Source organism: Mycobacterium arosiense ATCC BAA-1401 = DSM 45069 (assembly GCF_002086125.1).
GTDB lineage: Bacteria > Actinomycetota > Actinomycetes > Mycobacteriales > Mycobacteriaceae > Mycobacterium > Mycobacterium arosiense.
This window is the reverse complement of sequence record NZ_MVHG01000004.1, coordinates 115,344-173,014: the sequence shown is the minus strand read 5'-3', so window position 1 is coordinate 173,014 and position 57,671 is coordinate 115,344. Positions and strand designations below refer to the sequence as shown.

At 65.5% G+C, this 57,671-nt stretch carries 51 protein-coding genes and 4 pseudogenes (2 of these 55 cut by a window edge); 28 read left to right on the top strand and 27 right to left on the bottom strand.

Annotated features, from left to right (window positions below; genetic code table 11):
• From BST14_RS03405 to BST14_RS30260, 6 genes are all read right to left on the bottom strand, one after another.
• Window positions 1–51 carry the beginning of a YcnI family copper-binding membrane protein gene (locus BST14_RS03405; protein WP_083063176.1) on the bottom strand. The gene continues 612 nt to the left of window position 1, outside the view, so only the first 51 of its 663 coding nucleotides appear in the window; the start codon lies at window positions 49–51; its stop codon lies beyond the left edge, outside the window.
• A 28-nt stretch (window positions 52–79) separates the two neighbouring features.
• Window positions 80–736, bottom strand: coding sequence for a DUF6474 family protein (locus tag BST14_RS03400; RefSeq protein WP_083063175.1), 657 nt, complete (start codon window positions 734–736; stop codon window positions 80–82).
• 130 nt (window positions 737–866) lie between these two features.
• Window positions 867–1,265, bottom strand: a complete 399-nt coding sequence (locus BST14_RS03395; RefSeq protein ID WP_083063174.1) for a transcriptional regulator — start codon at window positions 1,263–1,265, stop codon at window positions 867–869.
• A gap of 487 nt (window positions 1,266–1,752) precedes the next feature.
• Window positions 1,753–2,286 carry a peptidase gene (locus BST14_RS03390; RefSeq protein WP_083063173.1) on the bottom strand — a complete coding sequence of 178 codons (534 nt, stop codon included), beginning with the start codon at window positions 2,284–2,286 and terminating at the stop codon, window positions 1,753–1,755.
• Window positions 2,287–2,479: 193 nt separating this feature from the next.
• Window positions 2,480–3,103 (bottom strand): superoxide dismutase, encoded by a 624-nt coding sequence (locus BST14_RS03385; protein WP_083063172.1) that lies wholly within the window; start codon window positions 3,101–3,103, stop codon window positions 2,480–2,482.
• A gap of 148 nt (window positions 3,104–3,251) precedes the next feature.
• On the bottom strand, window positions 3,252–3,407 hold the full coding sequence (locus BST14_RS30260; protein ID WP_169926040.1) for a hypothetical protein: 156 nt from the start codon (window positions 3,405–3,407) through the stop codon (window positions 3,252–3,254).
• A 441-nt stretch (window positions 3,408–3,848) separates the two neighbouring features.
• Here BST14_RS30260 and BST14_RS03375 point away from each other — a divergent pair, with 441 nt between their 5' ends.
• On the top strand, window positions 3,849–4,895 hold the full coding sequence (locus BST14_RS03375; protein WP_142279239.1) for a DUF4328 domain-containing protein: 1,047 nt from the start codon (window positions 3,849–3,851) through the stop codon (window positions 4,893–4,895).
• A 4-nt stretch (window positions 4,896–4,899) separates the two neighbouring features.
• Window positions 4,900–5,718: a glycerophosphodiester phosphodiesterase gene (locus tag BST14_RS03370; RefSeq protein WP_083063170.1), complete on the top strand. Its 819-nt coding sequence runs from the start codon at window positions 4,900–4,902 to the stop codon at window positions 5,716–5,718.
• Window positions 5,719–5,725: 7 nt separating this feature from the next.
• On the opposite strand, the gene BST14_RS03365 is transcribed toward BST14_RS03370, so the two are convergent.
• Both BST14_RS03365 and BST14_RS03360 read right to left on the bottom strand, forming a co-directional pair.
• Window positions 5,726–6,670: an LCP family protein gene (locus BST14_RS03365; RefSeq protein WP_083063200.1), complete on the bottom strand. Its 945-nt coding sequence runs from the start codon at window positions 6,668–6,670 to the stop codon at window positions 5,726–5,728.
• Between the two features lie 287 nt (window positions 6,671–6,957).
• Entirely contained in the window at window positions 6,958–7,752 is a 795-nt protein-coding gene (locus BST14_RS03360) for a DUF2470 domain-containing protein (protein ID WP_083063169.1), read from the bottom strand.
• An 89-nt stretch (window positions 7,753–7,841) separates the two neighbouring features.
• Between BST14_RS03360 and pheA the strand changes: the two genes are divergently transcribed.
• Both pheA and BST14_RS03350 read left to right on the top strand, forming a co-directional pair.
• A complete protein-coding gene (gene pheA / locus BST14_RS03355) occupies window positions 7,842–8,792 on the top strand; it encodes a prephenate dehydratase (protein ID WP_083063168.1) in 951 nt (316 codons plus the stop codon).
• On the top strand, window positions 8,789–9,475 hold the full coding sequence (locus BST14_RS03350) for a histidine phosphatase family protein (RefSeq protein ID WP_083063167.1): 687 nt from the start codon (window positions 8,789–8,791) through the stop codon (window positions 9,473–9,475). Before pheA ends, BST14_RS03350 begins: the two co-directional genes overlap by 4 nt.
• An 8-nt stretch (window positions 9,476–9,483) precedes the next feature.
• On the opposite strand, the gene BST14_RS03345 is transcribed toward BST14_RS03350, so the two are convergent.
• The 3 genes and pseudogenes from BST14_RS03345 to BST14_RS03335 all read right to left on the bottom strand — a co-directional run bounded on the left by BST14_RS03345 (window position 9,484) and on the right by BST14_RS03335 (window position 11,522).
• Window positions 9,484–9,675, bottom strand: coding sequence for a hypothetical protein (locus tag BST14_RS03345; RefSeq protein WP_083063166.1), 192 nt, complete (start codon window positions 9,673–9,675; stop codon window positions 9,484–9,486).
• A 6-nt stretch (window positions 9,676–9,681) separates the two neighbouring features.
• Window positions 9,682–10,099: pseudogene (locus BST14_RS03340) on the bottom strand (metallopeptidase family protein); the annotation flags it as partial.
• A 4-nt stretch (window positions 10,100–10,103) separates the two neighbouring features.
• On the bottom strand, window positions 10,104–11,522 hold the full coding sequence (locus BST14_RS03335; RefSeq protein ID WP_083063164.1) for a septum formation family protein: 1,419 nt from the start codon (window positions 11,520–11,522) through the stop codon (window positions 10,104–10,106).
• Window positions 11,523–11,634: 112 nt separating this feature from the next.
• Between BST14_RS03335 and serS the strand changes: the two genes are divergently transcribed.
• The gene (gene serS, locus BST14_RS03330) at window positions 11,635–12,894 is read left to right on the top strand and encodes a serine--tRNA ligase (protein WP_083063163.1); all 1,260 of its coding nucleotides are present in this window, start codon (window positions 11,635–11,637) and stop codon (window positions 12,892–12,894) included.
• Here serS and BST14_RS03325 read toward each other — a convergent pair.
• Entirely contained in the window at window positions 12,891–13,640 is a 750-nt protein-coding gene (locus BST14_RS03325) for an AraC family transcriptional regulator (protein ID WP_083063162.1), read from the bottom strand. The two genes, serS and BST14_RS03325, sit on opposite strands and share 4 nt — an antisense overlap.
• 55 nt (window positions 13,641–13,695) lie before the next feature.
• On the opposite strand from BST14_RS03325, the gene BST14_RS03320 reads away from it, so the two are divergent.
• Window positions 13,696–14,268 (top strand): class I SAM-dependent methyltransferase, encoded by a 573-nt coding sequence (locus BST14_RS03320; protein WP_083063161.1) that lies wholly within the window; start codon window positions 13,696–13,698, stop codon window positions 14,266–14,268.
• Here BST14_RS03320 and BST14_RS03315 read toward each other — a convergent pair.
• Window positions 14,265–14,750, bottom strand: a complete 486-nt coding sequence (locus tag BST14_RS03315) for a DUF2834 domain-containing protein (RefSeq protein WP_083063160.1) — start codon at window positions 14,748–14,750, stop codon at window positions 14,265–14,267. The genes BST14_RS03320 and BST14_RS03315 overlap by 4 nt on opposite strands.
• A gap of 69 nt (window positions 14,751–14,819) precedes the next feature.
• Between BST14_RS03315 and BST14_RS03310 the strand changes: the two genes are divergently transcribed.
• Window positions 14,820–15,443, top strand: coding sequence for a TetR/AcrR family transcriptional regulator (locus BST14_RS03310; protein WP_083063159.1), 624 nt, complete (start codon window positions 14,820–14,822; stop codon window positions 15,441–15,443).
• Between the two features lie 48 nt (window positions 15,444–15,491).
• On the top strand, window positions 15,492–17,057 hold the full coding sequence (locus BST14_RS03305; protein WP_083063158.1) for a phytoene desaturase family protein: 1,566 nt from the start codon (window positions 15,492–15,494) through the stop codon (window positions 17,055–17,057).
• A 164-nt stretch (window positions 17,058–17,221) separates the two neighbouring features.
• Here BST14_RS03305 and BST14_RS03300 read toward each other — a convergent pair whose 3' ends face one another.
• From BST14_RS03300 to BST14_RS03260, 9 genes and pseudogenes are all read right to left on the bottom strand, one after another.
• Entirely contained in the window at window positions 17,222–18,859 is a 1,638-nt protein-coding gene (locus tag BST14_RS03300) for a CocE/NonD family hydrolase (RefSeq protein WP_083063157.1), read from the bottom strand.
• Window positions 18,860–19,048: 189 nt separating this feature from the next.
• Window positions 19,049–19,880, bottom strand: a pseudogene (locus tag BST14_RS03295) (SDR family oxidoreductase).
• Window positions 19,819–20,442, bottom strand: a pseudogene (locus BST14_RS03290) (thiolase C-terminal domain-containing protein); the annotation flags it as partial. The pseudogenes BST14_RS03295 and BST14_RS03290, both read right to left, overlap by 62 nt.
• A gap of 494 nt (window positions 20,443–20,936) precedes the next feature.
• Window positions 20,937–21,614, bottom strand: a complete 678-nt coding sequence (locus tag BST14_RS03285; RefSeq protein WP_142279243.1) for a TetR/AcrR family transcriptional regulator — start codon at window positions 21,612–21,614, stop codon at window positions 20,937–20,939.
• 514 nt (window positions 21,615–22,128) lie between these two features.
• Window positions 22,129–22,965, bottom strand: coding sequence for an SDR family oxidoreductase (locus tag BST14_RS03280; protein ID WP_083063156.1), 837 nt, complete (start codon window positions 22,963–22,965; stop codon window positions 22,129–22,131).
• A gap of 76 nt (window positions 22,966–23,041) precedes the next feature.
• Window positions 23,042–24,586: an acyl-CoA synthetase gene (locus BST14_RS03275; protein WP_083063155.1), complete on the bottom strand. Its 1,545-nt coding sequence runs from the start codon at window positions 24,584–24,586 to the stop codon at window positions 23,042–23,044.
• Window positions 24,587–24,697: 111 nt separating this feature from the next.
• The gene (locus BST14_RS03270; protein ID WP_083063154.1) at window positions 24,698–26,335 is read right to left on the bottom strand and encodes a CocE/NonD family hydrolase; all 1,638 of its coding nucleotides are present in this window, start codon (window positions 26,333–26,335) and stop codon (window positions 24,698–24,700) included.
• Between the two features lie 70 nt (window positions 26,336–26,405).
• Window positions 26,406–27,455 carry a zinc-binding alcohol dehydrogenase family protein gene (locus BST14_RS03265; protein WP_083063153.1) on the bottom strand — a complete coding sequence of 350 codons (1,050 nt, stop codon included), beginning with the start codon at window positions 27,453–27,455 and terminating at the stop codon, window positions 26,406–26,408.
• Window positions 27,456–27,612: 157 nt separating this feature from the next.
• Entirely contained in the window at window positions 27,613–28,203 is a 591-nt protein-coding gene (locus BST14_RS03260; protein ID WP_083063152.1) for a TetR family transcriptional regulator, read from the bottom strand.
• A 598-nt stretch (window positions 28,204–28,801) separates the two neighbouring features.
• On the opposite strand from BST14_RS03260, the gene BST14_RS03255 reads away from it, so the two are divergent.
• Together BST14_RS03255 and BST14_RS03250 are read left to right on the top strand one after the other, a co-directional pair.
• A complete protein-coding gene (locus tag BST14_RS03255; RefSeq protein WP_083063151.1) occupies window positions 28,802–29,545 on the top strand; it encodes an SDR family oxidoreductase in 744 nt (247 codons plus the stop codon).
• A 122-nt stretch (window positions 29,546–29,667) separates the two neighbouring features.
• On the top strand, window positions 29,668–30,411 hold the full coding sequence (locus BST14_RS03250; protein WP_158085847.1) for an SGNH/GDSL hydrolase family protein: 744 nt from the start codon (window positions 29,668–29,670) through the stop codon (window positions 30,409–30,411).
• Between the two features lie 33 nt (window positions 30,412–30,444).
• Here BST14_RS03250 and BST14_RS03245 read toward each other — a convergent pair whose 3' ends face one another.
• Window positions 30,445–31,365, bottom strand: a complete 921-nt coding sequence (locus BST14_RS03245; protein WP_158085846.1) for an alpha/beta hydrolase fold domain-containing protein — start codon at window positions 31,363–31,365, stop codon at window positions 30,445–30,447.
• A gap of 952 nt (window positions 31,366–32,317) precedes the next feature.
• On the opposite strand from BST14_RS03245, the gene BST14_RS03240 reads away from it, so the two are divergent.
• From BST14_RS03240 to BST14_RS03195, 10 genes and pseudogenes are all read left to right on the top strand, one after another.
• Complete coding sequence (locus BST14_RS03240) at window positions 32,318–33,511, top strand: MCE family protein (RefSeq protein ID WP_083063148.1); 1,194 nt, start codon at window positions 32,318–32,320, stop codon at window positions 33,509–33,511.
• Window positions 33,508–34,533 (top strand): MCE family protein, encoded by a 1,026-nt coding sequence (locus BST14_RS03235; protein WP_083063147.1) that lies wholly within the window; start codon window positions 33,508–33,510, stop codon window positions 34,531–34,533. The genes BST14_RS03240 and BST14_RS03235 overlap by 4 nt, the downstream gene beginning before the upstream one ends.
• A complete protein-coding gene (locus BST14_RS03230; RefSeq protein WP_083063146.1) occupies window positions 34,530–36,008 on the top strand; it encodes a virulence factor Mce family protein in 1,479 nt (492 codons plus the stop codon). Before BST14_RS03235 ends, BST14_RS03230 begins: the two co-directional genes overlap by 4 nt.
• Before the next feature lie 2 nt (window positions 36,009–36,010).
• Window positions 36,011–37,546 (top strand): virulence factor Mce family protein, encoded by a 1,536-nt coding sequence (locus tag BST14_RS03225; protein ID WP_083063145.1) that lies wholly within the window; start codon window positions 36,011–36,013, stop codon window positions 37,544–37,546.
• Window positions 37,546–38,730 carry an MCE family protein gene (locus BST14_RS03220; RefSeq protein WP_083063144.1) on the top strand — a complete coding sequence of 395 codons (1,185 nt, stop codon included), beginning with the start codon at window positions 37,546–37,548 and terminating at the stop codon, window positions 38,728–38,730. Before BST14_RS03225 ends, BST14_RS03220 begins: the two co-directional genes overlap by 1 nt.
• Before the next feature lie 3 nt (window positions 38,731–38,733).
• Window positions 38,734–40,323, top strand: coding sequence for a virulence factor Mce family protein (locus tag BST14_RS03215; RefSeq protein WP_083063143.1), 1,590 nt, complete (start codon window positions 38,734–38,736; stop codon window positions 40,321–40,323).
• On the top strand, window positions 40,320–41,117 hold the full coding sequence (locus tag BST14_RS03210; RefSeq protein WP_083063142.1) for an MlaE family ABC transporter permease: 798 nt from the start codon (window positions 40,320–40,322) through the stop codon (window positions 41,115–41,117). The genes BST14_RS03215 and BST14_RS03210 overlap by 4 nt, the downstream gene beginning before the upstream one ends.
• A gap of 1 nt (window position 41,118) precedes the next feature.
• A pseudogene (locus BST14_RS03205) lies at window positions 41,119–41,989 on the top strand (ABC transporter permease).
• Between the two features lie 354 nt (window positions 41,990–42,343).
• On the top strand, window positions 42,344–43,549 hold the full coding sequence (locus BST14_RS03200) for a lipid-transfer protein (RefSeq protein ID WP_083063198.1): 1,206 nt from the start codon (window positions 42,344–42,346) through the stop codon (window positions 43,547–43,549).
• A gap of 199 nt (window positions 43,550–43,748) precedes the next feature.
• On the top strand, window positions 43,749–44,615 hold the full coding sequence (locus BST14_RS03195; protein WP_083063141.1) for an SDR family oxidoreductase: 867 nt from the start codon (window positions 43,749–43,751) through the stop codon (window positions 44,613–44,615).
• A gap of 204 nt (window positions 44,616–44,819) precedes the next feature.
• Here BST14_RS03195 and BST14_RS03190 read toward each other — a convergent pair whose 3' ends face one another.
• Together BST14_RS03190 and BST14_RS03185 are read right to left on the bottom strand one after the other, a co-directional pair.
• Window positions 44,820–45,152 carry a hypothetical protein gene (locus tag BST14_RS03190; RefSeq protein WP_083063140.1) on the bottom strand — a complete coding sequence of 111 codons (333 nt, stop codon included), beginning with the start codon at window positions 45,150–45,152 and terminating at the stop codon, window positions 44,820–44,822.
• Window positions 45,149–46,699, bottom strand: coding sequence for an MBL fold metallo-hydrolase (locus BST14_RS03185; protein ID WP_083063139.1), 1,551 nt, complete (start codon window positions 46,697–46,699; stop codon window positions 45,149–45,151). The genes BST14_RS03190 and BST14_RS03185 overlap by 4 nt, the downstream gene beginning before the upstream one ends.
• A gap of 163 nt (window positions 46,700–46,862) precedes the next feature.
• Between BST14_RS03185 and BST14_RS03180 the strand changes: the two genes are divergently transcribed.
• Genes BST14_RS03180 through BST14_RS03165 form a run of 4 tightly spaced genes read left to right on the top strand, consistent with a single transcriptional unit; the run spans window position 46,863 to window position 50,042 of the window.
• Window positions 46,863–47,630 carry a lysophospholipid acyltransferase family protein gene (locus BST14_RS03180; protein WP_083063138.1) on the top strand — a complete coding sequence of 256 codons (768 nt, stop codon included), beginning with the start codon at window positions 46,863–46,865 and terminating at the stop codon, window positions 47,628–47,630.
• 6 nt (window positions 47,631–47,636) lie between these two features.
• A complete protein-coding gene (locus tag BST14_RS03175; protein WP_083063137.1) occupies window positions 47,637–48,392 on the top strand; it encodes a lysophospholipid acyltransferase family protein in 756 nt (251 codons plus the stop codon).
• Between the two features lie 14 nt (window positions 48,393–48,406).
• Complete coding sequence (locus BST14_RS03170; RefSeq protein ID WP_083063136.1) at window positions 48,407–49,192, top strand: lysophospholipid acyltransferase family protein; 786 nt, start codon at window positions 48,407–48,409, stop codon at window positions 49,190–49,192.
• 28 nt (window positions 49,193–49,220) lie between these two features.
• On the top strand, window positions 49,221–50,042 hold the full coding sequence (locus BST14_RS03165; protein WP_142279238.1) for an HAD family hydrolase: 822 nt from the start codon (window positions 49,221–49,223) through the stop codon (window positions 50,040–50,042).
• Window positions 50,043–50,170: 128 nt separating this feature from the next.
• Here BST14_RS03165 and BST14_RS03160 read toward each other — a convergent pair whose 3' ends face one another.
• Together BST14_RS03160 and BST14_RS03155 are read right to left on the bottom strand one after the other, a co-directional pair.
• A complete protein-coding gene (locus BST14_RS03160) occupies window positions 50,171–51,811 on the bottom strand; it encodes an LGFP repeat-containing protein (RefSeq protein ID WP_211280645.1) in 1,641 nt (546 codons plus the stop codon).
• Between the two features lie 128 nt (window positions 51,812–51,939).
• A complete protein-coding gene (locus BST14_RS03155; RefSeq protein ID WP_211280643.1) occupies window positions 51,940–53,004 on the bottom strand; it encodes a PirG in 1,065 nt (354 codons plus the stop codon).
• Window positions 53,005–53,258: 254 nt separating this feature from the next.
• Between BST14_RS03155 and glf the strand changes: the two genes are divergently transcribed.
• The 4 genes from glf to BST14_RS03135 form a co-directional block, all read left to right on the top strand.
• Entirely contained in the window at window positions 53,259–54,467 is a 1,209-nt protein-coding gene (gene glf / locus BST14_RS03150) for a UDP-galactopyranose mutase (RefSeq protein WP_083063132.1), read from the top strand.
• Window positions 54,468–54,541: 74 nt separating this feature from the next.
• On the top strand, window positions 54,542–56,428 hold the full coding sequence (locus tag BST14_RS03145) for a glycosyltransferase (RefSeq protein WP_083063131.1): 1,887 nt from the start codon (window positions 54,542–54,544) through the stop codon (window positions 56,426–56,428).
• The gene (locus tag BST14_RS03140) at window positions 56,421–56,957 is read left to right on the top strand and encodes a phosphatase PAP2 family protein (RefSeq protein WP_169926038.1); all 537 of its coding nucleotides are present in this window, start codon (window positions 56,421–56,423) and stop codon (window positions 56,955–56,957) included. Before BST14_RS03145 ends, BST14_RS03140 begins: the two co-directional genes overlap by 8 nt.
• Window positions 56,950–57,671, top strand: partial view of a decaprenyl-phosphate phosphoribosyltransferase gene (locus BST14_RS03135; RefSeq protein WP_083063130.1) — the 5' portion only. Its footprint extends 187 nt past the window's final position; only the first 722 of its 909 coding nucleotides appear in the window; it begins with the start codon at window positions 56,950–56,952; its stop codon lies beyond the right edge, outside the window. The genes BST14_RS03140 and BST14_RS03135 overlap by 8 nt, the downstream gene beginning before the upstream one ends.

The window sequence follows — 57,671 nt, the reverse complement described above, 5'->3', positions numbered from 1 at the left end:
CGCGGCGATCGCGGTCAGCGTGCGGTGGAGCCACCTGCGGTCGACGGGCATGCCGGGGTGCCGCCTTTCCTACGGTTGGTCAGCTCAGGCCGAGGCGGGCCATCAGGTCCGCCTCGATTCCGTTGAGTTGCGTCGAGATCGCGGCGTGGGCCGCTCGGCGTCGCGCGGCCGGCATGTTCTCCGCGGCGGTGACCGCCGCCGACAGATCGGTGAGCCGCTCGGCGATCGCGGACACGAATTGTTTGGTCTCGGCGTCCTTGGGCTTTTTGTCCTGCACCATTCGCAGCGACTTTTCCGCCCCCGCGATGCGGGCCGACAGCTGGGCGCCGTGACCGGAGAACTGGCCGATCTGCGCCAGCGGGACGCCGAGTTGATCCGCGCGACGCTGATCGATGACCGCGCGTGCCGCGACCGCCGCCCGGTAGACGAGGGGGGTGAGGATCGGTGCGAGCAGCCGAGACACCGTCAGCACCCGGCGGATCCGCGTCGGTGAGAGGATCTTGCCCTCCCGCACGGCTTTGAGTTCGGCCTCCGCGACCTTCAGGGCGTTGCGGTCGCGGTCGCGTTGCGCCTTGATCTGCGCGCGCAGCGCCTTGCCCTCCGCGCGTTGAGCGGATTTGGCGCGCCGCACCTCGTTCTTCGCGGCCAGCTTGGCCTCAAGTTTCGCGCGGGCCCTAATCGCGCGGGCTTCGGCGCGACGCGTCGCGCGGCTCTTTCGCTTGCCGAACAGGCCCATTCCCGGCCGCCTCCCGGTTAGTGGTGGACTATCGCTCTCGCGGTTGCGCGATCCGCTGAGCCAACCCTAATCGGAATGGGCGGCTGGCAGCCCTCCAGGGCAGGCCGACCGCTGGTGGCCGGCGTGGACGTCAGGCGTCTAAGTGCTCGGCGCGGCGTAGCTCGTCGACCCGCTCCATGACCTCGCGCTGCGCCTCGGGGGACAGCTCGGCCATGCGCACGGCGATGCGGCGCACATTGTCGTCGCGCGTCGTCGCCAACCACGACAGTTCTTTGTCGAGCTTCTCGTAGTACTCGTCGTCGGTGAAGTACGCCGACTTGATCCGGAAGAAGTTGGCCAAAGCGGCCATGGTCGCCGTCGACGGGTTGGTGCGGTTGCCGGAACGCAACTGGGAGAGGTAGGGAGCCGACATCGTTATGCCCTCCGCCTTGAGCGCCGCGATCACTTCCGCGGAGGTGTGCGGCCCGCGTCCCGGCGGATACACCGTGTCGAACAGGCGATTCAGGCGAGCCGCGAACGTCGTGCTCATTGATATGACCTCCACTGGGCTGTAGAAGTGAACTATTACCTAGGTGTATTTGCTGATCATGGTAGCGAGGCTCGGTGACCGTAACCAGGTGCAAACCCCGAGGGAATCGCGCCCGGCATAGCTGACGCCTGCCAACTCCCCACTTGACGAGCGTCTAACTGATTCGCTGGGGTGTCCACTAATTCCTTGGAACTCACAGGTTATCAGCAGAATGGAGCTTCGTTCCAAGGTGGCGGACGAAAGGTGCGCTGACGGGGCCGATAATATGCCGGGATGCGCTCGGCAATCGCTCCGCAACGGGCCGACGATCTGGGTTGGCTTAGCCCACCCTTTGCTGCCGAGTGAGAAAAACGCCCGCGCGGCGGTCCCGCGGGGCTGCGGGCGGCCGCCGGGCACCGGCGGTCGAGGCGCCGTCAACTCAGCCGGACATCGCTGGCAGCGCGTCGATTGCGGCGACGCTCCTGCGGCGCCGCAATCGGGCATTTCGTCACGCGGCGAGCAGCATCGCCAGTATCGCCGTGTCGGGGTGGCTGATCGGGTCGACGCCGACCCGGCTCACCATCGAGGTGATGGTCCCGTCGGCCTCGGCTTCCACCCAGGCCGCGCGATGCTCGAGTCCCAGATAGGGCAGCCCCGGCAGCAAGACGCATCCGGATGCCGCGCCGGTGCATTCGGGCAGCGACGGCATGGTTTCCGACGGCGGGTGCAACATGAGCAGAGCCGGCGGTTGATGATCCGCGAAATAGCCTGGCTTGATGGCCGATTCACCGAACACCGTGCCCTCGGCCAGCACCAGGCCAACCGTGCCGGGCTCGGGTTCGTCCGGTAATTCCTCGCGGGCACCGAACACCGTTGTGGTGGAGAGCAATCCGGGCAGCGATGCGATTCTGACCGCGACCATGAGGAGTTGGGCCCATTCTTTGGTCGAGTCGGGCCACCGGCCGGAGATCACGAACCCCTTCAAGGCACCACGAGAATGGAACGGGGACACCCCGATAGGCCCGTCCGACCCAGTTTCCATTTCGACCTCCGCGCGATGACTCCGCTTGGAACAACCACACTGGCAAGTCCGAATAATCAAGCATGCCTGCGGTTTAGGCGCCGTGCAACACGACACGGTCACCGGCGCAGACCTGCTCAAGCCCCAGGACGAGGGTCCACAAACGACTGGGGCGCCGCGCAACCGCGCGACGCCCCAGCCGATCGAAATAAAGTCAGCCGAAAATCAGGCCCTGGGCTTTCGACGTCGCGGCCTCATACCGCTTCTGCACATCGGCCCAGTTGACGACGTTCCAGAACGCCTTGACGTAATCCGCTTTGACGTTCTTGTACTGCAGGTAGAAGGCGTGCTCCCACATGTCGACCTGCAGCAAAGGGATGATGCCGAGCGGAACGTTGGCCTGCTGGTCGTAGAGCTGGAAGGTCAGCAGCCGGCTGCCCAGGGTGTCATAACCCAGGACCGCCCAGCCCGAACCCTGCAGTCCGTTGGCGGCCGCGCTGAACTGTGCGCGGAAGCGGTCGAACGATCCGAACGCGTCATCGATCGCGGCGGCCAGTTCACCGGTCGGCTTGTCGCCGCCGTCCGGCGACAGGTTCTTCCACCAGATCGAGTGGTTGACGTGACCGCCCAAGTGGAAGGCGAGGTTCTTCTCGTTCAAAAAGATCGCAGCGTGGTCCTCGTTGGCGCGGGCCTCTTCGAGCTTGGACAGAGCGTCGTTCACGCCTTTGACGTACGTGGCGTGGTGCTTAGTGTGGTGGATCTCGTTGATCTGCCCGGAGATGTGCGGTTCCAACGCTGCATAGTCCCAGTCCAAGTCGGGCAGGGTGTATTCAGCCACGGCATTCCTTTCTTCGATTATCGTCTTGACGCTCAGTCGCGCGGCGCCGCTTAGCGGCGGCCGGCCGCTATCAACCCTGCTCCAAGACCGCGCGCTCCGCAAGAACGACAGTTGTGAGCCGGAACGCGGATACCCGCTGAGCGGCGATTCAAGCCAAGACGATGACCGCGAGCACGGCCAGTAATGCCAGGGCGATCAGGCCGGCGCGCAGCGCGGCGATGCTGTAACTGTGATTCCACGCCGGTGAGCCGCAGTACGACTTCGATGGGCCCGCTGAACCCGGACCGAACGAATGCGTGGCCATCAATCGCCTTTCACCCCCGGTCACCTCGCCTCAGTGAGGTGAGTCACAACACTTTTGCGAACGCGATCATAGCGCTTTGAGACGGGCTTGCGAAAATATCGCGCTGAGCTGCGGCTTGGCCACGGCGCCGGGCTCGCGAGCCGGTCGGGACCCTGGGCGATTCCCGGCCGCGCGGGCAGCCCGGATGGGTGTTTAGTAAGGCAAGTTATTTCGCTCGACGACCCCCCAGGGCTGTCGATGGTGTGCCACCAGCGCCCGGGTGTTATCCACAGTTACACCACGGTCAACCGCCGGAGGCTGTAGCGATGCTTTCTGTACCCCCAAGGAGCTATGTGGATAAACCTGTGGAATCTGTGGATAGTCGCAGCGCCTCAGCGGGTTGCCATCGCGATCCTCCGTGCTCGGAGACGACGGCTGCCGGGACGGCGTTAGTCTGGTCCGGTGATCCAGGTGTGCTCTCAGTGCGGCACGCGCTGGAATGTGCGCGACCGGCAACGTGAATGGTGCCCCCGCTGCCGTGGGGCCCTGCTGGCACCCTCGCCGGACGCCCCCGCGGCCGACCCGCGCTGGAGCGCGCCCGGGGCCCCGGCGCCGGCCCGCCCCTCGAGATCGCCCGGGTGGCAGCGGACGCCACCGCGGCTACCCCCCGGCTATCGCTGGATAGCGGTGCGCCCCGGTGCCGCGCCGCCGGCGCGACACAGACTCCCTCCCCTCGGACCCACGCCCCGCTACACCGTGATCCCGCGCTGGGGTTTGGTCGACCGAGTCCAGCAAGCGCCCGCAGCCGCGGAAGCGGCGGCGCCGTCGGGGCCGTCGGCGCAGATCGTTCGGACCACCTCGTTTGTGAGCGTGCTGGTGCTCAGCATCGCCGCGCTGGTCTACGTGGTGCGGTACGTGCTGCTGGTGATCAACCGGGACACCTTGCTGAACTCGTGGGTGGCCATCGGCGCCGACTGGCTCGGCGTGCTCGCCAGCGTGGGCGCGGGCGCGGCGGTGATCGCGTCCGGCGTGCTGCTGATCCGCTGGATGATCGCCCGCCGCGCCGCCGTGTTCGCCCATCACGGTCTGCCCGAGCCACGCTCCACGCGGGCGTTGTGGGCCGGCTGCGTCGTGCCGCTGGCCAATCTGCTGTGGGCCCCCGTGTACGTGATCGAGCTGGCGCTGCTCGACGAGCATTACGCCCGGCTGCGCGGCGCCATCTGGCAGTGGTGGGCGGCGTGGGTTTGCAGCTACGCGGTGTCCATCGCCGCCATCGCCACCAGCTTCGCCGCCGACGCCCAGGGAATCGCCAACAACACCGTTCTGATGGTCTTCGCCTATCTGTTCGCGGCCGCCACGCTGGCCGCCGCGACCCGCGTCTTCGAAGGATTCCAGCGCAAACCCGTCGCACGTCCCGCGCATCGTTGGCTGGCGGTTCCCGATGACCGGCCCGCCACGCCGGCGTCGGGCAACCCAGTTGAGTTGAGGGGGCAGGAACCGGCAGCATAGGGGTATGACGTGGGCCGATGAGGTGCTCGCCGGGCACCCCTATGTCGTCGCCCACCGCGGCGCGTCGGCCGCCCGGCCCGAACACACGCTGGCCGCCTATGACCTCGCGCTCAAAGAAGGCGCCGACGGCGTGGAATGCGACGTGCGGCTGACCCGCGACGGCCACCTGGTGTGCGTGCATGACCGTCGGCTGGACCGGACCTCGACCGGCGCGGGCTTGGTCAGCACCATGACCCTCGCGGAACTGCGCGAGCTCGAGTACGGGGCGTGGCACGACAGCTGGCGCGAAGACGGCACGCACGGCGACACCAGCTTGCTGACGCTGGATGCGCTGGTCTCGCTGGTGCTGGACTGGCACCGCCCGGTGAAGCTGTTCATCGAAACCAAGCACCCGGTCCGGTACGGCTCATTGGTCGAAACCAAGCTGCTCGCGTCGCTGCATCGGTTCGGCATCGCCGCGCCGGCCTCGGCGGACCGGTCGCGTGCGGTGGTGATGTCGTTCTCGGCGTCCGCGGTCTGGCGGATCCGGCGGGCCGCCCCGCTGCTGCCCACGGTGTTGCTCGGCAAGACCGGCCGTTACCTGACCAGCGGTGCGCCCACCGCCATCGGCGCCACCGCCGTGGGGCCTTCGTTGTCGACGCTGAGAGAATATCCCCAGCTCGCCGACCGGGCCATCGCCCAGGGCAGGGCGGTCTACTGCTGGAACGTCGACGATTACGAGGACGTCAATTTCTGCCGCGACGTGGGGGTGGCGTGGCTCGCCACGCACCACCCCGGCCGCACCAAGGCGTGGTTACAGGGCAACCGCGCCGGCAGCGGCTAGCCGGCCTCTATTGCGGTTCGTCCGACGCGGCGGGTGGCACGGGCGCGTCCGAAGCCAGCGACTGGAACAGCCGCGCGGCTGCGTCGTGGTTCCACACCACCACCGAGCCGGCGTCGCCACTGGTGAACTGGCCGATCGGGACGGTCATGGTGGCGGTCGACCCGTGCAGCGCCCAGCCGAGCCGGGCCAGGTCCCAGGTGTGGTCGCCGCGGTCGACGGTCAGCGCGTCGGCGGCCGCCCGTGGCACCGAGTACCAGCGCCACGGATTGAGCCACACCGCGGGGGTCGCGGCCCGATGCAGCAGCGCCGCCACGAACTGGCGTTGGTTGACCATCCGGTCCAGATCGGCGCGGGGCGTGTCGCGCGACCTGACGTAGCCCAGCGCGGTGCGCCCGTTGAGGGTGTGGCAACCCGCCGGCAGGTCGATGCCGGCCAACGGGTCGTCGAACGACGTCGTCGGGCACACCGTGACCCCGCCCAGCGCGTCCACCAGGCCGGCGAACCCGCCGAATCCGATCTCCGCGTAGTGATCCAGGCGCAACCCGGTGGCCTGTTCGACCGTGTGCACCAGCAGCCGGGCGCCGCCCATCACGAAAGCGGCATTGATCTTGTCCTTGCCATGCCCGGGAATCGGCACATAGGAGTCGCGCGGTATCGACACCATCGACGTCTGCGCTCCGGATCCGATGCCCGGCACGTGAACCAGCAGGATCGTGTCGGTACGCCCGTTACCGATGTCGCCGCCCGTGGCCAGATCCTGTTGCTGCTCGGCGCTCAGGCCCTGGCGGCTATCCGATCCGACGATCAGCCAATTGGTGCCCCGGCCGGTTGCGGGGCGGTCCGGGTAGTCAGCGAGCACCTGTTCGCGGTGCAGCTTGGTGTCGAACCAGACGGCCCCGGCCACGACCCCCGCACCGACCAGCAGCGCCACCACCAGCAGGACCGACAGCACCGCGCTGACCCGACGGCGCGCGCGGCGCCTGCGCGACGTGCTGGGCGCCTGCGGTCGCGACGGCGGCACCGCGGCGGGTTGCGGCCTCGGCCGGTGCAGCGGCTGGGTCTCCGCCGTCGGCGACGGCGGCGGGACGGTGTGGCGATGGATCACCTGCGGCGGCTCGGGGCGCGGTTGCCCGGGCGGGCCCCACCCCGGAGGCCGCCGACGCTGGGGTGAGCGCTCGCCGTTCACCTGAGTAAACGTACGTGGCCGGGGCGCGGGCCTGCCGGTGCGCCGCGCTCCAGCTAGCCGCGCGCCCGCAGCCCGTTGATGAACGGGCAGCCCATCAGCACCCGGATCGCCTGGCTGAGGCCGGTCATATCGTCGACGGGTTTGTAAAACGGCAGCCGGACGTCGTGATCGCGGTCGTCGCCCTCGACGCGAAAGCGGACGCCGTAGCGGTCCAGGCCCAGGGGCCGCACGTGCCCGCGCCGCAGCGGCGCGGGCAGCCGGGACACCAGCCGCGCCAGGACGTCGCCGTGGGCGGTGTTCAGGTGCCACAGCAGGCTCGTCTCCAGCGCGCAGAACGGATCTGGCCGGGCGTTCAGCAGGTCGTCCACGCTGACCGGCTCGGCGCCGGTGGCATCGGTGACGACCACCGAGGCGATTTCGAGCCGTAACAGGGCGTAGCGCGGCCCTTCGCCGTCGCCGCGGACGCTGCGGGGCGTGTCGATGCCCAGCAGGACCGGGTTGGGGCACTCGGCGGCGATCAGGTCGAGCATGGCGAGGACGTCGGCCGGGTGTACCTCTTGGAGGCGCCCGCGCACCCACACCAGGGAACGGACCGGTTCGCGCAGGGGTAGCGGCGCGTAGTCGGTCAGCTCCAACAGCGCCTGGGAACCCGAGATGGGGCGCATCATTGCGCGTCCCCGCCCGACCGGAAGTACCAGCGCAATCGATCCATCGTCCATCAGGTGGTGCAGGGGGGTGGGGACCGGATCGTCGTGCTCGATGGCCAGCAGCGCGCCGCTGGCGCGGACACAGGCGCTGCGGATCCGTTCGGCGGTCGTCGGGGCGGGACAGCTCAGCGGTAACACCATTCTCATCCTTTGATTAGGTAAGCCTAAGTTAACTCACCCGCGTTTACGTCGCAAGCCTTTTCTGGCCCGCGCGCCGCTAGGGTTGGGACGTGGCCCGCATCGCTTATCTCGGTCCGGAGGGGACGTTCACCGAGGCGGCGCTGCAACAGATCACCGCGGCGAGACTGATTCCCGACGAAGGGCCGGCCGGGGTGCAACCCTCGCCAGTGGAAAGCGCCTCCGCGGCGCTGGACGCCGTGCGCGACGGCGCCGCCGACTACGCCTGCGTCCCGATCGAGAACTCGATCGACGGTTCGGTGACACCGACGTTGGACAGCCTGGCCATCGGCTCACCCCTGCAGGTGTTCGCCGAAACCACGCTGGACGTCGCGTTCAGCATCGTCGTCAAACCCGGCCGCAGCGCCGCGGACGTGCGGACGTTGGCGGCCTTCGGTGTGGCCGCGGCCCAAGTGCGCCAGTGGGTGGCCGCCAACCTGCCCGACGCCGCGCTGCGGCCGGCCTATTCCAATGCCGAAGCCGCCCAGCAGGTGGCGCAGGGACGGGTCGACGCCGCGGTGACCTCGCCGCTGGCCGCCACGCACTGGGGCCTGGCCACGCTGGCCGAGGGTGTCATCGACGAATCCAACGCCCGGACCCGCTTCCTTCTGGTCGGGCGGCCGGCGCCGCCACCGGCCCGCACCGGAGCCGACCGCACCTCGGTGGTGCTGCGCATCGACAACGCCCCGGGCGCATTGCTGGCCGCGCTGGCCGAATTCGCCGTCCGCGGCATCGACCTGACCCGCATCGAATCCCGGCCAACCAGAACGGGACTCGGCACCTACCGGTTCTTCGCCGATTGTGTGGGCCACATAGATGACGACGCCGTAGCCGAGGCACTCAAAGCGCTGCACCGTCGTTGTGCTGATGTGCGTTATCTCGGTTCCTGGCCCACCGGCTCGCCGGCCGGGGGGTTGCCGCCGTCCGCCGCCGAGGCCGCACGCTGGCTTCAGCAGCTGCGAGACGGCAAGGGCGACGAGTCTGCCGAGGGAGCGCAGCGGTGAGCGGTCGGTTGATCCTGGTGCGCCACGGCCAGTCATTCGGAAACGTCGAGCGCCGACTCGACACCCGCCCGCCCGGCGCGGAGCTGACCCCGTTGGGCCGCGACCAGGCCCGGGCGTTCGCCCGCGGGTCGAAGCACCCGGCGATGCTCGCGCATTCAGTGGCCATCCGGGCCTCGCAGACGGCCGAGGTGATCGGCCGCCAGGTCGGCATATCTCCCATCGAGGTGGCCGGCGTCCACGAGGTGCAGGTCGGGCGGCTGGAGAACCGCAACGACGACGACGCCGTCGCCGAGTTCAACGCGATCTACGAGCGGTGGCACCACGGCGAGCTCGACGCGGCGCTTCCCGGCGGTGAGACAGGCAACGACGTGCTCGACCGTTACGTTCCGGTGCTCACCGACCTGCGCCTGCGTTACCTCGACGACCGCGACTTCCACGGCGACATCGTCGTCGTCAGCCACGGCGCGGCGATCCGGCTGGCCGCTGCGGTACTGGCCGGCGTGGACGCCGGCTTCGCGTTGGACAATCACCTGGACAACGCCCACTCGGTGGCCCTCACCCCGATCACCGACGGGCGGTGGAGTTGCGTGCGCTGGGGAACGTCGACGCCACCGTTCTACCCGGAGGAAGAGGCGACGCCCGTGGCGGACGCGGTGCGGTCAAGCTCCGACCCGATGGGTTGATCCCTCGGTCAGACGGCCAGCGCGATCGCTTCGGTGCACACGCACCCGACGGCGTCGCAGTCGATGACGAAGGTGTGCGTCACCAGCTCGGGACTGAAGCAATCCGGCTCGGTGCATTCCGACCGGCGCAGTGCGTGGCGAATGATGGTGCCGTGACAGTGATCTAAGCCCGCCCGGCAGTCGCGGCAGTCGATGCTCATAGTTGAGTTCATAGCACCCGCCGCGGACAAATTGGCGCTGCCGCGCCCGGCGATCCGGCGCTGCGGAAGCTTTTCAGGCCCAGCCCAGCTCGTGCAGCCGGGCGTCGTCGATGCCGAAGTGGTGAGCGACTTCGTGGATCACCGTGATGGCCACCTCCTCGACGACCTCGTCCTCGGATTCGCAGACGTCCAGCAGCGCGTCGCGGTAGATGGTGATGGCATCCGGCAGCGATCCGAAGTAATCGGAGTCGCGTTCGGTCAACGCCACCCCTTCGTACAGGCCAAGCAATTCGGCGTCCTCGGGATGGCGGTCTTCGACCAGCACGACGACGTTGTCCATGGCAGCCGCCAGCTCGGGCGGGATGAGGTCGAGGGCGTCGGAGACCAGTTCGTCGAAGCGCTGCGAATTCATCCGGACGGACACCCGGCTAGCCTCCCGGCGGGGGCTGGGCGGGCGGCGCCTCGGGTGCGGGATTCGGCGGTGGCGGCGGCGCGGGAGCCGGCGCCTCGGGCGCCGGATTGGCCGGCGGCGCGCCGTTGTCCGCCGGTGGCGGCGGCTGCTGAGCGGGCGCCTGCTGAGCCGGAGCTTGTTGCTGCGGCGCCTGCTGCTGGGATTGCTGCGCGGGCTGCTGGCCGGGCAGGTGCTGGTTGTTCGGCGGGATTTCCGGGATCGAGCCCGTGCCGCCGCTGGACTGGCTGGACGGCGGCTGCGCCGGGACCTGAAGCGGAATCGGCGGCATGGTCAGCCGCTCCTCGGGAATGTCGGGCGGGGGCACCGGCGGTTGACCGTTGATCAGCAGCTGACCCTTGGCGCTGTTCAGCAGGGTGGCCCAGCCGCCGTTGCCCAGCGTCGCGCCGATGCTGCAGGCCACCTCCCGGCTGCCCGCCGTCCAACTGGCCAGCTGCACCGTCGGGTAAATCAGCGTCAAGGTGGTGGTGCGCAACTTGACCGGCGCCAGGTACGCGTCGGTCAGCTTGGTGCACGAATCCTTGATGAAGCCGTCCTGGTCGGGCTCGGCCGGCAGGCCACCGGGGAACTTCTCGGCCAGATTGACCGTGCCGGTGACCTCCATCGCGTGCGGCGCCGCACAGTCGACGGGGGCGTCGGTCGGCTGGTTGGTCGCCGAGTCGATGCCCAGACAGGTGCCGGCCGGCCACACCTTGGACTGGTCGACGTCGGCGACCTTGCCCTTGAAGGCCTGCTGCTGGTTGTTCACGCCGGGCAGTTGCAGGCCGCACAGCATCCGGCGGTCGCCGTTCTGGCGCCAGGCCCGGTCGCCGGGCCAGAGCAGGCTGACGGTGAACTTGCTGTTCGGATCGAACTTGGGGCCGAGATAGGTGCGGACGGCGGCCTCGCACTGTTCTTGGGTGATCTGCTGGATGCGCGCGGGCGTGGGGGGCGCGGCGTTGGGCCCGTACTCGGAGCCCGGGAACGTCCGCATGTCGATCGATTCGGCGACCTCGAACTTGTGGTCGTCGCCGCAGTTGACGATCCTCGCCGACTCCGGGGTGGTTTCCGGCCACATCAGGCACTCCCCGGGGGCGGCCCGGTTGAAGGCGGCGTCGCTCTTGGTTCCGGTGCTGCGCACCGGGCTGCTGTCGAGGAACCGGTCGGACCCGGGACCACCGACCGGGATCGCGGTGACCAGCCCCGCGATCAGCAGACCGCCGAGGGCGGTGAGGAGCAGCGCGCGCCGGGTCGCCCGGGCCTGCAGGCTGCGTGGCCAGCCGAAGGCCGATGGCTGCTGCTCGGACGGCCCACCGGTCGAATCGGAGGGCGGCTCGACCGCCCGACCTTCCCGGGCTTCCGAAAGTTCCTTCTCGGGCGCTTGCGACATCCGTTCCATTCTGACAGCAGCACCTGGGACCGGTGACAAAAGTTACGGATGTGAGTCCTGCGCCTCTGCCGGGTGGATGCTCCACCAGCCGGCCCGAACCGGTGAAAGTAGTCTCGGGGCCGTGATCGACCTGAAGCTGCTCCGGGAAGACCCGGACGCCGTGCGCCGCTCCCAGCTCAGTCGTGGCGAGGACCCGGCCCTGGTAGACGCTCTATTGACCGCCGACGCCGCCCGCCGGGCCGCGATCTCGTCGGCCGACGGGCTGCGGGCCGAACAGAAGTCCGCCAGCAAGAGCGTCGGGGCGGCCTCTCCCGAGGAGCGCCCGGCCAAGCTCGCGCGCGCCAAGGAACTGGCCGAGCAGGTGAAGGCCGCCGAAGCCGCCCAGGCCGACGCGGAGGCGGCGTTCACCGCGGCGCACATGGCGATCTCCAACGTCGTCATCGACGGGGTGCCCGCCGGCGGGGAGGACGACTTCGCCGTGCTCGACGTGGTCGGCGAGCCCGCGGCGATTGACCATCCGAAGGACCACCTGGAGCTCGGTGAGTCGCTCGGGCTTATCGACATGCAGCGCGGGGCCAAGGTCTCGGGCTCGCGGTTCTACTTCCTGACCGGCAAGGGCGCGCTGCTCCAGCTGGGCCTGTTGCAGCTGGCGTTGCGGCTGGCCGTCGACAACGGCTTCATCCCGATGATCCCGCCGGTGCTGGTGCGCCCGGAGGTGATGGCCGGCACCGGATTCCTCGGCGCGCACGCCGACGAGGTCTACCGCGTGGAGGCCGACGACCTCTACCTGGTGGGCACCTCGGAGGTGCCGCTGGCCGGCTACCACGCCGACGAGATCTTGGACCTGTCCGGCGGGCCGCTGCGGTACGCGGGGTGGTCGTCGTGCTTTCGCCGCGAGGCGGGCAGCTACGGCAAGGACACCCGCGGCATCATCCGGGTGCATCAGTTCGACAAGGTCGAGGGCTTCGTCTACTGCACACCCGCGGATGCGGAGGCCGAACACCAGCGGTTGCTGGGCTGGCAGCGCCAGATGCTGGCCCGCATCCAGGTGCCGTACCGGGTGATCGACGTGGCCGCGGGCGACCTGGGTTCGTCGGCCGCACGCAAATTCGATTGTGAGGCTTGGGTTCCCACGCAGGGCGCCTACCGCGAGCTGACCTCCACGTCGAACTGCACCACCTTCCAGGCGCGCCGGCTGGCGACCCGCTATCGCGACGAGGCGGGCAAACCGCAGACCGCGGCCACGCTCAACGGCACGCTGGGCACCACGCGGTGGCTGGTGGCGATCCTGGAGAACCACCAACAGCCCGACGGCAGCGTGCGGGTGCCCGAGGCCCTGGTGCCGTTCGTCGGCGCCGAAGTGCTCGAGCCCAGCGGCTAGAACGCCTTACCGGCCACCCGACCCGGCGTGTGCCCGAAGGCTCGGCGGTAGGTGTCGATGAAGGAACTCGTTGTGGCCCAACCGCATTCGGCCGCCACCGAGGTGACATCGCGCCGCTCGGCAAGCAGCACGAGGGCGTGTTGCAGCCGGACCTGGGTGCGCCATTGCGGGAACGTCATCGCCAGTTCGTCGCTGAACAGGCGGCTCAGCGTGCGCTGCCCGACCCCGAGCCGGTCACCGATCTGCTGCAGCGACAACGACTCACGCAGGTTGTCGGCGATCAGTGCGCACGCTTGCCGCAACCGGCTGTCGACCGGTGTGGGAACCCACAGCCCCTCCCCGATGCTGGTCGCCTGCAACTGGTCGTGCAGCACGGCCAGCATCCGGTGGTGCTCATCGGTGTCGGTGCCATCGGTTTGCGAACAGGCGATGATCAGTTCGCGCATCAAGGGATTGACCGCCAGCACGGCGGGCGCCGCGGGGACGCGGCGGTAGCGGTCGGGGTCCAGCGCGACGCCGTGAAACTGCGTGGTGCCGTGGAATCGGTGTTCGTGCCAGCAACCCGCCGGTATCCAGATTGCGCGGTTCGCCGGCGTGATCCACGTTCCGGTCGGGGTGGTCACCGAGACGGCGCCCGAGGACGGGTAGACGATCTGGTGCAAAGGATGTCGGTGCCGCTCGATGCGGGACCCGGGCGGTAGCGTCAGCGACGAAGTCGCCGGCCCGTGATGGCTGAATTCCGACATATCAAGGCAGAATATCGGAAGTCCGCAACCCATCCGGGGGCCTAGCGTTGTCGGTATGGCGATGAATCTGTTGCACCGGCGCCGCTGTAGCTCGGCGGGCTGGGAGCAGGCGGTGGCCGATCAGCTGTTGCCGTGGACCCTGCGGGACGTCGAATTAGGCCCGCGCACTTTGGAAATCGGCCCCGGCTACGGGGCGACGCTGCGTGCGCTGCTCGATCGGGCGGCGTCGCTCACCGCCGTCGAGGTCGACGGCGCCATGGCCGAGCGCCTGCAGCGCCGCTACGGCGAGCGCGCGCGCATCATTCACGGCGACGGCAGCGCAACGGGGCTGCCGGCGGACCATTTCACCTCGGTGGTGTGCTTCACCATGCTGCACCACGTTCCCCGCCCCGAGCTGCAGGATCGCCTGTTCGCCGAGGCCTTCCGGGTGCTGCGACCGGGCGGGGTCTTCGCCGGCAGTGACGGCGTCCCGTCGCTGGCGTTTAGGCTGCTGCACGTCGCCGACACCTACAACCCGATTGCGCCGGCCGACCTGCCGGGGCGGCTTGCGGCGGTGGGATTCACCGACATCCACACCGAGGTCAAGGGCGGCCGGCAGAAGTGGCGGGCCGCCACACCGATCGGTTAAGCGGCCACCGTTGCGCGGTCCCGCTCGTGGCGGCGCTGGCGCTCCATCGTGGCGAAGTAGAACGCGAATGCGAACGCAAAGCTGGTGAACAGGCTGGACACGAAGTACAGCCACGGGTGGCGCAGGCCCCTACGGTAGCCGTCCACGATCGTAAAGATCGGCAGCAGAACAACATTGGCGATGGTGTAGTCCTGGCTGGCCGAACTGGCGGCCGGGTTGGTGAACATCAACTTGATGTATTCGAGCCAGCTGCCGTGTTCGCCCCACAGGGGGTTGGTGGATCCGTGCGCGTACTCCTGCACGTAGGTGATGTTGAAGTACCAGCCGAGGACGACCGACGCGACGCCGACGACGTAGTACACGACTTCCATCGGCGAGAAGAGCGGGCCGCTGGCCGGCCGGGCGAAGACTCCTCTGTTGGCCAAGACGATCCAACTGATGACCGCCAGTCCGAGCACCGCGTGAGTGAGTAGCGAGACCATGGGCGCAGTCTCACCCGTCCGCCGAAGTTTTGTCAATATTGTCAAACTTTTTCTTGGTACGTTACTGCCATGGTCCGGCCCGCTCAGACGGCGCGCAGCGAGCGCACGCGCGAAGCGCTGCGCCAGGCCGCCGTGGTGCGTTTTCTGGCCCAGGGCGTGGAGGACACCTCGGCCGAGCAGATCGCCGCCGACGCCGGGGTGTCGTTGCGGACGTTCTACCGTCACTTCAGCTCCAAGCACGATTTGTTGTTCGCGGACTACACCGGGTTGCACTGGTTTCGCGCGGCGCTGGCCGCCAGGCCGGTCGACGAGCCGGTCATCGACTCGGTGCAGGCGGCCGTGTTCGCCTTCCCCTATGACGTTGAGGCCGTGACGAAGATCGCCGCGCTGCGGGGCGGCGGCCTGGATCAGGGCCGCATCGTCCGCCATATCCGCGACGTCCAGGCCGACCTGGCCGACGTCATCGAGGAGCAGCTACGTCGGCGAAGCGGCGCGGCCGATCGAACGCCGGATGCGCGGCTGCGGGTCACCGTGAGTGCGCGGTGCATCGCCGCCGCGGTGTTCGGCGCCATGGAGGCCTGGATGGTCGGCGACAACCGGTCGCTCGGCGAGCTGGCCCGGATCACCCACGTGGCGCTCGAGTCGCTACGCGGCGGGATCTCCGGCACGTGGATGACCACAGTTTCGTCATAATTGACAAAACTTGGCGCTCGTGCGAGCCTCCCTTTCGGAGGGCAGGACATGACCGAATGCGACGCGATAGTTATCGGTGCAGGGCATAACGGGCTGACGGCGGCCGTGCTGTTGCAGAAGGCCGGCCTGCGCACGGTGTGCCTGGATCCCAAGCTCTACGCGGGTGGGATGGCTTCCACCGTCGAGCTTTTCGACGGATACCAGTTCGAGGTCGCGGGCTCGGTGCAGTTTCCGACGTCGCAGGTGGTGATCGACGAGCTGGGCCTGGACACGCTGCCGACGATCGACCTGGACGTGATGTCGGTGGCGGTGCGCGGGGTCGGCGACGATCCGCTGATTCAGTACAGCGACCCGATCAAGCTGTTCGCCCATCTCAACGAGGTGCACGGGGCGGACGCCGTGAACGGGATGGCGGGACTGATGGCGTGGAGCCAGGGCCCCACCCGCGCGCTGGGCCGGTTCGAAGCCGGGACTTTGCCCAAGAGCATCGACGAGATGTATGCCTGCGCCACAAATGAATTCGAGCGCGCTGCGATCGACGACATGCTGTTCGGCTCGGTGACCGACGTGCTGGACCGCTATCTGCCCGACCGCGAAAAGTTCGGCGCCATCCGCGGCTCGATGACCGTGCTGGCGGTCAACACCCTCTACCGCGGGCCGGCCACGCCGGGCAGCGCGGCCGCCCTCGCCTTCGGGCTCGGCGTTCCCGACGGCGACACCATGCAGATGAAGAAGCTGCGCGGCGGCATCGGCGCGCTGACCTCGCATCTGCGCGATGTGCTGGGAAGTCACGGCGGCGAACTCCGGTTGCGCACCAAGGTGACCGACATACTCGTCGCCGACGGGCGAGTGACCGGCGTGCGCACCGAGGCGGGAGAGACGTTGAACGCCCCGATCGTCGTCTCCGGGATCGCGCCGGACGTCACGCTCAACGAGATGATCGATCCCGCCGCGCTGCCCGCCGACATCCGGGCACGCTATGCGCGCATCGACCACCGCGGCAGCTACCTGCAGATGCACTTCGCCCTCGAGGAGGCGCCCGTCTTCGCCGCGCCCTACCAGGCCCTCAACTCATCGGCCATGCAGGCCTCGATCGGCCTCTTCTGCACGCCGGAGGAAGTCCAGCAGCAATGGGAGGACGCTCGCCGCGGCATCGTCCCGGCCGACCCGACCGTCGTGCTGCAGATCCCGTCGCAGAACGACCCGGACCTGGCGCCGTCGGGAAAGCACGCCGCGTCGGCGTTCGCGCTGTTCTTCCCCATCGAGGGCGACGTGGATTACGGGCAGGCCAAGGTCGAGATGGGCCAGCGGGTGATCGACAAGATCACCAGGCTCGCACCGAATTTCGAACGCAGCATCATCCGGCACACCACCTTCACGCCCAGGCACATGGGCGTGATGTTCGGCGCACCCGGCGGGGATTACTGCCACGGGCTGTTGAACGCCAACCAGATCGGGCCCAACCGGCCCGGCCCGCGCGGCTTCCTCGGTCAGCCCATCCCCATCGAGGGCCTGTATCTGGGCAGCGCGGGCTGCCACGGCGGCCCGGGCATCACCTTCATCCCCGGCTACAACGCGGCGCACCAGGCGCTCACGGACCGTACGGCGGGGTAGGGGGTTCAAACGCAACGCGGGCGCTGTCAGCGCCGAGCATCCGTTGATGTGGTGGTCCGCCGTCCCTGGCGTCCGTGGTCAAACAACGGATTCTGATTCCCGCACGTGGTGATAAGGCGGCGCCCGTGCCCTCGTCACCCAAACGCGGTGTGCCGGTCGGCGATTTATGCGGGGATGGGAAGTATCACTCGGGATTTGCCGTGGTGGATGGTGTGTCGGCATGGGCGCAGTTCGGTGCCGGTGCCTGGTGGCGCGCCGGTGCCCTCGTTCCGCATGTACTGGGGGAACGAGCCGCCCGCTACCTGTAGCCGTAGCCGGTGGCCGGGGGCTAGCCGGTGTGCGCAGGGGTGCAGATGTAGCCGCAGCGGCCCGTCCCCGGCGGCGGGGTCGAGCCGTAGGAAAGTCTCAGAGAAGTTGCGGGAGCAGCCTTTCGCGTCGACATCGCAGAGCCGGACGAACACGTCGGCGTGCGGATTGCTCGTGCTGTGGTGGAGCTCCACGACCGGAGTGCCGATGATCTCCAGCATTTCGCCCAGCGCGGGGGTGGTAAAGGTCAGCACGTCTGAGCGTGCCTCGAGGTCGCGGTTGTCGCGCACTCCGGCGTCGTTGTCGATCAAGGGCCCGGCAACCGTCGGTGTGGGATGAGCGGGGTCGTAGGTGAACGAGGAGGTGCCGGTCGGCGGCTGCTGCCCGGTGAGCTGCCCGCCCAGACCGAGATAGTGGACCTGTTCAGTGGTTGGTGGCGGCCAGTGCGGGTGTTCACGCCATTCGTCGGTGCCGGTGACGGCGAACCGGACGGGCTGGTGCTTGCGGGCGACGGGTTCACCCGCCAGGTGCTCGGCCATCCAGTCGAGGTTGTCGGCGGCAAGCTGCCCGTTCGCGCCGCTGACTACCTGCTGGTGTATCCATGGCCCGACGGTGAGCGTGACGTCGAGTCCGCGTTCATGCAGCACGTCATACTGGCGCATGGTGTGGGTGAGTAGAAGGTCTTGCCAACCGACGACCAGCCGGATCGGCGCCGACGCCTTTTCCAGCGCGGCGCTGGCGTTGTAGGGCTCCCAAAACGGGTCGCTGAGGTCTTGGTTGCACAGCCATTTGCGAAACCACGGCGCCCGATGTCCGAGTGCAATGTCTGCCGCCTCGGCCAGCGGGAGGGCCGCGACGGTGCGGGCGTTGAGCTTGGCGGCCCGGGCGAAGACCCACATGGCACCGAGCAACCCGAACCGCTCGTGGTTCAGCATCACCTTCGACCACGTGAGTAGGTCGTGGAGACGGAAAGCGCCTGTGCCCAAGCCGAACTCGACGGCATTATGAAAGCCGGCGATTATCACCGCCGCGCGCAGCTCTGGCGGCGGATCGACCAGCAGGGCCCACTGCGTCCATCCCACAGCAGACGCCCCGTAGGTGGCCAGTCGCCCGTCGAACCACGGCTGCGCGCGCAACCACCCCATGGTGTCTTGGCCGTCGTCGATGTCGGCGGCCATCGGCGTGAACTGGCCACCGGAACCAAACGACCCGCGGCAGCTCTGCACCACCACGTGATAGCCCTGCCCGGCAAACAGCCGCGCATCCATTTTGATGGGCAGGCCCCGCCCGTACGGCGTGCGGATCAGGATCGTTCCGCGGCCCTGCGTCCCGGTCGGAACATAGTGGTCGGCTAACAACGTAATCCCGTCCCTCATGGGCACGGCGAGGTCACGTTCGATCCGGAAGCGATGTGTTGCCTTGGGCAGCTTCGAACGCGATGCGACGGCTCGGTCGAACAACGACGCGCCGAAGCCGGGCTTTATTGCCTTTACCATCCTTCTACACCTCTATAACGGGAAACCAGCTACGCGACTGCGCATTTCGTAAATCCTGTATACGACGAATAAGCGGGGATCACCGCTCGCGATGTGCGTGGACCGCGGTCAGCAATCGGCGGTATGCGGGACGAGGAGATCACATTCTGACCACTCGAACATCGGTGATTGTCTCGTGTCTGTTTGTGTTCAGTTGGGCAGACGAGCGGCGATGTCGTCGATCTGCCATAGATCATCTGTTTCGATGGTCGCCACATCGTGCCAACCCGCCAGTTGCGAAATCGCGCCCCCCTAAACCGCGGACACCTGGCCGGTGAGTGGGCATTTGTCCGACGCCAGGTAGGCCACGACAGGAGAGATGTTGCCGGGCTGAACATATCGTGTCCACCGTCCTCGGGCTCGCCCATCAATGCACCCATTCCGGGAGTCGCCGAGGTGGGCCTGGTGCGGGCGATGGGCGCGATGGCGTTGACGCGTACGCCGTAGCGTTGGAGTTCTTCAGCCGCGACGAGGGTCAACGCCGCGATCGCCGCCTTGGCGCATCCGTAGTTGGCTTGGCCTGCATTCGGCACTGTCAGACCCGATGCTGATGCGGTGTTGATGACGGCTGCGTTGGGCTGCTCACCGGCCTTCGATTGGCCTTTCCAGTACTCGGCGGCATGATGCAACATGATGAAGTGTCCCTTCAGGTGCACGGCGATGACCGCGTCCCACTGCGATTCGGTCATACCGGCGATGAACGCGTCACGTAGGATGCCCGCGTTATTGACCAGTACATCGAGTCGGCCAAACTCGTCGACAGCGTGTTGCACAATGCTTTTCGCGCTATTCCAGTCGCATTGTCGGTGTTTGCTATCGCGCGCCCGCCGGCGGCGATGACCTCAGCCACCACGCTGTGTGCCGGGGCGCTGTCTTCGCCTTCTCCGGCGTTGTTGCCGCCGAGGTCGTTGACCACGACGCTAACGCCCTCGCGGGCGAAGAGCAGGGCGTGTTCTCGGCCGAATCCTCGTCCCGACGGCAGCCGCCCCGCCCAGCCCGATGTTGTGCTGGAGGGCAGCAACAACGTTGTCGACTTGGCGCTTGCCGGCGGTGCCGCGTAGCTGCCAGGTCAGTTCGGCGCATTGCGCCAGTCCGGTCGCTCCCAACGGATGGCCTTTGGAAACCAGACCCCCCGAGGGGTTAACCACCCAGCGCCCACCGTAGGTCGTGTCATCGGCATCGATGAGCTTGTGTGCCTCGCCCTCTGTGCAGAGCCCGAGTGCCTCATACAGCAGCAGCTCGTTAGCCGAGAAGCAGTCGTGCAATTCGATTACCTAAAAATCCTCTGGCCCCAGGCCGGACTGCTCGTACACCGACTGGGCTGCAGCGACATTCATGTGGTACCCAATCAATGCCTTACAGCTGCCATCGAAGCTGTTGGCAAAGTCGGTGATCATCGACTGTCCCGTGATCTCGACCGATTGTGCTGCCAGTCCGTGTTTTTCGACGAACTCCTCGCTTGCCAAGACGGCGGCACCGGATCCGTCGGATGTCGGCGAGCACTGCAGCTTGGCCAACGGGTCATAGATCATCGGCGCGCCAAGGAATCCTGGAGCGCTCGAGTGCCCGCCTCGCGAGCCATGTCCGGGTAACCCCAATTGTCGCGCCTGCCCGGCTTTTCGAACTCCGTCATCCCCACGCCGACCACGAACACCCGCCCAGCCATAGCCCACCTTCCCGCTTCCTGCGACCCAACGAACGTAACATACAGTCCAACCGGTATGCAAATGGCGTTCCGGCGCCGTTCGGCCAGAAGTTTGTCGACCGCCGTGAAGCGCCTTGAACACAGCGGTGCGCCGCGCCGCATCAACGACGCGCAAACGTTCGTTGCGGTATTTGCAAGCAGACATCAGAAGTGCGGCGTCTCGAGTTCTCGTGGACAGACTGCGCGGCGTTGCGGCCTGTTCCGCGCCGCCGGTCAGACCGACGTCTGGAGGGCGGAAACCCTTCGGCAGACAAACATACGAAACGAATGGCATGTTTATGCGCGGGGACGCCGGATGACAGGGTCGCTCGCGAGGCTCAGATCTTGGGAACGTCAGTTGTGCGCGGCGGCACGCTGCCCACGTCTGTTCTTGTTCGGTGAACCATCGGTCAACGCCTCGGCCACGACGGGGCGCAGGGCAAGGCATGCACGTTCCCATCGACGTCTGGTCTGCGTCTGGTCTTGATCGACAAAGCCGAATATCAAGATGCCACGCAAAGTGTCCATCGCCGTAAATATCGCGTTACGAAGCTTTTTGGGAGCTGCTCGGTTCGGGAGGAGCTGGGTTATGGCCGACGCCAAGGTGTCGATGACGATAGGTTCGACACGTTTGACTTCCCGCACCAGGACCGGATCGGTGCGGGCGGCGACCCAAAGCTCAATGGTGGCAACGAACATGGGTCCCTGGTGGGACTCCCAGAGAAAATCCAACACCGCCGACACCGGATCTGAGCCGGACCAAGTGTCGCGAAGTTCGCCGATAGCGGCCCGGGCCCTTTGTTGGGCAAGATGAGCGATCGCCGCGACAACGAGGTCCTCCTTGGACCGGAAATGATGCAGCTGAGCACCCCGGGTAACGCCAGCCTGCGCCACGATGCGCGCCGTTGTGGTTGCGGCGTAGCCGTAATCGACCAGACATCCAATCGTGGCGTCCAACAGACGTTCACGCATTTCAGCACTGCGCTGGGCTTGGGTCCGGCGGGGCCGCCTGGTGTCGACGTTCACAACCATTCCTTTCGCCACGATGTTAGGAGAGCCAAGCTTACATTCCGTGGTGCACTCAACAGCGGACAAGCAAGCCGGAGCCGTGGCTCGATGCTCACAAAAACGTGCGACCCGGCGGCGTCGCGACGCGCCGCACACAGCTCGCCCTGATGCGCGGGACCGCCGTGTTCGGCAACCGGATTGCTAGTGGGATCGAGGAAGTCCGCGCGCTAGGGTCGCGCGTAGCGGTCGACTACCGCACACTCGGCCTCGCCGGCCCAGCGGATCCGGTAGAGATCGGAAGCATTTGCGTGATCAGGGCCGGGCGGTGCTCGGCGTCGTGTCGCGGCTCGTTTATCCCTACCGCGCGGTGGGCGTCAAGTGGGGTCCCGCGGACCATCTTGGTGGTCATCCCCAAACGCTCGCATCGATTATTGAAGACGAACGGCTGCAGACGCCCTTCGAAGACCCGCAAGTGGATGCGCCTGGGCATCGGCGCGGCACAACCATGCATGGCGCGCTGTTCCTACGCGAATGCGGTCTACTGCGACGTGCCGTGCGCTTCACGGGCGACGAGCTGCCATTGTTGCCAGCTCCTAATTCGATTGTCGTAGTCAGTCATGGCTAGCTCTAGGGCATTTGCACCGAAGAGGACCCGCAGCGGCGGATTTGGGGCATCAACGATCTTCATCAAAGCGCACGCCGAGGCACGTGGATCGCCACGCGAAGACATATTGAGCTTTTGCGCCTCTGCAGCAGTCTGGTGGAGTTCGGAGTAGTCGACGATTGGACTGCCCTGCCGTACGCCTTCCGACCACGTCGTGGAGAAACTGCCAGGTTCGATGAGGGTGACGTGGATTCCGAAGGGGGCGACTTCCCAGGCGAGTGCCTGCGAGAATCCTTCGAGTGCCCACTTGGACGAGTTGTACATGCCGCTGCCCGCGAATGCGGTGATACCGCCAATCGAGGACACTTGGATGATATGGCCACTGCGCTGTTGACGCAGCAGTGGCAGCGCAGCCTGGGTAATCCACAGGGCACCAAAGACATTGGTGTCGAACTGCGCGCGTGCCTCGCGCTCGGAGAGCTCTTCGATGAAACCTAGCTGACCGTAACCAGCGTTGTTAACCACGATGTCGAGGCGTCCGAAATGGTTGTGGGCGCGGCGTATGGCAGCGAAACCGGCTTGGCGATCGGTGACGTCGAGCTGAATCGGCAGAACCGCATTGCCATAATCTGCGACCAGGCTTTCCAGCGAGGTGGCATCGCGGGCGGTGGCGGCGACGCTGTCTCCGCGCTGCAGTGCAGCGACGGCCCACTCGTGGCCGAAGCCGCGCGAGGTGCCGGTGATAAACCACACCTTCTGGCGTCGGCTCATACGCACTCCTTGCATCTGGGACGGCCGAGGCGCGTCCGAACTTGCGATGGGGGAGGCACCTCTGTTTGGCCGAGCATCAGTTGACGTGGCGGTCGACGGTGCTCCAGTAGTGTTCGCGCAGCTTGGGCTTGATGACCTTGCCGGCTCCGGAGAGCGGCAGTGTCTCGACGATTTCCATGCTGCGCGGCGCTTTGTATCCGGCGATATGTGTCTTGGTGTGGGCACGCAATTCATCGAGGGCGAGTGTCGTCTCCGCGTGCAAGACGACGACCGCATGGACGCGCTCGCCCCAATCGGGGTCGGGAACGCCGATCACCGCACATTGCGCGACTGCCGGATGGCGGGCGACGGCGTTCTCGACCTCCGCGGAATAGACGTTCTCGCCGCCGGTGATAATCATGTCTTTAAGGCGGTCGACGACATAAAGGTAGCCCTGCTCGTCGATATAGCCGGCGTCGCCGGTATGCATCCATCCGTCGCGCACCGCGGCGGCTGTTTCGTCGGGCTTGTTCCAGTAGCCCAGCATGACGTGCCCGCCGCGCACGACGATCTCTCCGACCGCACCGGGGGGCATGGGTGTGCCCAGAGGGTCGACCACCCGGATTTCGGAGTGCGGGGCTGCTCGGCCCGCGGATTGCAATCGGCCGTTGTCGTGGTCGGCCGGGCTGAGCAAGCTTGCGACAGCGGATAGTTCAGTCATGCCATAGGCCTGGATGAACGACGCGTTCGGGACAGCCGTCATGGCCCGTTCGAGCAGAGCTTGCGGGATAGGTGCAGCGCCATACAACACGCGCCGCAGATTGCTCAGGTCGTGCTTTCCAATCTCTGGATGATCGATGAGCATCTGGATCATCGCGGGCACCAACATCACGTCGGTGACCTGATGCGTGGCGATCGCCGACAGCGTGTCGAGTGGGCTGAAGGCCGACAGGAACACATGGCTGCCGCCGACCAGCACCGTCGCACCCCACGCTGCGAGGTCACCGAGGTGAAACATCGGTGCAGCGTGCAAAGTTCGTGAGCCACGCTGGCAGCCGTAACCTGTCGCCGTCGAGCCGAGCCAGGACACGTGCAGGTTGGCGTGGGAGAGCATGACGCCCTTGGCGCGGCCAGTGGTGCCCCCGGTGTAGAAGAGTCCGGCGATCGCGTGCCCGCCTCGGCGCACATCGGGAATCGGCTCCGCCCCGGCAATCAGATCCTCGTATGCGTTCATGCCGCTGGGTGTGGGACCGTCACCGATGTGGATCACTTCGGCCAGCGTCGGCACGGCTTCGTACAGACCGGGCAGCATCGGGATGAACGCATCGTCGATCAGCAGGACCCGGGATGCGGAGTCACGCAGACAGTAGGCGATCTCTTCGGCGCTCCAGCGGATATTGATCGGGTTGAGCACCGCGTCCGCCCACGGTACGGCAAACAGATACTCGTGATAGCGGTCGGAGTTCAAGGCCAGGATCGCTACGCGGTCTTCGCTTTCGACACCTAACGTCCGCAAGGCGCCCGCCAGCCGGGCCACTCGGCCGGCCACTTCCCGAACGGTGTGCTGGCGAGTTCCACAGACCGTCATCACCTCGTCCGGCGTTTCCTGGACGGCGCGGTGCAGACCCTGGGTCAGGTACATCAGGCGTTCCTCCTTGTGACAAATTCTCAGTGCAACAACTGATTCCGATCCCCTGCGGTGCGGGCGGCGCAGGTGGCCTCGTCACCCAAACGCGGTGTGCCGGTCGGCGATTTATGCGGGGATGGGAAGTATCACTCGGGATTTGCCGTGGTGGATGGTGTGTCGGCATGGGCGCAGTTCGGTGCCGGTGCCTGGTGGCGCGCCGGTGCCCTCGTTCCGCATGTACTGGGGGAACGAGCCGCCCGCTACCTGTAGCCGTAGCCGGTGGCCGGGGGCTAGCCGGTGTGCGCAGGGGTGCAGATGTAGCCGCAGCGGCCCGTCCCCGGCGGCGGGGTCGAGCCGTAGGAAAGTCTCAGAGAAGTTGCGGGAGCAGCCTTTCGCGTCGACATCGCAGAGCCGGACGAACACGTCGGCGTGCGGATTGCTCGTGCTGTGGTGGAGCTCCACGACCGGAGTGCCGATGATCTCCAGCATTTCGCCCAGCGCGGGGGTGGTAAAGGTCAGCACGTCTGAGCGTGCCTCGAGGTCGCGGTTGTCGCGCACTCCGGCGTCGTTGTCGATCAAGGGCCCGGCAACCGTCGGTGTGGGATGAGCGGGGTCGTAGGTGAACGAGGAGGTGCCGGTCGGCGGCTGCTGCCCGGTGAGCTGCCCGCCCAGACCGAGATAGTGGACCTGTTCAGTGGTTGGTGGCGGCCAGTGCGGGTGTTCACGCCATTCGTCGGTGCCGGTGACGGCGAACCGGACGGGCTGGTGCTTGCGGGCGACGGGTTCACCCGCCAGGTGCTCGGCCATCCAGTCGAGGTTGTCGGCGGCAAGCTGCCCGTTCGCGCCGCTGACTACCTGCTGGTGTATCCATGGCCCGACGGTGAGCGTGACGTCGAGTCCGCGTTCATGCAGCACGTCATACTGGCGCATGGTGTGGGTGAGTAGAAGGTCTTGCCAACCGACGACCAGCCGGATCGGCGCCGACGCCTTTTCCAGCGCGGCGCTGGCGTTGTAGGGCTCCCAAAACGGGTCGCTGAGGTCTTGGTTGCACAGCCATTTGCGAAACCACGGCGCCCGATGTCCGAGTGCAATGTCTGCCGCCTCGGCCAGCGGGAGGGCCGCGACGGTGCGGGCGTTGAGCTTGGCGGCCCGGGCGAAGACCCACATGGCACCGAGCAACCCGAACCGCTCTTGGTTCACAATCACCTTCGACCACGTGAGTAGGTCGTGGAGACGGAAAGCGCCTGTGCCCAAGCCGAACTCGACGGCATTATGAAAGCCGGCGATAATCACCGCCGCGCGCAGCTCTGGCGGCGGATCGACCAGCAGGGCCCACTGCGTCCATCCCACACCAGACGCCCCATAGGTGGCCAGTCGCCCGTCGAACCACGGCTGCGCGCGCAACCACCCCATGGTGTCTTGGCCGTCGTCGATGTCGGCGGCCATCGGCGTGAACTGGCCACCGGAACCAAACGACCCGCGGCAGCTCTGCACCACCACGTGATAGCCCTGCCCGGCAAACAGCCGCGCATCCATTTTGATGGGCAGGCCCCGCCCGTACGGCGTGCGGATCAGGATCGTTCCGCGGCCCTGCGTCCCGGTCGGAACATAGTGGTCGGCTAACAACGTAATCCCGTCCCTCATGGGCACGGCGAGGTCACGTTCGATCCGGAAGCGATGTGTTGCCTTGGGCAGCTTCGAACGCGATGCGACGGCTCGGTCGAACAACGACGCGCCGAAGCCGGGCTTTATTGCCTTTACCATCCTTCTACACCTCTATAACGGGAAATAAGTTACACAACTGGGGATTTCGGCGCTGTCGCCTTCGGTGCGGTCATACCTTGACGACGAGTTTCTTGGCGGAGACGCCTTTACGTAGTTCGTCAAGCGCATCGGGAATCTTCTGGAGTCCCTCGCCGACCACCACCGGGTAGGGTGCGGCCCGGTAGGTGCCATTCGCCAGCGCGCCCGGCAGGAAGTCCTCGTATATGGCCGGGCCAACCTCGTTGTCTTTGAGGCTTGTGCCCCAAATGGAGCTCACCCGAACACCGTGGCGGCGTCGGCATGCCAACGCGATCCGCGTGAGCCACGCGGGCTGTGCGGCGGCGATACGGCGGCTACCGGGTACTTTCGCCGCGATTGACAGGGTCGGTGCCAGAGAGCCGTTGCCGATTGCCAGCGTGCCGGCGAGGGGACTGTCACCGATCTTGTCGATGAGCTCCCTGGCGGCGGTTCGGCTGTGGTAGTCGACAGCCGCGGCGGCACCCAGCGAGCGGAGGTAGCCGAAGTTGTGCGGCGAGGAGGTGGCAACGACGCGGTAGCCGGCATGGCGCGCCAACTGGATCGCGTTACTGCCGACGCTGGTGGACCCGCCCCACACCAGGACTGTCTCGCCGCGGTCCTTGGGATCAGTGGTGGGCAGCCGTAGCGCGAGCTGATCTTGCTGAAACATGCCCGATGCCGCGGTCGAAACTGACATCGGCAGCACCGCAGCGCGCTCGAAGGGCAGATCGTCAGGAATGGGCGTAACCATGTGCTGCATGAGCACGACGTAAAGTTGGAAGGCGCCTTCTGCGGCCCGGTTGCGGTTGCGGTCTATCCCTGCCGCGTGGCCAACGACGCGATCGCCCGGCCGCAGCCGGGTCACCTCGGATCCAACTTCGACAACTTCGCCGGCCACGTCGGAGCCGACGACGGCGGGAAACGTCAGCCACGGCAGGATCACCCGGTAGGCGAACCCGGGCATCGCGTCGATCGGATTCACGGCAATGGCATGTGCGCGCACGACCACCTCATTGGCCGCGGGCCCTGTGTAGGGGGCGGGTCCGACCTCGAATCGGCCTCGGGCCTTGGGCAGCCACAGAGCCATGTTCTCGGGAGTCATCTCGGGTACTCCTTGCTTGTTATCGACCGTCTGGGCAGCTCAGAACATCACCCAGGGCATACTTTGATGTCAGTAACTGACATCAAAATAACACAATTTACTTAGGCTGTCATCACTGATTACTAACGCCAACGTGGAAAAGCTTTGCGCGCTGCGGTCATTGCCGGCGTGGCGGCGACGTTAGGCCCGCGGCCAGTGCTTTAAGTTCGCCAAGGCATTCGTCGATCAGCTGTGCCAACGTGCGCTCGTTGATGTCGGCGACCCAGCGGTCGAAGGCGATTTTCAGGACCGAGACCCCAGCTTCCGCGGCCAGGCTCGCGGCCGGTTCTGCGACGCCTCGCTGACGGAGCGCCTCGGCCATACTCGAGGCGAGCTTTGCGAGCTTGATCAATTCGCGTTCCTGAAGCGCCGTGTTGGCGGCAATGACACCTTGGCGCTGCCTGGGCTGCTCGCGCGGGCGCCCATCGGACAGAATGCCGAAAACCTTGAGTCCAGCAGCGACCGCGTCGAGCGGCGCTGCGTGGTCAGGAGCGCTAACAACGGCTTGGACAAACAAGTCACGTAGGGCCTCTTCACCCCCAAACAACACCTCGCGCTTGTCGGCGAAGTGCCGATAAAACGTTCGCTCCGTCAACCCTGCACGCTGAGCAATCTCCGCAACGGTGGTCTGGTCGAATCCGCGGTGGCTGTAGAGGTCTAAGGCCGCTTGCTCGAGGCGGCCACGCGCGTTGGGTTCCCACCGGCCCATATTTACCGACTCTAGTTGATGACAGCGGCTGATATCACTCCATCATCATGCCAGTCCCCAAGACGGTCGTCTTAGCTCGGCGCTGGCGAAGGCATCGTGATAACGGACGCTTCGCATCCGCTCGGTGACTACGAGGCGAGCTTCTCTGTCGAGCAACAGCTTTTGCGGTGCCGGCCCCTCTCGACTTCCCGCCGATCGATGTCCGAGATGAGCGCCGCTCTCCATCGCGAGGTAGGCGTGGCGCCTACGCGTCGTGCCGTCATTGCCAACAGCCGGGTGGTGATAACACCACCGGTGTAGCTGAGCTCACTGATGACAGTTACTGCTATCGTTGATACGGTCATGTCAGATACTGACATGATACTGGTGCTGCCAGGGCAGCTCGATCCGCGGGAGGTTTTGGCTGTGCGCGTGTTCGTCGCTGGCCCATCTTGCGTGGGGCAGGCCGGTTCCTGCAGCCGCTTCTGGTGCCGCACGTATTACTCGGGCGCGCACGGCGACCGAAACGGCCCCCACTGTGGGGTTTCCGATGACGCGTGAATCCGAATCGACAATTGGCGGGCCCTAACTCCGCGAATGATCTCAAGGAAGGCTGAAAATGACGGAATATGGCGGACGGCGTGTGGTGATCACCGGCGGGACAAGCGGAATGGGGTTAGCCACTGCAAAATTGTTGCTCGACAAAGGAGCTCGCGTCCTAGTCACTGGGCGGTCCGAGGCCGCAGTGCATTCCGCCCGTGACGCCCTCGGACCGAATGCGATTGCAATCCAAAGCGATGCCACTTCATCGCTCGACATCGACGCCCTCGCCGAGCGGGCGAAGGCCGAATTCGGCAGTTTCGATCTGCTCTTCGTGAACGCCGGTTCGACCCGCTTCGTGCCGTTCCAGGATATGACCGAGGCGGTCTACGACGACTTGTTGACGCTCAACACCAAGGCGCCATATTTCACCGTGCAGAGATTCGTCCCGCTCATGTCCGAGGGCAGTGCGATAGTGCTGACCACCTCGGTCGTGAACGTAATGGGGTTACCTCTGGTCAGCGCCTACTCGGCCAGCAAGGCGGCGCTGCGCTCGATGGCCCGCACCCTGGCCGTCGAACTGCTGCCGCGCGGCATCCGCGTCAACGCTGTGAGCCCCGGCCCCATCGACACAACGATTCTCGCCAAAGCGATGCCCTCGGAGGAGGCAGAGCAGACGAAATACCAGATGGCTCAGGATAACCCGATGAAACGCCTCGGTCATCCCGACGAGGTCGCCAAGGCGGTAGCCTTCCTCGCGTTCGAAGCGACGTACACCACCGGAGCCGAATTCGCAGTCGACGGAGGTGCATCCCAACTATGAGACTGATGTCAGCAGTTTTGACGCGGACCGGCTCGGCGCTGGTCGCAGCGCTCGCGATCACCTGCACCGCCATGCCATCGGCGAGCGCGCAACCGGCGCCCAAGCAGCTCAAATACGTCGCCTTGGGTGACTCCTACGCGGCGGCGCCATCGGTTCCAGAGCCCGCCCCGCCGCTGGGCTGCGGCAAGTCGACCAACAACTACCCATCGGTTCTGTCTCGCCGGCTGACGCCGAGCGGGTTCACCGACGTAACCTGCGGCGGCGCCACCACGAATGACATTATGCACCAGGCAGAACAGACACCGGCGGGTTCGGTGCCATCACAAATCAACGCGGTGAGCCGTGACACTGGAGTGATCACAGTCAGCATCGGCGGTGCCGATATCGGATTGTGGCCGATTGTGATGCACTGCAGGGCAAGCTCCCCTGATGCCGCGCCGTGCACCGATCAATACCGTGCCGGAGGAGATCAGCTGTCCGCACGAATCGACGCCCAGGTGCCAGCTTGGGCGGCGATGATTGATGCCTTAAAAGCCAAGGCTCCCAACGCGCGCATTATCATCGTCGGTTACGGAACGTATATGCGCCCGGGAGGGTGCTTTCCCGAGCAGCCGATTCTCCCGCAAGACGGCGCCTACCTTCAATCAAAGATTGACGAGATCGACGATCGGGAAAGGCAACTCGCGGCCGACAAGAAAATCGACTACTTCGACACTCGACCCCTAACCATCGGCCACGACGTGTGCGCGCCACCGGACGACCGATACATAGAGGGCTACACCGTGATGCATCCGGCGTTGCCACTGCACCCGAACGCATCGGGCGAGGCCGCAATAGGAAACGCGCTGGCTGACTACATGCGGTAGCCAGACGCGCAACGACCACGACAGCGCCGTGCGTTAACCAAGCGGGCCGTGTGAGCCGGCGATGAGTGCATCCGCGATCGCCTGGCGCGCGTCGACACCTTCATCACATGGCAGGAGCGGGTAAACGTGGACGAGATCGATGCCTTGGTGGAAGTCGACGTCGACGCCTGCCGCCGCGGCTCTTTCGCACAGCTGGCGTGCTGCGGGGTTGCATACATCTCGGGTCCCCGATAACAGCGTGACGGGTGGGAGCCCGACGAGATCAGCGTTGATCGGGCTGACCCAGGGGTGCTCGCGGGCGAGATCTCCCCGGTACAGGTCGCCAGCCGCGCGCAGCCCGGCAACTGCAGAGATCGGGTCCCGGCTATCTATCTCTGCGGTTCGCGGGTCGCTGAAAGCGACGTCGACCCAAGGCGATATAAGCACAAGCCTGGCGCATGCAAGCAGTGCGGGGCCGGACAGCATCGTCGCGGCGGCCAACGCGAGGCCACCCCCTGCAGAGTCGCCAATCAATGTAATCGACTCGCCTCGTTCGTCTTTGGTCGCGACGTCTTCGATGAGTAACGCGCACGTTGGGACGACAATGTCGGCAGTCGCGGAGGGTGCGAGAGGGTAAATCGGTACCGTCAGATGGAACCCGCTTCTGGCGACGAGGTCGGCGAGCGCAATCCAGTGCAAGTCTCGAATCTCATGAATATAGGCGCCCCCATGCAAATACAGTGCCCGCCCGGCGGAGGCTACGTTCCGCGGTAGCAGCTCGAAGCACGGCCACCCGCGGCGGGCCGTCGACTCGACGAGGACGTCGGCGGTCAGGCTTGCCGGCGGGCTCGGATCGGCTGGATCCTTCGACAGGGCTGCGACTCGGCTTCGCACCACGGCCTCGTCGGTCCAGAGTTGCTTATAGTTCGCTTCTTGGAGTTGGCGGACGATGGCATCATGTGATGCGGTTGGCATGCTGTCTTGGCTCCTTGGTCTCATCGATGGGGCCGACACACCACCCGGGGGCGGCACGTTGACTTGGCAGCTGGTCTGGCTAATTGGTTACCTCTCCACCAGAGGTCGCTCGGCTGCGGCAATGGAATGCGTTGTCGTTGCACGTCCTACCGACGCCAAACACTCGCTAGGCGAATGCGCCTGTGCTGCCCGATCTGAGCGGCGCCGTCACGGCCTGCGCGCCGGGCGCGCCTCGCATTTTCGCTCCCGAATCGACGGGGCTCAAGCGGTTCTTCTGTCGTCGCCGTGCTCCTTTGCGGGTTATCGATCGTCCGGGCAGCTCAGAATCACCCACGGCAGCAACTGATGTCAGCAACTGACGGCAAAATAACAGATATGACGCGTTCTGTCATCAGGCCGGCCGATGCACATCGTCGACGTAAAGAACCTTTTGTGCGCTGCGGTAAGTGCCGGTCTGGCGGCGATGTGGCCCCCGGTCAGTGCCTTGGCCGCCTGAGCTCAGCGCTGGCGAAGGCATCGCGACAGCGGACGTTCGCATCCGCCCGGTGACTAGAAAACGGGCTCCTCTGTCGAGCGGTAGCTTTGCGGTGCCAGCCACTCTGGCCATGTCGCGATTTTTGATGACAGTCACTGCTATCGCTGCTACAGTCACGTCAGTAACCGACATCACACCAGGCCTCATGGGGCAAGGGCAGTTCGATCGGCGGGAGGTTTTGGCTGTGTGCATGCTCGTCGCTGAAGCACCGGGCTGTATCCGGGTCGCTGTGGGCGCAACCGGGCTTGGGGCACACTGCGGCGAACTTACTGCCTGGTCAGCTATAGCGCCTAGGTCACCGGGTCAGCAGTATGCCCGTTTAGTGGAGGGCCGCGCCGATTCCTGTAGCCGCGCGTACCACACGGGCGCGTCCGGCCACCGAAACCAGCCCTCGCGTACCGCATAGAGGACTAGACAATGCTGCCCGAATCACCGTATCGACGCGCCGGCATAGCCGGGTTGGTCGCGGTGGGCATCGTGCTGGGGCTGGTGTGGTTTCAGTTCCGTGGCGTATTCGTGTCGAAAACCTACTTGACGGTGATCGCCGCGCGAGCCGGCCTCACGATGGATCCCGGCTCGAAGGTCACCTACAACGGCGTGACCATCGGGCGAGTAACGAACGTCGCTTTGATCGATCAAAAAGGTGCATACAAAGCCAGACTGACTTTGGATGTCGACCCGCGTTACACCGAGGTGATGCCGGCCAACGTGGATGCGAACATCAGGGCAAGCACCGTGTTCGGCCCGAAGTATGTGGCGTTCAGCTCGCCGAAACGGCCAGTTCCGCAACATCTTTCTTCTGATGATGTGATCGACGTGTCGTCGGTCACCACCGAGGCCAATACCCTGTTCGAAACCGTCATGTCGCTCGCCGAAAAGGTCGATCCGGTCAAATTGAACGCGACGCTGTCGGCTCTCGCGCAGGCGCTGGACGGGCAGGGCACGCGGTTGGGCAAGGCGATCGGCGATACCCACGCCGTCCTCGACGATTTGAATCCCAAGATGCCTCAAATCCGTTACGACATGTGGCGGCTGGCGGGTCTTGCCGACGTGTACGTTCAGGCGTCTCCTGACCTGTGGGCTTTCTTGCAAAATGCCGTCAAAACGGCCCATACCCTCACCGCCCAGCAGAACGACCTGGATGCCGCGTTGCGGGCCGGGATCGGCTTTGGAAACACCGGCGCAGACATTGTGCAGCGGGGCGGACCCTATCTGGTGCGCGGGCAGGCTGACCTGATATCCACTGCGCAACTACTCGATGACTACAGCCCTGAATTGTTCTGCGCGATCCGCGATTACGCCGACATCCAACCCATCTCAGCGGCCATCGCCGGCGGGAACGGCTACTCGGTCACGCAGGCTATAGAACTCGGCGGGACAGACGCTCCGTACGTCTATCCGGACAACCTGCCGCGGATGAACGCCCACGGCGGTCCGGGCGGGCAGCCTGGCTGTTGGGCTCCGGTAAGTCGCGATCTGTGGCCGACGCCGTACCTGGTCACCGACACCGGCGCCAGCATCGCGCCCTATAACCACTTCCAGCTCGGGCACCCTCTGGCGAGCGAATACGTTTGGGGTCGCCAAATAGGAGAGAACACGATCAATCCATGAAAATCGACACGACCGCTATCAAGCTCGGGGCCAGCTCACTTGTGCTGCTGTTGTTCACCGGCATCATCATCGTGGTCTTCGGCCAATTGCGGTTCGACCGCACCGACAGGTACTCGGCCATATTCAGCAACGCCAGCGGTCTGCGCGCGGGCCAGTTCGTCCGCGCGTCTGGGGTAGAGGTCGGCAAGGTGTCAGACGTGGCGCCCAATCACGGTGGGGGCGTGCGCGTCACCTTCAAGGTCGAGCGGTCATTACCGCTGTTTCGAGGGACTACGGCGGCGATCCGTTACCTAAACCTCATCGGCGAACGCTATGTCGAGCTAGAACGCGGCGACAGCCAAGAACGGCTCTCACCGGGCGACACGATCCCAATCGAGCACACCCAACCTGCCTTAGACCTGGACGCGCTGATTGGAAGTTTCCGGCCGCTGTTTCGAGCGTTGGACCCACAGAAGGTGAACACTCTTGCCACGTCGCTGATTACCGTTTTCCAAGATCAGGGCGGAACGATCAACGAAATTCTTGACCAGACCGCACAACTGACTTCACACATCGCCGGTAGTGACCGGGTGATAGGCGAAGTCATAAACAACCTCAATACGGTTCTGGACACCACGGTCAAACACCAGACCGAACTCGACACCACCATCAACAACTTTGAGCGGCTCGTTACCGGGTTGAAGGACAGGGCCGATCCGCTGGCCGACGCAACCGCGGGCATCAGTATTGCATCCGGAACAGTGGCCAACCTGCTGGCCGATGACCGGGAATCCCTGCACCAGACCATCGAGCACCTCAACATCATCGACCAGCCCCTGGTCGACAAGCAGGATGACCTCGATCACATTCTCACGAAATGGCCGCAAGCGCTTCGGCTCATCGGGCGGCTCGGCCTCTACGGCGACTTCTTCAACTATTACTTCTGTGACCTGAGCATCAAAGTTAACGGCCTGCAGCCAGGTGGGCCTGTGCGCACCGTAAAGCTTTTTTCGCAGCCCACGGGAAGGTGCACGCCGCAATGAAATTGCTGCAAGCGTCGCGCCGATTCAAACTCGGGTTGATGGGTGTGGTCGTCGTGATGCTGATTAGCGCAGTGGGGCAATCGTTTTCAGGTGTACCGATGCTGTTCGCCACTCCGACCTATTACGGCCGGTTTGCGAACTCGTCGGGCCTCAAGCCCGGTGACAAGGTACGTATCGACGGTATCGACGTGGGAGTGGTCCGATCGACCGAACTCGAAAAACATGACGTACTGGTCGGCTTCTCCTTGGGAGCCAGGAGTATTGGCAGCGAGAGTCGGGCGGCGATCCGCACCGACACCATTTTGGGACGCAAAGATCTCGAGATCGAGTCGCGCGGAGCCAAACCATTAAGCGCAAACGGTGTGTTGCCACTGTCTCGGACCAGCGTGCCCTATCAGATATCAGACGCGCTAACCGACCTCACCAAGGCGACCGCCGGTTGGGATCTCGACGCAGTACGGCGATCGCTGGACGTGTTGTCAGAGACCGTTGATCAAACCTCACCGCATCTCGGCGCGACGCTCGAGGGTGTCCGAAGGTTGTCGGACACTGTGGCTAAGCGCGATGGCGACATCAGGCGGTTAGTAGCCAACGCGAACAGAATTGCCGCGGTTTTCGGTAGCCGCGCCGAGCAGTTCAATGAGCTGCTAGTTAATTCGCGAACATTGCTGGCAGCGTTCAACGCTCGAAGCGAAGCGGTCCGGAACCTGCTGGAGAATGTGTCGAGGGTTTCCGATCAACTCGCGGGGTTTATCGGTGAGAACCCTAACTTGCGTCATGTGATCGAACAGCTACGTGTTATCACCGATCAGCTGGATAAACACAAATCCGATCTGGCCGACGCGACAGTCACAACCGCTAAGTTCAGTACCGCGTTGGGCGAGGTTCTCGCATCGGGACCGTATTTCAAGGTTCAGCTGGCTAACCTGTTGCCCGGCCAGCTGTTGCAGCCCTTCATTGACGCGGCGTTCAAGAAGCGTGGGATTGATCCGGAGCAGTTCTGGCGCAGCGCCGGCTTGCCGGCGTTCCGATTCCCTGATCCCAACGGCACTCGATTCCCCAACGGTGCACCGCCACCGGCATCTGCTCCTTTGGAGGGCACCGCGGAGCACCCCGGGCCAGCCCTGCCCCCCGGATCCCCGTGTTCGTATACACCACCGCTAAATGGCCTGCCCGAGCCAGGTGATCCATTGCCGTGCGCGCACCTGGACCAAGGCCCGTATGGGTCTGTTCTGGGTGGGTTTGGATCGCCGGAAGTCGCGGCATCAGCACCGAATCCCAGCGGCTTGCCGCCAAGCCCGGGCATCCGGATTGCCGCGGCTCCGGGCCAGCCGCCGCCACCGGTTCCTGGCAGTCCGGTGGCGCTACCGCCGGCGCCGCCCGGTGCGCGCACCGCGCCCCTCGGATCGAGTCCGCAAGCGCCCAGCATCGCGCCGTTCGATGCGCCCACCCCCGCCGACAGTGGAGGCAGCTAGAGGTGCCGACGCTACTCAACATCCGAAACCTCGGACTGTTCAAGGGTTCTCGGCGCTCCCGCGCCATCGGCCTCATTGGCGTCGTCGCCACGTCACTGTCACTGACAGCTGCCCTGGTCGGCTCCCAGATCTACCAAAAGCTGACGAACAACACTGTTGTGGCGTACTTCCCAACCGCCGTCGCACTGTATCCCGGCGACAAAGTGCAGATCATGGGCGTACAGGTCGGCACGATCGACAAAATCGAGCCGGTCGGTGACCAGATGAAGGTCACCTTTCATTACCGCAACAGCCACCCGGTGTCAGCCAGTACGGCCGCATCGATCGTGAACCCCAGTCTGGTGGCCTCACGTGAAATTCAGCTCTCGCCGCCCGATGACAACGGTCCGGAACTGAAGGACGGAGCGGTCATACCGATCGAGCGAACCCAAGTGCCCGTCGAGTGGGACGACCTGCGCGACCAGATCAGCCGACTGCTCACCGAACTTGGGCCCACACCCCAACGGCCGAAGGGTCCACTCGGGGAGGTTATCGAATCGCTCTCCGACGGCCTGGCGGGCAAGGGCAAGCAGATCAACGACACGCTAACTGCGTTGGCGGACGCGGTGACAACCGTCAACGAGGGTCGTGGCGACATCTTCGCGGTCGTGCGTAACCTCGCGCGGTTCGTCAACGCGCTACGCCTAAACGATCAGCAGTTCGTCGAACTCAACAGCGACCTGGCTCAGTTCACCAACGCTTTCACTCACTCCGATGACGAATTCGGCCGCACGTTGCAAGCCCTCGATCGTCTGCTGCCGGCCGCGCGGAAGTTCATCACCGACAACGGCTCGACGCTGGCCCACGACATCAGCAATCTGTCGGAAACGACCAACGCGCTACTGCAACCAGAACCACGCGACGGTTTGGAGACCGTGCTGCACGTGCTGCCCAATCAGGCGGTCAACGCCGCTAACACATACGAACCCGCGCATGGCGCGTCGGCCGCGTTGCTGACTTTTCCCAACTTCGCCAACCCGCTGCAATTCATCTGCAGTTCGATTCAGGCTGCCAGTCGGCTCGGATACCAGGAATCGGCCGAACTGTGTGCCCAATACCTCGCGCCGGTCTTGGACGCGACGAAATTCAACTATTTTCCGTTCGGCGCGGACCTGTTCGGCACGGCCAACGCACTGCCTCAAAACGTGCGATACTCGGAGCCGCGCTTGCAACCTCCGCCAGGGTATAAGGACACGACCGTGCCAGGCGTATGGTCGCCAGACACGGTCTTCTCCCACGGCAACCACCAGCCGGGCTGGATCCTTGGGCCCGGCATGCAGGGCGTGGACCTTCAAGCGCCGTCGACCGAGATGCTCACGCCGCAGTCGTTATCGGAGCTTTTGGCCGGTGCGGATGTCAGCTCGCCGGTGCCTCCGACGGCAACGCCGAACCCGGCGAACGCCGCCGACCAAACGAGCCCTTCACCATCGGCCGGGAGTCCACCGACGGCACCAACACCCGCGCCACCGCCGGTGCCCACAGGACCAGGAGCGCGCTAATGCGGTACGCAGTTGAAACAAGAACAGCGGCATGGTTCAAACGCGTGGTAGTTCGTGGTGTGAGATTGCTGGCGATCGCCGTGGCGTTGACCTCGTGCGGAAGCTGGCGGGGCATCGCTAACGTCCCGCTTCCTGGCAGTGCCAGCGACCGTGGAATGACGATCTATGTCCAAATTCCTAATGTTCTGGCGCTCAACGTCAACAGTCGGGTGCGTGTTGCCGACGTCTACGTCGGCACCGTGCGCGCCATCGAGCTGAAGGATTGGATTCCGACTTTGACGTTGAACCTGCGATCGGATGTGAAGCTGCCGGAAAATTCGCTGGCGATGATCGGGCAAACCAGTCTGTTGGGCAGCCAACACGTTGAGCTCAAAGCCCCGCCTAACGCATCGCTGCGGCGCTTGCAGAACGGCGCCACGATCCCGCTGAAGAGCCCGGGTTGCCCACCGCCAAGCCATGAATGCACGTCATCGTTTCCCACCGTGGAGCGAACGCTGGCAAGTATTGCGACGGTCCTACGCGGTGGAGGCATCCCCAACCTTGAGGTCATCCAAAACGAGGCCTACAACCTGCTTTCTGGCCGAGCTAGCCAAATCCGTGATTTCCTCGGCCGGCTTGACACCACCACCCGCGAGCTTGACAAGCAGCGGGAGGATATAACCCGGGTGATCGACTCCACTGATCGGCTGGTGAGTATCGTCGCGCACCGAAACGAGACCCTTGACCGCGTGCTTACCGAGTTCCCGCCGCTGGCAAAGCATTTCGCCGACAATCGAGGGTTCTTCATCGACGCTGTCGAGGCAGTCGGCCGGCTGAGTGCCAACGTCGACCAGGCGATAAAGGACATGGGAGATGACCTCCAAACCAACCTGAGATTGCTGCAGCGTCCGCTCCAACAGCTCAGCCGGGCGGCGCCCTACGTGATCGACGCATTGAAAGTGTTTCTAGCCCAACCGTTTAACATCGATAATGTTGAAAAGGTGGTGCGCGGCGACTACGTCAACGTCTCGAGTGTCTTGGATTTGACGCTCAGCACCCTCGATAACGGAATGCTGACAGGAACCCGATTTTCGGGCGCGTTGCGCGCATTAGAGCAGTCATGGGGACGTGACCCCGCCACCATGATTCCCGACATTCGGTACGCGCCAAACCCTGCCGACGCGCCCGTCAGGCGTGGCGAATAGAGCATGCTCACTCGGTTCATTCGTATACAGCTGGGGGTATTCAGCGTGCTGACGCTGGTTGCGCTGGTCACGTTGGGCTGGTACTACCTGCGCTTGCCGTCTCAGTTGGGCATCGGACAGTACAGGTTGTATGCGCAGCTGCCGGCGTCGGGCGGACTGTATCGAACGGCAAACGTCACGTACCGAGGGATCACGATCGGCAAGGTCACCGACGTTGAACCGACGAGAAACGGCGTGCGCGCGACGATGAGCATCGACGACCGCTACAAGATACCGGTGGACGCTGCGGCCAATGTTCATTCGGTATCTGCGATCGGTGAGCAATACCTGGACCTGGTTTCCACGGGTACGCCCGCAGGCTATCTGGCTGACGGCCAAACCATCACCAAGGGCGCCGTGCCAGCCGAAATTGGTCCCGCACTGGATGCCACCAATCACGCGCTGGCGATGTTGCCGGCACCCAAGATCAGTTCGCTGCTGAACGAAACGTCGCAAGCCGTAGGTGGATTAGGCTCTGCACTGCGCCGACTCGTGGACTCCACCGAAGGATTGAGCCACGACCTTGATGAGAATTTGCGCTCAATCGACGACATCATCGACGGCAGCGCCCCGATCCTCGATAGCCAAGTCGACTCCGGTAACGAAATTCAACGTTGGGCCGCCAATCTGAATGATCTGGCCGCACAAAGCGCCGAACGGGATCAGGCGCTAAAGAGAGACCTCACGCAGGCCGCTCCGACCGCCGACGCGGTTGAGGCCGTCTTCAGCGATGTCCGCGATGCGTTGCCGCAGACACTTGCGAACCTGGAGGTCGTGTTCGACATGCTCAAGCGCTACCATGCGAATGTCGAAACGGTTTTGGTGATCATCCCGCAACTAGGGTCGATCGGCCAGTCCGCCACGTACGATCCGCGAGTTGCCAGGACAGTCTTTGCCACAGGCGGGCTCAATCAGCCCCCACCATGCCTAACCGGTTTCTTGCCAGCGTCACAATGGCGTTCCCCGGCCGATATCAGCAGCGCGCCCGTTCCGTCGGGTCTGTATTGCAAGATCCCACAAGACTTCCAGGGCAATGGCGTTCGGGGAGCACGAAACTACCCGTGCGCCGACGTGCCCGGCAAAAGAGCCGCCACGCCTGGTGAGTGCCGCAGCAACAAACCCTACGTTCCCGCCGGTACTAACCCCTGGTACGGCGACCCGGACCAGACCCTCACCTGCCCGGCACCGGCCGCGCGCTGCGATCAGCCGGTGAAGCCCGGCCTCGTCATCCCCGCACCGACGGTGAACAGTGGGTCGAATCCGGCCCCGGCCGACAAGCTACCTCCACCCCCCGTTCCGACAAGTGATCCAGCGACCCGGCCCCACCAGGGAACAGTGACATGCAATGGGCAGCAACCCAATCCGTGTGCCTATAGCCCGGTGGGTGGCCCAAACGCGATCTACAGCCCGCAAAGTCGAATCGTCGTCGCACCTGACGGCACGCGGTACGACGTCAACGATTCCACCCCAGCCGGCGACGACGGGTGGAAGCAGATGTTGACACCCTCGCCACGGTCTGCAGGTGGGCGGCATGAGGGGCAAGGGCACGAATGACAGTATCTAGCGACACGTTCCGATACTTGCGCGAACAGGTCAGACCGGGCTTCGAAGCTGTCGGCGGATTTGTCGACATGTGCGCGCTGACTGGCAAGGCGATTTTCCGGCTACCGTTTCATCACAACGAATTCGTCTTCAGCAGTTGGTTTTTGATGCGGGTTGCGTTTCTGCCGACCCTGTTGGTGTCGACCCCGATGACCGTATTGGTCGTGTTCACGCTCAACACCGTGCTCAACGAGTTCGGAGCCGCCGACGTGTCCGGCGCGGGCGCGGCTCTGGGCGCCGTCACTCAATTGGGTCCGCTCGTCACGGTTCTGGTGATCGCCGGTGCGGGTTCCACCGCAATCTGCGCCGACCTCGGCGCCCGGACCATCCGCGAAGAAATTGACGCGCTGAAGGTGCTCGGCATCGACCCTGTTCACCGGCTGGTCGTTCCGCGAGTGTTGGCTTCCACTTTCGTGGCGCTGTTGCTCAACGGCGCGGTAATCATCATCGGTTTGGTGGGAGGTTTTGTGTTTGGTGTCTTCATCCAGAACGTCTCTCCGGGCGCCTATTTGGCAACTCTTACGCTCATCACCGGTCTGCCCGAAGTATTGATTTCGATAGTTAAAGCGGCGACTTTCGGGTTGATCGCGGGGCTCGTCGGCTGCTACCGCGGCTTAACTGTCGCCGGGGGCGCCAAAGGCGTCGGCACCGCGGTCAACGAGACCCTTGTGCTGTGTGTGGTCGCCCTGTTTGCAATCAACGTTATCTTGACGACAATCGGTGTACGGTTCGGAACGGGTCATTGACATGACGACAACTGTGGTTCTGCGTGCCCGCTTCCCTCGAAGCTATGCGCGCGCGACTCGTTGGGGCGGCGCACCGGCACGGTTCGTGGGCGGCGCTGACCATGTGACGCTCTTCGTGGTCACAACGCTGAGGCAGATCCCGTTTGTGCTGCGCCATTACCGTCTTGCGACGTTGCGGCTCATCGCCCAGATCGGTATGGGCACCGGTGCGATGGCGGTCATCGGAGGCACCGTAGCGATCGTCGGATTTGTCACGCTCTCCGGCGGATCGCTCATCGCGATCCAGGGTTTCGCGTCGCTGGGCGACATCGGGGTCGAGGCGTTCACTGGTTTTTTTCGCCGCGTTGGTCAACGTGCGCATCGCTGCGCCGGTGGTCTCCGGTGTGGCACTCGCGGCCACCGTCGGCGCGGGCGCGACCGCGGAGCTTGGCGCAATGCGCATCAGCGAAGAGATCGATGCCCTCGAAGTGATGGGGATCAAATCGATTGCTTACCTGGTGTCGACCCGAGTGTTCGCTGGTTTCGTGGTGATCATCCCCCTGTATGCAATGGCGATCATGATGTCTTTCCTAGCGGCGCAGATCACCACGACGTTCTTCTACGGCCAATCATTGGGCACATACAACCATTACTTCCGAACTTTCCTGCGTTCCGAGGATGTCGGTTGGTCGTTCGTCCAGGCGATCGTGATCTCGATCATCGTGATGCTCAATCACTGCTACCACGGCTACTACGCCAGCGGCGGGCCCGTCGGAGTGGGAACGGCAGTGGGTCGGTCGATGCGTGCCTCGCTGGCGGCAATCGTGTGCGTGGTGCTGGCGGCGTCCTTGTCACTCTACGGAATAGACCCGAACTTCAACCTTACGGTGTAGTCAGTGTCAGCCCGGCCGCTGGTGAGCGCGGCGTTGGATCCTGCCGGTGCGCAACGGACCGCGGTGTGGCGACCTGATCTGTGGTCGTCGGATCAAGGGCGAATGAGGTTGGTACACAGCCTGATAGATGCTTTCGTGGCACAACCACATCAATTGTTCTTCGGGTAGTCGCGTCGTGGGCTGCGCCTCGAACGGCCGGTACTAGCCGTAACGTTTCGTTTACGACTTCCCGGACGTTGTCGCGCGCGGCCGCGTCAGCGAGCTCTTTTCCGCCATAGTCGAACTGTCGCAATGGGTTACAATCATACAGTCAGGCCTGTATGTCAGCGGGTCTCCGAGCTGAAAGGTAGCTTGTTGCCAAATAGGGTCTACGTAGTCGGTGTCGGTATGACGAAGTTCGAGAAGCCTGGCCGGCGGCTCAATGACGACGGGTCAGCATGGGATTATCCCGACATGGCCCGTGAATCGGGCACCAAAGCGCTTGCGGACGCCGGCATCGATTACCGCGAGGTTGAGCAGGGTTTCGTCGGTTACGTCTATGGGGATTCGACCTCAGGCCAGCGGGCGCTCTACGAGCTGGGCTTGACCGGAATCCCCGTGGTGAACGTGAATAACAACTGCTCGACAGGATCCACCGCGCTTTACCTTGCCGCGCAGGCGATCCGCGGGGGATTGGCCGACTGCACGATTGCGTTGGGTTTCGAGAAGATGAAACCCGGGTCGTTGGAGGCGAGTTATGATGATCGCGCCCACCCGCTGGACAAACACATGTCGGCGATGGCGGAGATCTCCGAGGTGCTGTTCCCCCCGGCGCCGTGGATGTTCGGTGCTGCCGGACGCGAGCACATGAAGAAATTTGGTTCCACCGCTGAGCATTTCGCCAAAATTGGCCATAAGAACCACAAGCATTCGGTGAACAACCCATACGCGCAGTTCCAGGAGGAATACACCCTCGACGACATCCTAGCCGCACGGATGATCTATGACCCGTTAACCAAATTGCAGTGCTCGCCGACCTCGGACGGATCGGGCGCAGTAATCCTTGCCTCTGAGGCGTTCGTCGACAAGCACAGCCTGCACGGTCAGGCGGTAGAGATCGTCGGGCAGGCCATGACCACCGATTTCGCGAACTCTTTCGACGGCACGTGTAGGGGCCTGATCGGTTACCACATGAACGTGGCCGCGGCACAACGGGTCTACCACCAGTGCGGCTTAGGTCCGGAGGATTTCCAGGTCATCGAACTGCATGACTGCTTCTCGGCTAACGAGCTGCTCTTGTACGAGGCCCTTGGGCTGTGCCCCGAGGGTGAGGCGCCCACGTTGATCGACAACGGCGACACCACCTATGGCGGACGCTGGGTGATCAACCCGTCCGGTGGCCTGATTTCCAAGGGACATCCTTTGGGGGCAACGGGTTTGGCGCAGTGTGCCGAGCTGACCTGGCAGCTGCGCGGCGCCGCCGACAAACGCCAGGTCGAGGGTGTTACCGGCGCTTTGCAACACAACATTGGACTCGGCGGAGCCGCCGTCATCACCGCCTACCAGCGCGCCGAGCGCTGAACCGACCGATTTGCGACGCGCTTCGACGAATGGTCTTCCCCGGCGACGACCTGGAAGACGCGCGTCTGGCAGGCCGCTCGGACCGATAGCGCGACCGCCTACGAATTCCAGAAGGCTCGAGACGGCGAAGCCGAGCGAAGAGTTCGCTCTTACGACGGCCTGGCCGTCATCGCCAATTACACAGTCACAGGAGTAAATAATGGGAGTTTTGGAAGGACGGATCACCGTCATCACCGGCGCCGGTCGCGGCATCGGCCGTGAACATGCGCTGCTGTTCGCCCGCGAGGGCGCCAGCGTCGTGGTTAACGACTTGGGCAGCAGCAACGCCGGCGAGGGCACCGACGCCGGCCCAGCACACGACGTCGTCGACGAGATCCTCGCAGCCGGTGGCAAGGCCGTCGCCAATACCGACAACATCGCCACATGGGACGGCGCGGCTAGCCTCATCGAGCAGGCGGTCAGCGAGTTCGGCGGCCTTGACGTGATAATCAACAACGCCGGAATTCTGCGCGACGGTTTCATCGCGGGGATGGAGGAAACCCAGTGGGACGCCGTACTGGCGGTACACCTCAAGGGGCACTTCGCGATGCTGCATCATGCGGCCGCGTATTGGAAGGCGCAGAGCAAGGCCGGTAACCAGCCCAATGCTGCGGTCGTCAACACCGCGTCGAGCTCGGGTGTGACGATCCCCAACGCTGGGCAGGTCAACTACGGGTCGGCGAAGGCGGGCATTGCCGCGATGACGTTGATCGCGGCCGAGGAGCTGCACCGGTACGGGGTGCGGGTCAACGCGATCGCGCCAATCGCGCGCACCCGGCTCACCCTTGCCACGCCCGGCATCGGGGCGTTGATGGGCGAGCCCAAGGAAGGAGAGCTGGACCTATTCAGCCCCGCGAACATTTCGCCGCTGGTGGGCTACCTGGCGTCGGATAAGTGTCCGCTGACCGGGAAGGTGTTCGCGGTGCAGGGAGGGACGATCTCCGAGCTGGCCGGCTGGCATGACGTGAAGACCATCGAAACCGACGGTGCCTGGCTGATCGATGACATCGCAGCGAGGCTGCCATGACGACGCACTAGTGGAGCGATGGGGCAGCGATATCGAATGCTTTGATCCGACACGCTCATTCGCGAGAGCGTCCCGCGAGTTCTTCGATGAGGAGACCGAATCGTGCCGCGATCGCGCGCAAACCGTTCAGAGAGTTCGGCGTGGACGTGAGGCCGCAATAGGAAACGCCCTGGCGGACTACATGCGGTAGCAGTCGCGCGCGTCCTAGCCGCGCCGGCTCAGCAGGTCGTCCAGTAGGGCGGTGAACTCTTCGGGACGTGCCGGCGTGAATGCCGGGCTGGGCCGCGTGCCCGGCACGTCCAGCGTGATCAACGTCGACTTGAGCGGACGGCCGATATCCAGCGGCAGCCAGCGGCGGAAGTCCGAGCTGCCCCAGATCCGGAACCGCTGGGTGAAAAGGCCCAGCGGCTCGGCCTTGTACCCGCGGATCGCGTCGAGCAAGATCACCTTCGCCGTGCCCGACGGAAAGTGGTAGCGGCGCAACGTGATCGCCGCACTATCCAGCTGGATCAGGCCGTCATCGTAAGATGCGCTCACGCACGCTCACTCCGCAGTTGGTGGCCCTTGGCGGTCAGGCAGCGTCCGTCGTCCAATCGCCACTGCCACCCATGCAGGTTGCAGGTCAACGTGTTTCCCTCGACGACGCCGAATTTCGACAGGTCGGCTTTGAGGTGCGGGCACCGGCGCTGAATCTCCCAGCCGTCCAACGTGACCGACGCCGAGTCGTCGTGCGTCTCGGCAAACCAGCCGTCGGCGTAAGCGATCCTCTCGGCGGTCAGGCACTTGAAAAACGTATACAGGTACTCGTTGTAGCCGCCGACTCGCCAGGCCCTGAACCGGGTGGACAGGAAAATGGTGTTGACCCAGTCCGGCTCGCGATCGCGCAGCACGGTGCGAACGAGCTCCGGCGCTATCTCGAAGCCGTAGCGGACCTTCTCATCCGGAATTCGTTCCCGCACAGTCCGTTTCGGAAAGTCCAGAACCACCGTCTCCGGGCCCAGCACCAGTTCGACGGGATAGCCGATTCCGTCGCAGATTTCGTCGCTTTGCGACATGATCGGCTCGAACAGGGCGCGCAGCGGTTCGAGCAGCGGCTCGCCGGTAGCGGGGGCCCAGCTCGCTCGCGCCGCGGCGACGACGGGCGCCATCCGCTCGGCGTAATCGGCGATGTAGTCGGCCTTGCCCGAGGTGAAGATGGCCTCGACCTGATCGGTGGGCAGGGGATGGGTCAGCGAATTCAGTTGTGAGCCGGTGAAATCGGCGGTCGACCCGGGGATCATCAGCAGCCCGCCGTCGTGGCCGTGCCTGCGCATCTGGTCTAAGAACACCATCTGGTCGGGGAAGATGTTGGCCGGATCCGAATGGTCGTCGTTGAGGTGGCGCAACTCCGGATCGAGGAAGCAGGGCGGGCCCGCACACGGGACCACCCACGTCGCCCCGACCTGGGCGAGGTATTGGCGGGCACGGTCCATCTGACGTTGCCGCTTCTGGATGCCGAACGACTCCTTGGCGCGGGCCGGCATGTCGTAGACCATCGGGTACCAGATGGCTCCGGAGTACTGCAGCAGGTGCACGTCGATGCGCCCGAATTCGGCCGCCAGCACCTCCAGATCCACCGGCCGGGCGTCGTTCATGTTGAAAACCGTTGTCGCGCCGTCGGAAACCACCAGCGCCGAATCGCCGATCGGGCCGTCGGCGGGTGCGCGCAGCGCGATGATCATGACGTCAAGCTCGCCCTTCGGGCCGGCGATGCGGTGCTTGACCGAATCGCTGGTCTCGAAGAATCGGTGAAACCCCAGCTTTTGCAGTTCATTTCGCAGGTCGGGCACCGGAAAGTCCGGCAGCAGCACCACCGCGTCCTTATTGACGTGCTCGGCGAGATTCTTCGCGTCGAAGTGGTCCTTGTGCAGGTGCGACACGTACAGGTAGTCGCAGTCACCCAGATCGTCCCAATCCAGCGCGCTGTTGTCCGGGAACGGGAACCAGGAGGCGAAGTAGGCGGGATTGACCCAGGGGTCGCACAGAATGCTGCCCGCTTGGGTCTTAATCAGGAATCCGGCGTGGCCGACGCTGGTGACCTGCACTGATACCTTTCTGGGGCCGGTAGAAGGCCGTTCTTCAATAGCTTCTGCGGCCTCGGCCGGGGATGACGGCTTTTGCGCCCCCGAGCTTAGCGCGGGCGGCCGTCCGCCTGCGATTTCTGGCTGTGGGGGCGGCACCTGGCCGGGAGCATTAGGCTGAACTGCTGTGGAACCGGTTTACGGGACTGTCATTCAGCTCGCCCGCCTGGTATGGCGCGTCCAGGGCCTGAAGATCACGATCGCCGGCGTGGAGAACCTGCCGACCAGCGGCGGAGCGGTCATCGCGATCAACCACACCGGCTACCTGGACTTCACCTTCGCGGGGTTGCCGGCCTACAAGCAGGGTCTAAGCCGCAAGGTACGGTTCATGGCCAAGCAGGAGGTGTTCGACCACAAGGTCACCGGGCCGATCATGCGCAGCCTGCGACACATCTCGGTGAATCGCCAAGACGGTGCCGCCTCCTTCGAAGCCGCCGTCCGCAACCTCAAGGACGGGGAGCTGGTCGGCGTCTACCCTGAGGCCACGATCAGCCGTAGCTTCGAGATCAAGGAATTCAAATCCGGGGCCGCGCGGATGGCGGTCGAGGCCGGGGTGCCGATCGTTCCGCACATCGTTTGGGGGGCCCAGCGGATCTGGACCAAGGATCACCCGAAAAAGCTGTGGCGGCCCAAGGTTCCGATCATGGTGCTGGTCGGCGAACCGATCGAGCCCACACTGCCCATCGAGGAGCTCAAAGGGTTGCTGCACTCGCGCATGCAGCATCTGCTGGAGCGCGCGCAGGAGATGTACGGGCCGCATCCCGGCGGCGAGTTCTGGGTGCCACATCGGCTGGGCGGGGGCGCCCCATCTCTGGCGGAGGCGGCCCAGCTGGAGGCCGAGGAGGCGGCCGCCCGGGCGGCTCGGCGGGCCCGGTCCGCAGGGGCGCCGGAGTAGTAATTGATGGTGGAGCCGACCTTCCGCGCGTTAGAGCTGCTGGCTCATCTAGTGGTCAAGGCGACCGGCACCAACATCACCTACCGCGGCGAGGAGCAGATCCCCGAGCGGGGCGGCGCCGTGGTGGCGATCAACCACACCAGCTATGTCGACTTTCTGCCGGCCGCGCTGGCCGTCCACCGGCGGGGGCGTCGGCTGAGGTTCATGATCAAAGCCGAGATGCAGCAGGTCAAGGCGGTCAACTTCCTGATCAAGCACACCCGCACCATCCCGGTGGATCGCGGCGCCGGGGCGGGTGCCTACGCGGTGGCGGTGCAGCGGCTCCGGGAGGGTGAGCTGGTGGGGGTGTATCCGGAGGCCACCATCAGCCGCAGCTTCGAGCTCAAAGAGTTCAAGACCGGCGCAGCGCGGATGGCCATTGAAGCCGACGTCCCGATCGTACCGGTGGTCGTCTGGGGGGCGCAGCGCATCTGGACCAAGGACCACCCACGAAATGTGGGCCGCGCGAGAATACCCATTACTGTGCAGGTAGGTGCGCCGTTACCGGCGCGCGAAGACGTCGCGCAGACCGAAGCCGCCCTGCGCGACTCGATGACCGCCTTGCTACACCGGGCCCAAGAGGACTATCCGGGCCGGCCCGGTGCGTATTGGATGCCGCGCCGGCTGGGCGGAACGGCGCCGACCCTGGCCGAGGCCGCTCGCATCGAGGCCACCGAGGCGGCGGTGCGCGCGGCTAAACGGGCCGAGCGCCCGTCGCAGTAGGCGAAGGAGAGGACATGCCCGAGGGGTTCTACCGGCTGGCGGAATGGATCGTTCCGCCGATGGTCGCGATGCAGGGGACCAAGTTCACCTATCACGGCCTGGAGAACATTCCCGCGCGCGGCGGCGCCTTGCTGGCCCAGAACCACACCAGCTATCTGGACTGGCTGCCGACGCTGATGGCCGTGCGCGAGCGCCGGCGGCGTGCGTACTTCATGATCAAGGCGGAGATGGCCGACGTGAAGGCGGTCGATTACGTCATCAATCATGCCCGGCTGATCCCGGTGGACCGCAGGTCGGGGCATGACGCCTTCGAGGTGGCCGTGCAGCGCATGCGCCAGGGCGAGCTGATCGGGATGCATCCCGAGGCCACCATCAGCCGCAGCTTCGAACTGCGCGAGTTCAAGACGGGGGCGGCGCGCATGGCGCTGGAGGCCCGCGTGCCGATCGTTCCGATCGTCGTGTGGGGCGCTCACCGGATCTGGCCCAAGGACCACCCCAAAAAGGTGTTCCGCAACAAGGTCCCGATCACGGTGGCAGCCGGGCAGCCGTTGCCACCGCGCGGCACAACCGAGGAACTCAATCTGCTGTTGCGTTCGGCGATGAACGACCTGCTGTACCGGGTGCAGGAGGAATATCCGCACCCGAAGGGCGAATTCTGGGTGCCGCGGCGCCTCGGCGGCGGCGCGCCCACGCAGGAGGATTCCCGGGCCCTCCGATTGTCGGAGCTCCAGGAGCGGCTGCGAAAGTACGGCACCGACGGCGTCACCCGGCCCGGCCAGAATCAGAGCGGGTTGCATTGAGCGGTCCGGCCGGCCGCCGAGGGGGGCTATTTCGATGACGCTGCCGGCGCTCATCGCGTGCGACGTCGACGGCACCCTGTTCGACGATGACGAAAAGATCTCCCCGCGCACCCGCGACGCCATCCGCGCCGCGGTGGGTGCCGGGGCGCAGTTCGTGGTGGCGACCGGCCGTCCGCCGCGCTGGATACGTCCGGTCGTCGACGCGCTGGGTTTCGCGCCGGTCTCGGTGTGCGCAAACGGCGCCGTCGTCTATGACGCCGCGACCGATCGCGTGCTGTCCACCCGCACGCTCAGCGTCGACACCCTGGCCCAGTTGGCGGAGCTGGCCACCCGGGTCATCCCGGGCGCGGGCCTGGCCGTCGAGCGGATCGGCGAAAGCGCGCATGACACAGCGACGCCCCAGTTCGTCAGCTCGCCGGGCTACGAGCATGCCTGGCTGAATCCGGACAACACCGAGGTGTCGATCCAGGATCTGCTCAGCGCCCCGGCGATCAAGCTGCTCATCCGCCGGTCCGGAGCCCGCAGCGCGGACATGGCGGTCGAACTGGCCAAACACGCCGGCATCGGGGGCGACATCACCTACTCCACCAACAACGGCCTGATCGAGATCGTGCCGCCGGGGACCAGCAAGGCCACCGGCATCGAAGAGATCGCGCGCCCGTTGCAGATCAGCCCGGAGGAGGTGGTGGCGTTCGGCGACATGCCCAACGACCTGCCGATGCTGCGGTGGGCCGGGCATGGCGTGGCCATGGGCAATGCCCATCCCGACGTGCAGGCCGCCGCCGACGAGGTGACCGCCCCCAACAACGACGACGGGGTGGGCCGCGTGCTGGAACGCTGGTGGCTTTAGCGCCGCGACGATGCGCGCCGCGTGGTGGCGCGGGCAGGAGCGGCGCAGTCGGCTTTAGCGTCGCGACGATGCGCGCCGCGTGGTGGCGCGGGCAGGAGCGGCGCAGTCGGCTTTAGCTTCGCGGCCGGTTATGTCGGCGTGGGATGTGACGGCAGCGAGAAGTGCTCGGCCGGCACCGTTGGGCCGCTTGGGGATTCGGTGGTCAGCGGAGTCGTGATCCCGTCGACGACCTCGGAGACGTTTCCGGTGAGCCGCTCGTAGTTCAGCGTGCCGTGCTGGAAGTTTTGCGTAATCTGTAGCGGCTCTTGGATTTCCGCGCTGGTCGGCAATCCGAGCGGGCCGCGTTCGTAGCTCTGTGAGCCCCAGGCGTCGTAGATGGCGCCGGTGACCGGCTGGGCGCCGGTCTCGGGTGACCAGTACATCGCGCCCCGGGCGAACGTGACGAAGCGGGCGTCGCCCGCCGCGTCGTCTTCCGGTGAGGTCGGTGAGCCCAACACGCTGTTCATCCCGCCGATCGCCTGCCAGTGGTCATAGATCGCGCCGCCCTGCAGCGCCTTGAGCAACTCTTCGGGTGGATCATTGACATGCGATGCGATATCCCGCATTTCGTCCAGCAACGCGTAGGCGGCGTTGCCCGGGCAATCGGTGTTCCCGACGTCGCGGTGGGTGAAGATCGTCGGCAACGTCGCGACAGCGCCGGCCGGGAAGGTGGTGTAGTGGCTGCCGGCCGATTCCAGTTGCACCGTGCCCTTCGGGTCGACGCCGTCCAGGCCCAGCCGCCAGCCCAGCAACCGGCCCATGGTTCGCAGCTGGATCGCGGTGGGCGGCACGTCGTCGAAGTTGCCGATCATCGCCACGCCCCAGGTGTTGCGGTTGAACCCGCCGGTGTGAAAAGCCTCGACCGCCTTGGTCATCCCGCCCGCGCTGCCCTCGAACACCTGGCCGTACTTGTCGACCAGCGCGTTGTACGCGATGTCGCACCAGCCCAGTGTCTTGCTGTGGTAGGTGTAAATGGCCTTGACGATGCCGGCCGATTCGAGCGGCGAGTAGTCGTTGCTGCCCGCGGTGTGGTGGACCACCGCGGCGCGAATCCCGTTGTCGTACTGCGGGGAACCGCATCGCAACGACTCGTCGGCGCCCCATTGCGCGCGGCTGATGATGGGCGGAGCCTGGCCGGGCATCAAGACTCCGGCCGGTGGTGTCCAATGCTTTTCGACCGGCGCCTGCGGCGGGGAGATGAGGACGGCCGAGATGTTCTGCCCCAGAACTTGTTCCCGGGATGCCGGCTTGTAGCCCAGATCGGGCATCTCGCTCGGCGGCGCCGGCGGCGGTTGGGTCACCGCGGCGTCGAGTGGGCGGGTGACCGCGATCTGAACCGTGGTGGTGGTGCCGACGAACACCGGATCGGTGCCGCGGGGGCCCTCGAGGGAACCGGCCGTGGTCGCCCCGTCGGGGGCAGCGGTCTCGTACTCGGTCTGATACCACGGGCCCCATGAGCCGTCGCGGTGCTTCGCCCGCACGCGCGTCGATGTGCCGGCCAGATCGCCGGTGAGGGCAACCAGCGAGAAGGGGGTGTCCTGACCGATTTCGCGGACCGTGACGCCTGCCCCCAACCCGACTAGCGGCTGTTCGACCAGCTGGGTGCCACGGGATGGCCGCGAACTGGTGGTGCCGCGATCGCGTGTCGTGTCCGCTACCCACGAGACGAGGAGGACGGTCGCCACGATGGCGGTGAGCAGCATCGTGGGCGCGCGACTGCGGGACACCAGGCGATGTTACTTGTGTTCCTAATGTTATCTATGAGACGACACGAGCTGAGCGCCGGCGAATCTTCGAACAAAATCGACGGCACCGCAGATGTTTCTGCGGTGCCGTCTTGTGGAGAGTTTGTCGAAAACTAGACCGGGGGCAGCACCGGCGCCGCACCGGCGGCCGCCGGCAACGCACCGGCCGCACCCGCGGCGGCGGGAAGAGCGCCCGCCGCGGCACCTGGCAGGGCGCCCGCGGCACCCGGCAGGGCACCGGCCGCGCCTGGCAGGGCACCGGCCGCCGCGCCCGGCAGGGCACCCGCGGCACCCGGCAGGGCACCGGCGGCACCCGGCAGCGCACCGGCGGCGCCGGCGCCACCGTTCATACCCTGCGTGATGGCCGGCATGACCAGACCCTTGAGCAGGTCGATCGCCTGGCCGGCACCCAGCTGGTTGGCGGCTTGCATCACGTCGTTGACCAGCCCGCCACTGGAACCGCCGGTGCTCGAACCGCCGCCCAGGCCGGTGCCGCCGCCGATCGGCGATGCGTTACCGAAGGTCGACGGGTCGCCCAGGATCGGGTAGGTGCCACCAACGCCCGGGTCCAACCCGGCCCCGGAGTCGATCGGCACCTCGCTCGGCGACAACGCCGGGCTACCGAGGCCCGGCGTGACTCCGGCCGGGCTGGTCAGTCCGGGATTGGACAGCGCCGGATTGAGCCCGGCACCCGGAGTCGCCACCCCGCCACCCGGGGTGGTCGGCAGCGCGCCGGGAGCGGTGAGTCCGGGCGTCAAAGGCGCCGCACCGGGGCTCGTCAGGCCCGGGCTCGTCCCGGGGCTGGTCAAGCCGGGACTGGTCAGACCGGGGCTGGTCGCGCCCGGATTGGTCAAGCCCGTCGTCCCCAGCCCGGGTGTCCCGAGGCCCGGAGTGCCCAGGCCGGGGCTGGCGAGACCCGGCGTGCCGGTCGCACCCCCGCTCAAGGCGGGCACCGGGGGCAGGTTGATCCCGAATTGCGACAGCCCCTGCGACAGGGCGCCCATCAGCTCACCGGGCAGGTCGCTCATCACCGCGGCCTGCTTGAACTCGTGATGCTCGGGCGCCCTGTTGCCGGCGGTCGACTCGTAGACCAGGAAGTATGCGCAAGGACTCGCCACTGCCAGGGCGGCAACCGCGCTCATGGCTGTCGAGAGCTTGCGTCGGCGTCGGTTCGGCACGGAAGTCTCCTCTATCTGACTATGTGTTTGTGTCGGCGCGTCCCGCCGGTCCTAGCTGGTGGGAATCACACAAAGTCGATGGTACGAGTGGTGATCCTGTTACTAGAGTGGTGATATTGAATCGTGAGGCAATTGCGACCCCGACTGTGATCGCGGCTCCCGGGCGCCGCAACGGCCGTCGTCGCCGCGCCGACCCCGCCGCATGGCCTCGCCAAATGGGTTAGGGCCACGCGGTCGGATACCCTAAGCAACCGATGACCGCTCGTTTCGATCTTTTCGTCGTCGGCTCTGGATTCTTCGGACTGACCATTGCCGAGCGCGTGGCTACCCAGCTCGGTAAGCGCGTGCTTGTCGTGGACCGCCGCCCGCACATCGGTGGCAACGCCTACTCAGAAGCCGAGCCGCACACCGGCATCGAGGTGCACAAGTACGGCGCCCACCTGTTCCACACCTCCAACACGAGGGTGTGGGACTACGTGCGGCAGTTCACCGACTTCACCGACTACCGCCACCGGGTCTTCGCGATGCACAACGGGCAGGCCTACCAGTTCCCGATGGGGCTCGGCCTGGTGTCGCAGTTCTTCGGCAGGTACTTCACCCCCGACGAAGCGCGCCGGCTCATCGCCGAGCAGGCCGCCGAGATCGACACGGCCGACGCGCAGAACCTCGAGGAGAAGGCGATTTCGCTGATCGGCCGGCCGCTCTACGAGGCCTTCGTCAAGGGCTACACCGCCAAGCAGTGGCAGACCGACCCCAAGGAGCTGCCGGCCGCCAACATCACCCGGCTGCCGGTGCGGTACACCTTCGACAACCGCTATTTCAGCGACACCTACGAGGGCCTGCCCGTCGACGGTTACACGGCCTGGCTGCGCAACATGGCCGCCGACGACCGCATCGAGGTCAGGCTGAACACGGACTGGTTCGACGTGCGCGACCAGCTGCGCGCGGACAGCCCCGACGCGCCGGTCGTCTACACCGGGCCGCTGGACCGTTACTTCGACTACGCCGAGGGCCGGCTGGGCTGGCGCACGCTGGACTTCGAGCTGGAAGTGTTGCCCATCGGCGACTTCCAGGGCACACCCGTGATGAACTACAACGACCTCGACGTGCCCTACACCCGCATCCACGAGTTCCGGCACTTCCACACCGAACGCGACTATCCGGCCGACAAGACCGTGATCATGCGGGAATACTCGCGCTTCGCCGAGGACGACGACGAGCCCTACTATCCGATCAACACCGAGTCCGACCGCGCCCTGCTGGCCGCCTATCGGGCCAGGGCGAAGGCCGAGACCGCGTCGTCGAAGGTGCTGTTCGGCGGCCGGCTGGGCACCTACCAGTACCTGGATATGCACATGGCCATCGCCAGCGCCCTGAACATGTACGACAACGTTCTCGCGCCGCACCTGCGTGACGGCGCATCCCTGTCGGAAGCCCAGAACAAAGAGGAAGGCGCACGCTGATGCGCGCCACGACGATGCGGCGGGGGTACCACCCGCTTGCGGGGGACGAAGCGATGAGAAGGAGTGGCGCCTAAATGAGTGCCGTGAGCCTGCTGTCCCGGATCATCCTGCCGCGTCCCGGCGAGCCGCTCGACGTGCGCAAGCTGTACCTCGAGGAGTCGACGACCAACGTCCGGCGCGCCCACGCGACCAGCCGCACCTCGCTGGAGATCGGCAAAGAGTCCGAGGTGTCGTTCGCCACCTACTTCAACGCGTTCCCGGCCAGCTACTGGCGGCGCTGGTCGATCTGTCAGTCCGTGGTGCTGCGGGTCGAGCTCACCGGGACCGGACGCGTCGACGTCTACCGGACCAAAGCCACCGGGGTGCGAATCTCCGTGGAGGGCCGCCAATTCGTCGGCACCGACGAGCAGCCGGCCGTCGTCGAGATCGAGGTGGCGCTGCGGCCGTTCGAGGACGGCGGCTGGATCTGGTTCGACATCACCACCGACACCGCGGTCAACCTCATCAGCGGCGGCTGGTACGCCACCGAGCCCGCGCCGGGCACGGCCAACGTCGCCGTCGGCATCCCGACGTTCAACCGCCCCGCGGACTGCGTGAACGCGCTGGCCGACCTCACAGCGGATCCGTTGGTGGACAAAGTGATTGGTGCGGTCATCGTACCGGACCAGGGCACCCGGAAGGTGCGCGATCATCCGGACTTCGCGGCCGCGGCCGCGGGACTGGGCAGCCGGCTGTCCATCCACAACCAGCCCAACCTCGGCGGCTCCGGCGGCTACAGCCGGGTGATGTACGAGGCGCTGAAAAACACCGACTGTCAACAGATCCTGTTCATGGACGACGACATCCGCATCGAGCCGGACACGATCCTGCGGGTACTGGCGCTCAATCGGTTCGCCAAGACGCCGACGCTGATCGGCGGGCAGATGCTCAACCTGCAGGAGCCGTCGCACCTGCACATCATGGGCGAGGTCGTCAACCAGGCGAATTTCATGTGGACCGCCGCGCCGCATGCCGAGTACGACCACGACTTCGCCAAGTTTCCGTTGAACGACACCAACATTCGCAGCGCGCTGCTGCACCGGCGCATCGACGTCGACTTCAACGGCTGGTGGACGTGCATGATTCCGCGGCAGGTCGCCGAGGAACTGGGCCAGCCGCTGCCGCTGTTCATCAAGTGGGACGACGCCGAATACGGTCTACGCGCCGGCGAGCACGGCTACCCGACGGTCACTTTGCCCGGGGCCGCGATCTGGCACATGGCGTGGAGCGACAAGGACGACGCCATCGACTGGCAGGCCTACTACCACCTGCGCAACCGGCTGGTGGTGGCGGCGCTGCACTGGGACGGTGACATCACCGGCCTGGTCCGCAGCCACCTCAAGGCGACGCTGAAACACCTTGCCTGCCTTGAGTATTCGACCGTCGCGATCCAGAACAGGGCCATCGACGACTTCCTCGCCGGCCCGGAGCACATCTTCTCGATCCTGGAATCCGCGCTGCCCGAGGTGCATCGGCTGCGCAAGGAGTATCCGGACGCGGTGGTGCTGCCGGCCGCGAGCGAATTGCCGGCGCCGTCGCACAAAACCAAGGCGATGAAGCCGCCCGTGAACCCGGTCTCGATCGGTTACCGGCTGGCCCGCGGCATCCTGCACAACGCCACCAAGGCCGATCCCGAAGCGCACCGGCGCCCCGAATTCAACGTGTCGACCCAGGACGCCCGCTGGTTCCGGCTGTGCACGGTCGACGGCGTGACGGTCACCACCGCGGATGGCTGTGGCGTGGTCTACCGGCAGCGGGACCGGCGAAAGATGTTCTCGCTCTTGTTCGCATCGCTGCGCCGTCAGCGTGAGTTGCTCAGCCGCTTCGACGAGATGCGCCGGGTATATCGCGACGCCCTGCCGGTGCTGTCCAGCAAGCAGAAGTGGGAGACGGCGTTGCTGCCAGCTGCAGAACATGCATGAGGCCGCCGCCGCGGACGCGCCGCGCGGTGAAGTGGCCGCGCTGGTCGCAGTCCAGGCGGCGCTGAGCGATCGTCCCGGGGCGCTCCCCACGGCGCGAGCGTTGTCCCACTTCGGCGAGCACAGTCTCGGCTGGGTGGCCGTCGCCGCGCTGGGCGCGCTGCTGTCACCGAAGCGGCGCCGCGACTGGCTGGTGGCCGGCGTGGGCGCGGTCGCCGCGCACGCCGCGGCCGTCATCGTCAAGCGGGTCGTGCGCCGCAAGCGGCCGCATGATCCCGCCGTCGCGGTGAACGTCGGCACGCCCAGCCAGCTGAGTTTCCCCTCCGCACATGCCACTTCGACCACCGCCGCGGCCATCCTGATGGGCCGGACCTTCGGCCTGCCGCTGCCTGCGGTCCTGGTGCCCCCGATGGCGTTGTCGCGGATGCTGCTGGGCGTGCACTACCCCAGCGACGTGGCCTTCGGCATCGCCCTGGGCGCCGTCGTTGCGGCGGTGGCGCGCCGTGCACGAGAGGTGTGGCTGGATGAGTGAGGACGTCGTGACCCGGCCGCCGGGCAACCTGATCACCGGGGTGATCAAGGCGATCCGGCCCCGCCAGTGGGTGAAGAACGTGTTGGTGCTGGCCGCGCCGGTGGCGGGGCTGGGCAGCGGCATTCGGTACGACTACGGACAGATGCTCACCCAGGTGGGCTTGGCGTTCGTGGTGTTCAGCCTGGCGGCGTCGTCGGTGTATCTGGTCAACGATGTCCGCGACGTCGAGGCCGATCGCGAGCACCCCACCAAGAGGTTTCGCCCGATCGCGGCGGGCGTGGTGCCCGAGTGGCTGGCCTACTTCCTGGCGGTGCTGCTGGGCGTAACCTCGCTGGCCATCGCATGGTTGGTGACGCCGAACCTGGCGCTGGTGATGGCGATCTACCTCGCCATGCAGCTGGCGTACTGCTTCGGCCTCAAACATCAAGCGGTCCTTGACATTTGCATCGTGTCGTCGGCATACCTGCTGCGCGCCATCGCCGGCGGCGTGGCGACGGAAATCCCGCTGTCGCAGTGGTTCCTATTGTCGGCCGCGTTCGCATCGCTGTTCATGGTGGCCGGCAAGCGCTACGCCGAGCTGCAGGTCGCCGAGCGCACCGGCGCCAAGATCCGCAAGTCGCTGGAGAGCTACACCAGCACCTACCTGCGATTCGTCTGGACCATGTCCGCGACGGCGGTGGTGATCTGCTACGGCCTGTGGGCGTTCGAGCGCGA

What these genes read in the sequence shown, in the direction of transcription:
- BST14_RS03400 (WP_083063175.1), bottom strand. Translation starts at nt 736, where the DNA reads ATGGGCCTGTTCGGCAAGCGAAAGAGCCGCGCGACGCGTCGCGCCGAA.
- BST14_RS03395 (WP_083063174.1), bottom strand. Translation starts at nt 1,265, where the DNA reads ATGAGCACGACGTTCGCGGCTCGCCTGAATCGCCTGTTCGACACGGTG.
- BST14_RS03390 (WP_083063173.1), bottom strand. Translation starts at nt 2,286, where the DNA reads ATGGAAACTGGGTCGGACGGGCCTATCGGGGTGTCCCCGTTCCATTCT.
- BST14_RS30260 (WP_169926040.1), bottom strand. Translation starts at nt 3,407, where the DNA reads ATGGCCACGCATTCGTTCGGTCCGGGTTCAGCGGGCCCATCGAAGTCG.
- BST14_RS03370 (WP_083063170.1), top strand. Translation starts at nt 4,900, where the DNA reads ATGACGTGGGCCGATGAGGTGCTCGCCGGGCACCCCTATGTCGTCGCC.
- BST14_RS03360 (WP_083063169.1), bottom strand. Translation starts at nt 7,752, where the DNA reads ATGGTGTTACCGCTGAGCTGTCCCGCCCCGACGACCGCCGAACGGATC.
- BST14_RS03345 (WP_083063166.1), bottom strand. Translation starts at nt 9,675, where the DNA reads ATGAGCATCGACTGCCGCGACTGCCGGGCGGGCTTAGATCACTGTCAC.
- BST14_RS03335 (WP_083063164.1), bottom strand. Translation starts at nt 11,522, where the DNA reads ATGGAACGGATGTCGCAAGCGCCCGAGAAGGAACTTTCGGAAGCCCGG.
- BST14_RS03325 (WP_083063162.1), bottom strand. Translation starts at nt 13,640, where the DNA reads ATGTCGGAATTCAGCCATCACGGGCCGGCGACTTCGTCGCTGACGCTA.
- BST14_RS03320 (WP_083063161.1), top strand. Translation starts at nt 13,696, where the DNA reads ATGGCGATGAATCTGTTGCACCGGCGCCGCTGTAGCTCGGCGGGCTGG.
- BST14_RS03315 (WP_083063160.1), bottom strand. Translation starts at nt 14,750, where the DNA reads ATGGTCTCGCTACTCACTCACGCGGTGCTCGGACTGGCGGTCATCAGT.
- BST14_RS03310 (WP_083063159.1), top strand. Translation starts at nt 14,820, where the DNA reads ATGGTCCGGCCCGCTCAGACGGCGCGCAGCGAGCGCACGCGCGAAGCG.
- BST14_RS03305 (WP_083063158.1), top strand. Translation starts at nt 15,492, where the DNA reads ATGACCGAATGCGACGCGATAGTTATCGGTGCAGGGCATAACGGGCTG.
- BST14_RS03300 (WP_083063157.1), bottom strand. Translation starts at nt 18,859, where the DNA reads ATGGTAAAGGCAATAAAGCCCGGCTTCGGCGCGTCGTTGTTCGACCGA.
- BST14_RS03285 (WP_142279243.1), bottom strand. Translation starts at nt 21,614, where the DNA reads ATGGTTGTGAACGTCGACACCAGGCGGCCCCGCCGGACCCAAGCCCAG.
- BST14_RS03280 (WP_083063156.1), bottom strand. Translation starts at nt 22,965, where the DNA reads ATGAGCCGACGCCAGAAGGTGTGGTTTATCACCGGCACCTCGCGCGGC.
- BST14_RS03275 (WP_083063155.1), bottom strand. Translation starts at nt 24,586, where the DNA reads ATGTACCTGACCCAGGGTCTGCACCGCGCCGTCCAGGAAACGCCGGAC.
- BST14_RS03270 (WP_083063154.1), bottom strand. Translation starts at nt 26,335, where the DNA reads ATGGTAAAGGCAATAAAGCCCGGCTTCGGCGCGTCGTTGTTCGACCGA.
- BST14_RS03265 (WP_083063153.1), bottom strand. Translation starts at nt 27,455, where the DNA reads ATGACTCCCGAGAACATGGCTCTGTGGCTGCCCAAGGCCCGAGGCCGA.
- BST14_RS03260 (WP_083063152.1), bottom strand. Translation starts at nt 28,203, where the DNA reads ATGGGCCGGTGGGAACCCAACGCGCGTGGCCGCCTCGAGCAAGCGGCC.
- BST14_RS03255 (WP_083063151.1), top strand. Translation starts at nt 28,802, where the DNA reads ATGACGGAATATGGCGGACGGCGTGTGGTGATCACCGGCGGGACAAGC.
- BST14_RS03245 (WP_158085846.1), bottom strand. Translation starts at nt 31,365, where the DNA reads ATGCCAACCGCATCACATGATGCCATCGTCCGCCAACTCCAAGAAGCG.
- BST14_RS03240 (WP_083063148.1), top strand. Translation starts at nt 32,318, where the DNA reads ATGCTGCCCGAATCACCGTATCGACGCGCCGGCATAGCCGGGTTGGTC.
- BST14_RS03235 (WP_083063147.1), top strand. Translation starts at nt 33,508, where the DNA reads ATGAAAATCGACACGACCGCTATCAAGCTCGGGGCCAGCTCACTTGTG.
- BST14_RS03230 (WP_083063146.1), top strand. Translation starts at nt 34,530, where the DNA reads ATGAAATTGCTGCAAGCGTCGCGCCGATTCAAACTCGGGTTGATGGGT.
- BST14_RS03220 (WP_083063144.1), top strand. Translation starts at nt 37,546, where the DNA reads ATGCGGTACGCAGTTGAAACAAGAACAGCGGCATGGTTCAAACGCGTG.
- BST14_RS03215 (WP_083063143.1), top strand. Translation starts at nt 38,734, where the DNA reads ATGCTCACTCGGTTCATTCGTATACAGCTGGGGGTATTCAGCGTGCTG.
- BST14_RS03210 (WP_083063142.1), top strand. Translation starts at nt 40,320, where the DNA reads ATGACAGTATCTAGCGACACGTTCCGATACTTGCGCGAACAGGTCAGA.
- BST14_RS03195 (WP_083063141.1), top strand. Translation starts at nt 43,749, where the DNA reads ATGGGAGTTTTGGAAGGACGGATCACCGTCATCACCGGCGCCGGTCGC.
- BST14_RS03175 (WP_083063137.1), top strand. Translation starts at nt 47,637, where the DNA reads ATGGTGGAGCCGACCTTCCGCGCGTTAGAGCTGCTGGCTCATCTAGTG.
- BST14_RS03170 (WP_083063136.1), top strand. Translation starts at nt 48,407, where the DNA reads ATGCCCGAGGGGTTCTACCGGCTGGCGGAATGGATCGTTCCGCCGATG.
- glf (WP_083063132.1), top strand. Translation starts at nt 53,259, where the DNA reads ATGACCGCTCGTTTCGATCTTTTCGTCGTCGGCTCTGGATTCTTCGGA.
- BST14_RS03145 (WP_083063131.1), top strand. Translation starts at nt 54,542, where the DNA reads ATGAGTGCCGTGAGCCTGCTGTCCCGGATCATCCTGCCGCGTCCCGGC.
- BST14_RS03140 (WP_169926038.1), top strand. Translation starts at nt 56,421, where the DNA reads ATGCATGAGGCCGCCGCCGCGGACGCGCCGCGCGGTGAAGTGGCCGCG.